The 57,671-nt window shown below is 50.8% G+C and carries 45 protein-coding genes and 1 other RNA gene (2 of these 46 cut by a window edge); 18 read left to right on the forward strand and 28 right to left on the reverse strand.

Annotated elements, in window-relative coordinates; genetic code table 11:
* A protein-coding gene (nfi, locus tag L1278_RS06595) for a deoxyribonuclease V (protein ID WP_253402147.1) crosses the window boundary here: on the reverse strand, positions 1 to 483 show its 5' portion. It extends 204 nt beyond the left edge of the window; the window shows 483 of its 687 coding nt (coding positions 1-483); it begins with the start codon at positions 481 to 483; the stop codon falls past the left edge of the window.
* A gap of 225 nt (positions 484 to 708) precedes the next feature.
* Positions 709 to 1,398 (reverse strand): hypothetical protein, encoded by a 690-nt coding sequence (locus L1278_RS06600; RefSeq protein WP_253402149.1) that lies wholly within the window; start codon positions 1,396 to 1,398, stop codon positions 709 to 711.
* Positions 1,399 to 1,545: 147 nt separating this feature from the next.
* On the opposite strand from L1278_RS06600, the gene L1278_RS06605 reads away from it, so the two are divergent.
* Positions 1,546 to 2,232: a dienelactone hydrolase family protein gene (locus L1278_RS06605; protein ID WP_253402151.1), complete on the forward strand. Its 687-nt coding sequence runs from the start codon at positions 1,546 to 1,548 to the stop codon at positions 2,230 to 2,232.
* A gap of 118 nt (positions 2,233 to 2,350) precedes the next feature.
* Positions 2,351 to 2,980, forward strand: coding sequence for a phosphoribosyltransferase (locus L1278_RS06610; RefSeq protein WP_253402153.1), 630 nt, complete (start codon positions 2,351 to 2,353; stop codon positions 2,978 to 2,980).
* A gap of 16 nt (positions 2,981 to 2,996) precedes the next feature.
* Here L1278_RS06610 and L1278_RS06615 read toward each other — a convergent pair whose 3' ends face one another.
* From L1278_RS06615 to L1278_RS06625, 3 genes are all read right to left on the reverse strand, one after another.
* Positions 2,997 to 3,467, reverse strand: a complete 471-nt coding sequence (locus tag L1278_RS06615; protein WP_253402155.1) for a T9SS type A sorting domain-containing protein — start codon at positions 3,465 to 3,467, stop codon at positions 2,997 to 2,999.
* Positions 3,468 to 4,358 carry an SGNH/GDSL hydrolase family protein gene (locus L1278_RS06620; RefSeq protein ID WP_253402157.1) on the reverse strand — a complete coding sequence of 297 codons (891 nt, stop codon included), beginning with the start codon at positions 4,356 to 4,358 and terminating at the stop codon, positions 3,468 to 3,470.
* Between the two features lie 86 nt (positions 4,359 to 4,444).
* Positions 4,445 to 5,323 (reverse strand): SGNH/GDSL hydrolase family protein, encoded by an 879-nt coding sequence (locus L1278_RS06625; RefSeq protein ID WP_253402159.1) that lies wholly within the window; start codon positions 5,321 to 5,323, stop codon positions 4,445 to 4,447.
* 281 nt (positions 5,324 to 5,604) lie between these two features.
* Between L1278_RS06625 and L1278_RS06630 the strand changes: the two genes are divergently transcribed.
* Positions 5,605 to 7,806: an NADP-dependent isocitrate dehydrogenase gene (locus L1278_RS06630; RefSeq protein ID WP_253402161.1), complete on the forward strand. Its 2,202-nt coding sequence runs from the start codon at positions 5,605 to 5,607 to the stop codon at positions 7,804 to 7,806.
* A 65-nt stretch (positions 7,807 to 7,871) separates the two neighbouring features.
* On the opposite strand, the gene L1278_RS06635 is transcribed toward L1278_RS06630, so the two are convergent.
* Positions 7,872 to 8,732, reverse strand: coding sequence for a DUF3667 domain-containing protein (locus tag L1278_RS06635; protein WP_253402163.1), 861 nt, complete (start codon positions 8,730 to 8,732; stop codon positions 7,872 to 7,874).
* 297 nt (positions 8,733 to 9,029) lie between these two features.
* Between L1278_RS06635 and L1278_RS06640 the strand changes: the two genes are divergently transcribed.
* Together L1278_RS06640 and L1278_RS06645 are read left to right on the forward strand one after the other, a co-directional pair.
* Entirely contained in the window at positions 9,030 to 11,954 is a 2,925-nt protein-coding gene (locus tag L1278_RS06640; protein WP_253402165.1) for a DEAD/DEAH box helicase, read from the forward strand.
* Positions 11,955 to 12,063: 109 nt separating this feature from the next.
* On the forward strand, positions 12,064 to 12,990 hold the full coding sequence (locus L1278_RS06645) for an NmrA family NAD(P)-binding protein (protein ID WP_253402167.1): 927 nt from the start codon (positions 12,064 to 12,066) through the stop codon (positions 12,988 to 12,990).
* Positions 12,991 to 13,050: 60 nt separating this feature from the next.
* Here the strand turns inward: L1278_RS06645 and L1278_RS06650 are convergent, their stop codons facing one another.
* The 4 genes from L1278_RS06650 to L1278_RS06665 form a co-directional block, all read right to left on the reverse strand.
* Positions 13,051 to 13,260: a hypothetical protein gene (locus L1278_RS06650; RefSeq protein WP_253402169.1), complete on the reverse strand. Its 210-nt coding sequence runs from the start codon at positions 13,258 to 13,260 to the stop codon at positions 13,051 to 13,053.
* A 257-nt stretch (positions 13,261 to 13,517) separates the two neighbouring features.
* The gene (locus L1278_RS06655; protein WP_253402171.1) at positions 13,518 to 14,948 is read right to left on the reverse strand and encodes a DASS family sodium-coupled anion symporter; all 1,431 of its coding nucleotides are present in this window, start codon (positions 14,946 to 14,948) and stop codon (positions 13,518 to 13,520) included.
* Between the two features lie 592 nt (positions 14,949 to 15,540).
* Positions 15,541 to 18,498, reverse strand: coding sequence for a pitrilysin family protein (locus L1278_RS06660; protein ID WP_253402174.1), 2,958 nt, complete (start codon positions 18,496 to 18,498; stop codon positions 15,541 to 15,543).
* 132 nt (positions 18,499 to 18,630) lie between these two features.
* Complete coding sequence (locus L1278_RS06665) at positions 18,631 to 20,502, reverse strand: DNA polymerase III subunit gamma/tau (protein ID WP_253402176.1); 1,872 nt, start codon at positions 20,500 to 20,502, stop codon at positions 18,631 to 18,633.
* A 387-nt stretch (positions 20,503 to 20,889) separates the two neighbouring features.
* Here L1278_RS06665 and L1278_RS06670 point away from each other — a divergent pair, with 387 nt between their 5' ends.
* On the forward strand, positions 20,890 to 23,985 hold the full coding sequence (locus tag L1278_RS06670) for a T9SS-dependent M36 family metallopeptidase (protein WP_253402179.1): 3,096 nt from the start codon (positions 20,890 to 20,892) through the stop codon (positions 23,983 to 23,985).
* Between the two features lie 93 nt (positions 23,986 to 24,078).
* Here L1278_RS06670 and cfa read toward each other — a convergent pair whose 3' ends face one another.
* The gene (gene cfa, locus L1278_RS06675; RefSeq protein WP_253402181.1) at positions 24,079 to 25,200 is read right to left on the reverse strand and encodes a cyclopropane fatty acyl phospholipid synthase; all 1,122 of its coding nucleotides are present in this window, start codon (positions 25,198 to 25,200) and stop codon (positions 24,079 to 24,081) included.
* 304 nt (positions 25,201 to 25,504) lie between these two features.
* Between cfa and ssrA the strand changes: the two genes are divergently transcribed.
* Positions 25,505 to 25,874, forward strand: a transfer-messenger RNA (tmRNA) gene (ssrA, locus tag L1278_RS06680).
* A 182-nt stretch (positions 25,875 to 26,056) separates the two neighbouring features.
* Here the strand turns inward: ssrA and nhaA are convergent.
* On the reverse strand, positions 26,057 to 27,289 hold the full coding sequence (nhaA, locus tag L1278_RS06685; protein ID WP_253402182.1) for a Na+/H+ antiporter NhaA: 1,233 nt from the start codon (positions 27,287 to 27,289) through the stop codon (positions 26,057 to 26,059).
* Between the two features lie 411 nt (positions 27,290 to 27,700).
* On the opposite strand from nhaA, the gene L1278_RS06690 reads away from it, so the two are divergent.
* Positions 27,701 to 28,090 (forward strand): hypothetical protein, encoded by a 390-nt coding sequence (locus L1278_RS06690; RefSeq protein WP_305884436.1) that lies wholly within the window; start codon positions 27,701 to 27,703, stop codon positions 28,088 to 28,090.
* A 54-nt stretch (positions 28,091 to 28,144) separates the two neighbouring features.
* On the opposite strand, the gene L1278_RS06695 is transcribed toward L1278_RS06690, so the two are convergent.
* On the reverse strand, positions 28,145 to 28,327 hold the full coding sequence (locus L1278_RS06695; RefSeq protein WP_253402186.1) for a hypothetical protein: 183 nt from the start codon (positions 28,325 to 28,327) through the stop codon (positions 28,145 to 28,147).
* 25 nt (positions 28,328 to 28,352) lie between these two features.
* Positions 28,353 to 28,718, reverse strand: a complete 366-nt coding sequence (locus L1278_RS06700) for a hypothetical protein (protein WP_253402189.1) — start codon at positions 28,716 to 28,718, stop codon at positions 28,353 to 28,355.
* Positions 28,719 to 29,043: 325 nt separating this feature from the next.
* Between L1278_RS06700 and L1278_RS06705 the strand changes: the two genes are divergently transcribed.
* A complete protein-coding gene (locus L1278_RS06705; RefSeq protein WP_253402191.1) occupies positions 29,044 to 29,472 on the forward strand; it encodes a hypothetical protein in 429 nt (142 codons plus the stop codon).
* Between the two features lie 9 nt (positions 29,473 to 29,481).
* A complete protein-coding gene (locus tag L1278_RS06710) occupies positions 29,482 to 29,850 on the forward strand; it encodes a hypothetical protein (protein ID WP_253402193.1) in 369 nt (122 codons plus the stop codon).
* Positions 29,851 to 29,866: 16 nt separating this feature from the next.
* Here L1278_RS06710 and L1278_RS06715 read toward each other — a convergent pair whose 3' ends face one another.
* Entirely contained in the window at positions 29,867 to 30,565 is a 699-nt protein-coding gene (locus L1278_RS06715; RefSeq protein ID WP_253402194.1) for a trimeric intracellular cation channel family protein, read from the reverse strand.
* Positions 30,566 to 31,270: 705 nt separating this feature from the next.
* Here L1278_RS06715 and rnk point away from each other — a divergent pair.
* From rnk to L1278_RS06730, 3 genes are all read left to right on the forward strand, one after another.
* Positions 31,271 to 31,675 carry a nucleoside diphosphate kinase regulator gene (gene rnk / locus L1278_RS06720; RefSeq protein ID WP_253402196.1) on the forward strand — a complete coding sequence of 135 codons (405 nt, stop codon included), beginning with the start codon at positions 31,271 to 31,273 and terminating at the stop codon, positions 31,673 to 31,675.
* 40 nt (positions 31,676 to 31,715) lie between these two features.
* The gene (locus tag L1278_RS06725) at positions 31,716 to 32,738 is read left to right on the forward strand and encodes a rod shape-determining protein (RefSeq protein ID WP_253402198.1); all 1,023 of its coding nucleotides are present in this window, start codon (positions 31,716 to 31,718) and stop codon (positions 32,736 to 32,738) included.
* 339 nt (positions 32,739 to 33,077) lie between these two features.
* Entirely contained in the window at positions 33,078 to 33,614 is a 537-nt protein-coding gene (locus L1278_RS06730; protein ID WP_253402200.1) for a TetR/AcrR family transcriptional regulator, read from the forward strand.
* Positions 33,615 to 33,782: 168 nt separating this feature from the next.
* Here the strand turns inward: L1278_RS06730 and xylE are convergent, their stop codons facing one another.
* From xylE to kduI, 13 genes are all read right to left on the reverse strand, one after another.
* Positions 33,783 to 35,237 (reverse strand): D-xylose transporter XylE, encoded by a 1,455-nt coding sequence (gene xylE, locus L1278_RS06735; RefSeq protein WP_253402202.1) that lies wholly within the window; start codon positions 35,235 to 35,237, stop codon positions 33,783 to 33,785.
* Positions 35,238 to 35,277: 40 nt separating this feature from the next.
* A complete protein-coding gene (gene xylA, locus L1278_RS06740) occupies positions 35,278 to 36,609 on the reverse strand; it encodes a xylose isomerase (protein WP_253402204.1) in 1,332 nt (443 codons plus the stop codon).
* A gap of 33 nt (positions 36,610 to 36,642) precedes the next feature.
* Positions 36,643 to 38,127, reverse strand: coding sequence for a xylulokinase (locus tag L1278_RS06745; protein WP_253402206.1), 1,485 nt, complete (start codon positions 38,125 to 38,127; stop codon positions 36,643 to 36,645).
* Positions 38,128 to 38,216: 89 nt separating this feature from the next.
* On the reverse strand, positions 38,217 to 39,515 hold the full coding sequence (locus tag L1278_RS06750) for a TRAP transporter large permease (protein ID WP_253402208.1): 1,299 nt from the start codon (positions 39,513 to 39,515) through the stop codon (positions 38,217 to 38,219).
* A gap of 27 nt (positions 39,516 to 39,542) precedes the next feature.
* Positions 39,543 to 40,037: a TRAP transporter small permease gene (locus L1278_RS06755; RefSeq protein WP_253402210.1), complete on the reverse strand. Its 495-nt coding sequence runs from the start codon at positions 40,035 to 40,037 to the stop codon at positions 39,543 to 39,545.
* Between the two features lie 12 nt (positions 40,038 to 40,049).
* The gene (locus L1278_RS06760) at positions 40,050 to 41,111 is read right to left on the reverse strand and encodes a TRAP transporter substrate-binding protein (protein ID WP_253402212.1); all 1,062 of its coding nucleotides are present in this window, start codon (positions 41,109 to 41,111) and stop codon (positions 40,050 to 40,052) included.
* Positions 41,111 to 41,776 carry a bifunctional 4-hydroxy-2-oxoglutarate aldolase/2-dehydro-3-deoxy-phosphogluconate aldolase gene (locus L1278_RS06765; protein ID WP_253402214.1) on the reverse strand — a complete coding sequence of 222 codons (666 nt, stop codon included), beginning with the start codon at positions 41,774 to 41,776 and terminating at the stop codon, positions 41,111 to 41,113. Before L1278_RS06765 ends, L1278_RS06760 begins: the two co-directional genes overlap by 1 nt.
* A complete protein-coding gene (locus L1278_RS06770) occupies positions 41,766 to 42,785 on the reverse strand; it encodes a sugar kinase (RefSeq protein WP_253402216.1) in 1,020 nt (339 codons plus the stop codon). Before L1278_RS06770 ends, L1278_RS06765 begins: the two co-directional genes overlap by 11 nt.
* A gap of 6 nt (positions 42,786 to 42,791) precedes the next feature.
* The gene (gene uxaC / locus L1278_RS06775; RefSeq protein ID WP_253402218.1) at positions 42,792 to 44,222 is read right to left on the reverse strand and encodes a glucuronate isomerase; all 1,431 of its coding nucleotides are present in this window, start codon (positions 44,220 to 44,222) and stop codon (positions 42,792 to 42,794) included.
* A 125-nt stretch (positions 44,223 to 44,347) separates the two neighbouring features.
* On the reverse strand, positions 44,348 to 45,775 hold the full coding sequence (locus L1278_RS06780) for a tagaturonate reductase (RefSeq protein WP_253402221.1): 1,428 nt from the start codon (positions 45,773 to 45,775) through the stop codon (positions 44,348 to 44,350).
* Between the two features lie 172 nt (positions 45,776 to 45,947).
* Entirely contained in the window at positions 45,948 to 46,973 is a 1,026-nt protein-coding gene (locus L1278_RS06785; protein ID WP_253402223.1) for a LacI family DNA-binding transcriptional regulator, read from the reverse strand.
* Between the two features lie 37 nt (positions 46,974 to 47,010).
* Positions 47,011 to 47,799, reverse strand: a complete 789-nt coding sequence (locus L1278_RS06790) for a gluconate 5-dehydrogenase (RefSeq protein WP_253403331.1) — start codon at positions 47,797 to 47,799, stop codon at positions 47,011 to 47,013.
* A gap of 7 nt (positions 47,800 to 47,806) precedes the next feature.
* Complete coding sequence (gene kduI / locus L1278_RS06795; RefSeq protein ID WP_253402225.1) at positions 47,807 to 48,646, reverse strand: 5-dehydro-4-deoxy-D-glucuronate isomerase; 840 nt, start codon at positions 48,644 to 48,646, stop codon at positions 47,807 to 47,809.
* 440 nt (positions 48,647 to 49,086) lie between these two features.
* On the opposite strand from kduI, the gene L1278_RS06800 reads away from it, so the two are divergent.
* The 5 genes in view from L1278_RS06800 to L1278_RS06820 are tightly spaced (at most 56 nt apart) and all read left to right on the forward strand, a layout consistent with a single transcriptional unit that may run on beyond the window.
* Positions 49,087 to 52,344, forward strand: a complete 3,258-nt coding sequence (locus tag L1278_RS06800) for a TonB-dependent receptor (RefSeq protein WP_253402227.1) — start codon at positions 49,087 to 49,089, stop codon at positions 52,342 to 52,344.
* Positions 52,345 to 52,365: 21 nt separating this feature from the next.
* The gene (locus L1278_RS06805; protein ID WP_253402229.1) at positions 52,366 to 54,177 is read left to right on the forward strand and encodes a RagB/SusD family nutrient uptake outer membrane protein; all 1,812 of its coding nucleotides are present in this window, start codon (positions 52,366 to 52,368) and stop codon (positions 54,175 to 54,177) included.
* 35 nt (positions 54,178 to 54,212) lie between these two features.
* Positions 54,213 to 55,814, forward strand: coding sequence for a DUF5123 domain-containing protein (locus L1278_RS06810; protein WP_253402231.1), 1,602 nt, complete (start codon positions 54,213 to 54,215; stop codon positions 55,812 to 55,814).
* A 56-nt stretch (positions 55,815 to 55,870) separates the two neighbouring features.
* Positions 55,871 to 57,361, forward strand: a complete 1,491-nt coding sequence (locus tag L1278_RS06815) for a pectate lyase (RefSeq protein WP_253402233.1) — start codon at positions 55,871 to 55,873, stop codon at positions 57,359 to 57,361.
* A gap of 2 nt (positions 57,362 to 57,363) precedes the next feature.
* Positions 57,364 to 57,671: the beginning of a DUF4861 domain-containing protein gene (locus tag L1278_RS06820; protein ID WP_253402235.1), read on the forward strand. The gene runs 985 nt beyond the window's last position; 308 of the gene's 1,293 nt are visible here — the first part of the coding sequence; the start codon lies at positions 57,364 to 57,366; the stop codon falls past the right edge of the window.

Below are 57,671 nucleotides of genomic sequence, written 5' to 3' on the forward strand. Positions count from 1 at the left end.
CGAGACAGCGCCTTTGTGCATGTCCGGCTCCTTATACCTGCCGACGAGCACTTTCTTGGCCACACCCATGGTAGGCTTATTTAATTGCAGGCCCAGGTGGGTGGCTATACCTAAGCGACGGGGGTGGGAAATGCCGTGACCGTCCACCATGATCAGGTCGGGTTTCTGCTGTAGCTTTTCGTAGGCTTTGAGCAGGTTAGGCGCTTCTCTGAAAGAAAGGAAGCCCGGAACATAAGGCAGCTCCACTTCTCCATAGTGCCATACTTTCTCCAGCACCTCCAACTCCGGGTATGAGAGCAGCACAAACACCGACAGAATATGGTCCTCCCCCACAAAGGAGGAATCACAGCCGGCAATCAGTTTCAGGTCGAAGTCAGGCTTTTGGAGAATGACCCGCTGCTGCATTTCGCGCTGCTGCTCGGTCAGGCGAGCAAGCAAGGCAGGGTCGGGAGCAGGCTGATCGAAGCGTCGGTAGTAAGGCATTTTTGAATGAGTGAGTTAGTGAATGAGTGATGGAGTGAATGAGTGATTGAGTGAGTTTTATCTCGTTTGCTTGAGAATACGTTAGGTATAGCAGTGCGTTCAAATCTTGATGGATCTTTTACTGATTCTTCCAAGCCATCACCATCATTAGGCTCATAGATTTTTTTGCTCAATTGTCCATTCACTCCATCACTCAATCACCAACTCACTCAATCGCTCAATAACTTAAGCACTGCAGGGGTAGATAAGTTTAGCAAAGAGCAGGAGCCATTGGCCGTCTACGTGGCCGAAGTGAAACTCAAAAGAGGTGGCGGTGTGCAGCACGGATCTTTGCAGAAGCGGTAAAGTGGCCTTGATCTGTTTGATTTCCGCCTCTGACAGGCTGGCGTAGTCCCAATAACCGCTTTTCTGGAACTTGGCAGGATCAGACACAAAGCACCCGTCCTTGCTATAGCCCGACTGGCCTTTGTCGTAATCCAGATCAGCGCAGTCGAAGGTTGGCCAGGCTTCTTCACGCAGGTCACAGGTTTTTACTTCGTCGCGGATGGTGAAGAAAGACCTGTCTTGATACTCCCGCTTGAAATCCCGGATGTCCGTAATACGCGTCATCCTGGGCATGGCTCCGGGCTGTTCTATGATCCAAAGCCCGTGGTCCGGGTGGATGAATAAATTGAGTGTGGTCGTATCAGAAGCCTGCAGAGCCGTCATGAAAAGGGCGAATGCCTGCCCGAAAGAAACGGAGTCCTGGTTTGGAGCGCTATCCCGGCGTATGTGCTCTTCCTGCACCTCTTCCAGGCGCTCGAGCTCTTCGGCACGCTGCTCCGTCATGCTCTGCTCGGTGTCTCCTGATCCGCAGGAGGCTATACCTGTCAGAAGTGGCAGGCAGGCCAGTAAAGTGAAAATAGTACTACGCATTGGTCTCAATCTCAGGTATAGCCTCTATACGGCGTTTTGGCTGATGGGGCTTCCACCTGATGAGCTATGACAGGTATTGCTTTTAACTATTGCCATACCAGGACGTAAATTAAAGTAATAGAAGCTTCACTAACGAAAACAAACTTGATGGTAAATTTCATATACAAAGACAGCCTACAGCTAAAGGCTGGAAATGAGCAGCTGACCGCAGATCTGGCTGTGCCGGAGAATGCAAAGGGACTCGTGATTTTTTCACATGGCAGCGGGAGCAGTCGCCTCAGCTCGCGCAACCGATTTGTGGCGGAGCACCTGCAGCGCTCCCGCTTTGCTACGATGCTTTTCGACCTGCTCACTGAAGAGGAGGACCAGCGCCAGGAAAACCGGTTTGATATAGCGCTGCTCACCACACGCCTGATCGATGCCGTGACATGGGTACAGCAGAGCGAATACACGAAAGACCTGCACATCGGGCTGTTTGGAGCGAGTACCGGAGCTGCCTCGGCGCTCAGTGCCGCTGCTGCACTTGGCGGTGATATTATCGGTGCGGTGGTAAGCAGGGGTGGTCGCCCAGACCTGGCCGGTGAAGTGCTGCCTGATGTGCAAAGCCCGACGCTGCTAATCGTAGGCGGCCTGGATGAAGAGGTGCTTGATCTGAACAGGTGGGCACAGGACAGGTTGCAATGCTTAAAAGATCTGGAGATCGTACCCGATGCTACGCATTTGTTTGAAGAGCCCGGAGCGCTTGAAATGGCCGCCCAACTGGCAACTGACTGGTTCCGGAAATACCTGGAGCCCGGCAAACAGCACCCGTTGAGAGAGTTAGAGAGGGAGTGAGTTCTGATTGAGTGAATGAGTGATTTATTTTGTGTGTCAACACTCAACAATTTAACCATTCAACAATTTTACATTCACTCATTCACCAACTCACTCATTCACTCAATAAAAAAACGCCATGGAAATGATACCCAACAGACAAGTTGCCGCAGAGTTGCTGGCTGATCGGCTAGAGTACTACAGAGGGCAGAAGGGGGTGGTGCTGGCTATACCTCGCGGAGGAGTGCCGGTGGCAGCGCCCATTGCCCGCCGATTGGGCATGCCATTGGATGTGATCGTTTCCAAGAAAATCGGGCACCCCGCTAACCCGGAGTTTGCGATTGGAGCGGTGAGTTTGGAAGATGTGGAGGTCGATAAGCGGACCGACGTACCAGCGGAGTATATTCAAGCGGAGGTAGAGCGAATAAAAACAAGTCTGCGCCAAAAGTACAGGCTCTTTATGGGCAACCGTCAGCCTGTTGACCTGCACGATCGCATTGTGATCATTGTGGACGATGGTATCGCCACTGGCAAGACACTGCTATCTACTGTAAACATGGCCCGGCACAAGCAACCCCGCAAGATTATAATAGCAGTGCCTGTCGCCCCACGAGCCGCTATCAAGCAGTTTGAGGCGATTGTAGATGAAGTGGTATGCCTGCTGGTGCCTCCCATGTTTCAGGCGGTTGGGCAGTTTTACCAGGAGTTTGAACAGGTGAGTGATGAAGAAGTGATTCGCCTGCTCAGGCAACAGCATGATGAGCAGTAGCAGGTATAGGCCGCCCTTAGCGGTCGATCATGAGGTGGCGGATGAACGCCCTGCCTGGCAGTGAGGCTCGTACCATATACATGCTGCCGTCACTTAGCTCGGATGTGTTGAGTAACTGTATGAAATTGCCGCGGTTATCAGCTTCCGCTTCATATTCCTTTACCAGTTTTCCCTCCAGGGTATAGATCGAGATGTTGAACTTCTCCATAGGCTGCAAGGCCAGCATTTGCACCGTAACCGGGTGGCTGCTTTTGGTGTGGGTCGGGTATACCCGCATTTCTTCGGTCGCTGCCTGTATCAGGCTCACGGCCAATACTGATGAGTAGCTCTCTGTACCATCAAAGTCCACCTGGCGGAGGCGGTAGTAGTTGACGCCGTTGCCAGCTTCTTTATCCTGATAGGTATAGCTTTGGGGAAGTGATGTAGTACCGGCCCCTTCTACATGACCAATGGAATCAAATTCAGTGGCGGACTGCCCTCGCTGCACCTAAAAAAATGCGTTGTCCAGTTCCGAGGCCGTTTCCCAGTCCAGTTGCACACCGCTCTGTGTGGCTATACCTTTAAAGCTGTGCAGCTCGACTGGCAGTGGAATGATGATCTCGTTCATGATAGCATCAAACCAGACTTGCGCCATTTTAGCTTCTCCAAGCTTATTGGGATGCAGTCCATCGAAAGAGTCGCCTCGGCCTGGTACCGAATTAGGATTTTGGGCGGGATTGAATCCAGTGTTCTGGTCTACTAATACTACCTGGGAATCCGGATAGCGGCTATCGCTGTTTAAGGATGTCACAAGGGCTGGTAATTGTTCATTGAAGAGCGGAATCTCCTTACTAACCTCATTAAGGTCTGGATTATCTGGATTGGCGGGAATAAGCCGGGCCATAAGGATCAGGACTGCCGGGTTCTTTTCCCGCAGGACTTCAACTATTTGTCTCAGATCGGTCAGCGTGCTTTCAATGGATTGTTTCTGGAACAGGTCGTTTGTGCCCAAATGCAGCAGTACAAGGTCCGGCTTATGCGCTTCAGCCCATTTAGCAATGTTGTTTCCCTCTCTGCCATTCAGTATTTCATCAGCCCGCCATCCCCAATGGCCTTCGTTTCTGTTGCTGAAGGTTTGCCCCTCATAATCCTGAAAAGGAGGGTTGCCGCCGTCATTCTCTGTCTGAGAACCTACAAACTCAAAGTTTACGCCCGCATCAATCAGCTTCATCCACAGAGGATACCTGTAGCTGGCAAGCTCCCTATTCCCCTGCGTAATCGAATTGCCCAGTGGCATAATTCTGACTGACTGAGATTGCGGATAGGACTTGAAACTCAAAAGTAAGAACGGGATAAGGAAGTAAGCCTGTTTTCGGAAAAGTGTGAGAACGGAACGCATAGAGCTGTAAGCTAAGTGGTTGGTGCTGAGTAGCTCATAAAACGTGCGCAACGCTGTTGAGTTGCGCTTAGTTTGGGCATCAGATGCTATTGTCCTGTCTCTCTGCGGTGGCGTTGTGCTGCTAAATTGTGCAATGCCTCTTCATTTGCCTTTATGGCATCATACCAGCGCTTAGCAATGAATTTTTCGCCTTCCGTATTCGGGTGCAGCGCGTCGTAGGTAAGGGTAGACGGATTGTAGCCGGAGTTTATGTCAACTACGATAATTGGAGATTTCTGAGTTGAAAGGCGTGTTGCCAGCGCAGGAAGCAGGGATACAAAGTGCTGGGTAGAATCCACGTTGGCGTACTGCGCAGGTATAGGGGTGATCTTGGCCAGCAGGATTGCGACATTCTCATTGTCGGCACGCAACTGCCCGATGATTTGTTCTATTCTGTTGATAGTGCCATCTGTCGGTTTGCTATGGATCATGTCGTTGGTGCCCAAGTGCATCAACACTACATCCGGGGTATAGCCCTTCAGCCAATCACTCAATTTGCCCTTGTCGCGCTTGTATTGGGTTGGTTTTTCGTAACCGTTCAGGAGGTCAGTGGTGGCCCAGCCCCAGTGCCCTTCGTGTTTATTCGTGAAAGTCTGCCCCTTGTAAGTTTCTCCCATCTTAGGTGAGGCCACATCGGCGCCTTGCTCCGTATTGGGAGCATCCCGGTACCAGTTCGTGTTCATGGAGCCCACAAACTCAAACTTCACCCCGGCATCTACCAGCATCTTCCAGAGTTCATACCGGTAACTGGGGTTAACCTCTCCTCCCTGTGTGATGGAGTTACCCAAAGGCATGATTCTGAGCGATATACTTTCCTGCTGTGGCTCTATTTCTTCCTTGGTCTCGTCGTCTGTACAGGCTGTAGAAAATAGGATAAATGAAAGGAGTAACAGATATCTAAAGTCGATCTTAAGTTTCGAAAACATAATGTGTATTACAGATAATTAGTAAGAGAAGCACAGTGGCTAAAAACGAGAAGTATGAAATTCGGTTGCATTTCGGCTCTGCACGCAACCTGATTATTGTCCAATTTCACAAAAATGCACCTGTATTGAACAGTACAAATGAAACACCCGGGGAAGGTTTAGCCTTATCAAAAAGACTCTTATATTTGCTTCTTAAACTAGCGTGGGGAAAATGGTATTACCGGCTGAGAAAAAGCGGTAAGCTCAGTTCCTCGAATCTAACTATTTAAATACTGACCTACATGACGACAAAATCATCAAAAATCATTTATACCATTACAGATGAAGCGCCTGCCCTGGCAACGCGTTCTTTCCTGCCGATTGTGCAGGCCTTCACAAAGGCTGCCGACATCGAAGTAGAGACCAGAGACATTTCGCTGGCTGGCCGTATCATCGCGGCTTTCCCGGAGAATCTTTCTGAAGAGCAGAAGCAGTCTGACGACCTCGCATACCTGGGCGACCTGGCCAAAACGCCGGAAGCCAACATCATCAAGTTGCCAAACATCAGCGCGTCTATACCGCAGCTGACAGAAGCGATCAAAGAATTACAGTCGCAGGGCTACAACATACCTGACTATTCAGCTGAACCTACGCGCTATGCCAAAATATTAGGTAGCGCCGTAAACCCGGTGTTGCGCGAAGGTAACTCCGATCGCCGTGTGGCCGACGCCGTGAAGCAATATGCCAAAAAGCACCCACACTCCATGGGCAAATGGTCATCTGACTCTAAAACGCACGTGGCCCACATGAACGGCGGCGACTTCTACGGCAGCGAGCAGTCGGTAGTAGTTGACAAAGCAACGGATGTACGCATCGAGTTTGTAAGCGCCAACGGCGAAACCAAAGTGCTGAAAGACAAAGTTGCCCTGAAGGCCGGTGAAGTAATGGACTCGTCTGTGATGAGCCGCAATGCACTGCGTTCGTTCCTGGAGAAAGAAGTAGCAGAAGCCAAAGAGCAAGGTATACTACTTTCGCTGCACCTGAAGGCGACCATGATGAAGGTGTCTGACCCTATTATGTTCGGCCATGCAGTAACAGTGTTCTTTAAAGATACTTTCGCAAAGCACGCAGCTACGTTCAAAGAACTAGGCGTTGACCCGAACAACGGACTGGGCGACGTATACGCTAAAATTCAAAACCTGCCAGAAGCGCAGCGCGCTGAAATTGAAGCTGATTTGAAAGCTGAGATGGCAAACCGTCCGGAACTGGCGATGGTGAACTCTGATAAAGGCATCACCAACCTGCACGTGCCAAGCGACGTGATCATCGACGCATCTATGCCGGCAGCGATCCGTTCGTCTGGCCAGATGTGGGGAGCTGATGGTAAATTGCACGACACAAAAGCCATTATACCTGATCGCTCGTACGCGCAGATTTATCAGGAAGTAATCCAGTTCTGCAAAGAGAACGGCGCTTTCGACCCGACGACGATGGGCACAGTGCCGAACATCGGTCTGATGGCGCAGAAAGCAGAGGAGTACGGCTCGCACGATAAGACCTTTGAAATATCAGCTGCTGGTACCGTGCGCATTGTTGATGCAGAGGGTAACGCCCTGATGGAGCAGAAAGTAGAGGAAGGCGATATCTTCAGAGCCTGCCAGACAAAAGACCTGCCTATCCAGGATTGGGTGAAACTGGCGGTTACAAGAGCCCGCATCACAAACACACCTGCTATTTTCTGGCTGGACCCGCAGCGCGCGCACGACGCCAACCTGATCCAAAAAGTAGAGAAATACCTGCAGGACCACGACACAAATGGTCTTGAGATCAAGATCATGTCGCCGGTAGAAGCAATGCGCTATACCTGTGAGCGTGCTAAAGCGGGCAAAGACACCATTTCGGTAACGGGCAACGTACTGCGTGACTACCTGACCGACCTGTTTCCGATCATCGAACTGGGCACAAGCGCGAAAATGCTTTCTATTGTTCCGTTGCTGGACGGCGGTGGCCTGTTCGAGACTGGTGCCGGTGGATCTGCACCGAAGCACGTGGAGCAGTTTGTAGAAGAGAACTACCTGCGTTGGGATTCACTGGGTGAGTTCCTGGCCCTAGCAGTATCGCTGGAAGACCTCGCTTACAAAACCAAAAACGAGAAAGCAGAAGTACTGGCTGAAGCCCTGAACAAAGCAAACGCTGAGTTCCTGGAGAAAGACAAATCGCCGGCCCGTAAAGTTGGCGGCATCGACAACCGTGGCAGCCACTTCTACCTGGCCATGTACTGGGCTCAGGCACTTGCCGAGCAGACCAAGAACCAGGAGCTGAGAGACAAGTTCTCGAAGCTGGCGCAGGAGCTGACCGACAACGAGCAGAAGATCGTAGATGAGCAAATTGCCGCCCAAGGCAAGCCCGTTGACATCGGCGGTTACTACCACCCGAACGAAGAGAAAACCAGCAAAGCCATGCGACCTAGTGAGACGCTGAACAAGGCTTTGGGGAGTTTCTAAGGAAGTGTAAAGAGTAAAAAAGAAAGGCTGCCTGAGCGATCGGGCAGCCTTTTTTGTTTTATACTTTACCCTCCAATCGAATGCATAATCTTATAGAACATCAGAATTCGGTAGCTCTGCAGGCCAATCATCAATAAAACCAACACCAAAGCAGCTCCTGCCAATGCTCTGCCAGCACTTATTCTATAAAAACGCCTGGATGCTAGCGCAAAATAGATGGCAATAACAAGGCCGTGAAAAGAGGTATAGTATACATCAAAGGACGAAGAGTAACCCTCAAGATGAAGCAAGTAAGTGAGAGGCTCGCCAATCACCCACTTGCCTAGCGTGAAAAAAAGCAATACAAAAGAAAAAACGTAACTCGCAAAAATCAGGTGCTCAAACAAGTGGCGCTTTTTATTTGCAAAGCAAATGATGGAGGTGAGGGTAATAACAGGTATAAAATAAACGATAAAGGCCTTGGATTGGCTCGCCATTTTTTCATTGAACAGGCTTGCCAAGCTATCAATATTTACCCCTTGGGCAACCATTCGGTTGATAGTCTCTTTTGTGCCAAATGTGATATAAGGGTCGAAGTTGTAGAAGGTGAAGAAGCTGGAGGCAAATATGTTGTTCTTTCCTGTCAGCAAAAAGAAAATCAGGTTGCAGACCACAAAAAGCTGCAGCGGCTTCATGTACGCCACGCGTCGGCCTTCTAGAAAATGGAGCGGCAACTGACCAGGCTTGAGAAACAGCAACTTAACCGTTCTGAAAAACTTGCCATCGAAATGGGTGATGCCCTCCAGTAGTTCCTCTAGAAAATGCTTGATGGAGAACTCGTGCGGGTCTACTTTTTTCTCGCCGCAGGCACCGCAAAACTTATCGTCCATTGGCTTACCACAGGAAACACAATGCTGTGCACTGGAGGGAATTATGTTTTTTGCCAAATCGCTAGTGGTACTTAGTGATTGTGTTTCCATTGTTCAAACTTATGTAAAGTGAAAGCAATTTTTCGCTGTTGACCAAATAATAGACATAGACTAAATTATAAAATTCTGATTTTAAATACAATAGTTGTGTCTGGTCTCTCTATAACGCAACTGTTATGGTGTTGACTTCCCGTGTCATCTTAGTTCTGTACTTCCTTCCAAACCAAACAACTAAATTCTCTCTTCTCATTTGCTTAACTTTGAAGTTAAGGTATAGCCAACTTTTTATGTATAGCGGCGGCCTGAGACGCAAAAATGGAAGAGCAACACCCCCCGTTCGAACCTTTTGACAGCACCGACGACCCGGAGTCGCTTTTTGCCGCATACCTTTCTTCTCAACCACAGCTGTCTGGAAGTTCTGCCGATTCACGAACGATCATTGTGATTGGCAGGCACCGCTACTACAACCTGTTCAGTGCGCAGCTTGTCTCCTGTAACTTAAGCAGCACAGGCGAACTTAAGGCGCCTTTTGCGGTGCTGAATCCGCTTGAACTGGTGTGGCGGACCGAAAAGCCGGAGGAGTTGAAGTTCTACAGTGCCATTGCCCGCTTTCAGAGCTTCTACGAAAAGTCAGCGACCGATACAGCCAGTCTGAAGGCACTGGTGCGCAACCCGCTGCGCTATACCTTCTATCTCCACGATAGCAAAGTTTCCGAAAAAATAACCGCGAAGTCGCTTACGCCTGTGCAGGTCACGCAACCCAGTGTAGACTTTAAAGTGCGCATCAGCCTGAGTAGCGATATGTTCAGTATCACCAGCGATCTGTTTGTAAACGGCGCCTACTACCCTCTAAGCCGCATCAAGGTCCGTTTCGGCCACTTCCTGGTAGCTGACGATGCCTGGCACCTGTGCTCCAACCCACAGCTGCCTGCTGTGGTGGCTTATTTTAAAAAGCACGACCAGGAACTGCATTTGCCGCATGATGCCTTCCTGCAATTTCAGCAGCAGGTGCTATCCAGGATAGATACGCATGTGCCCGTGGAGTATACCTACCTGAAGCCCGCCACCAAAGCGCAATTGAGGAGCAGGGGCTTTAACCAGGAACTGGAAAAGGTGCTATACCTGATCGAGTCGGAGAATTATGTGCTGCTGCACCCTTTCATGCGCTACGGCGAAATCGAGATCCCGCTGCTGTCGAATAAGCTGATCTATGACCAGGACAACATGGGCAGGCCGTTTTTTGTGGCGCGCAATACTGAGGCGGAAGCAGCTTTTACCAAATTGCTGATACAACAGCACCCGCACTTCTGGGAGCAGCTCGACAACATGCTCGACTATTTTTACCTGCACAAGGATAGGTTCCTGGATGAGGCGTGGTTTCTCAATGCCTTCGACAACCTGGCTGCGCACGGGGTGACCATTCTTGGCTTCAACGACCTGCAAGGCAACAAGCTCAACCAGCACAAAGCCACGGTGGACATTCAGGTAGACAGCGGTCTGAATTGGTTTAATGTAACCATGCAGGTGAAATTTGGCCGCAAGAAGGCTTCGCTGAAGCAGCTGAAGAAAGCAGTTGTGAACAAGAGCAAATACGTGCTGCTCGACGATGGCACCATGGGCATTATACCTGAGGAGTGGCTCCAGAAGCTAAAAGTCTATTTCGACACAGGTATAGTAGAGGAGGAATTGCTACAGATTCCCAAAACGAAATTTGCCGTGCTCACGGAGCTGTTCGAAGACTATATGCTGAACGAGCAGGTACACAAAGAGCTGTGGTGGTACCAGACACAGCTGAGCAACGTGGAAAACATCGCTCCTATACCTGCACCGGCCGGACTACAAACCACTTTGCGGCCTTACCAATTGCAGGGCCTGAGCTGGCTCAACTTCTTAGACGACCTGCAGTTTGGCGGCTGCCTCGCTGATGACATGGGTCTGGGTAAAACGGTGCAAATTATAGCCTTTATGCTGATGCTGCGCGAGAAACGGGAGCGGCAAACGCACCTGCTGGTCGTGCCTACGTCGCTTATACCTAACTGGCAATCCGAGCTGCAAAGGTTCGCGCCATCGCTCCAAGTGAACATACACCACGGCCCGAACAGGGCAAAGGACACAGACGCTTTTCAAAATTATGATGTGGTGATCACCACCTATAACACCCTGCTTGCTGACATTGTCTTTCTGAAGAAATATAGGTTTGGCTATACCTTCCTGGATGAGTCGCAGAACATCAAAAACCCAAATTCGCAACGCTATAAGGCAGCCTGTCTGTCACAGTCCTTTAATAGAATAGTGCTCACAGGTACACCATTTGAAAACAATACCTTCGATATTTACGCGCAGCTTTCCTTTGTCAATCCCGGTTTGCTGGGCACCCGGACCTACTTCCGGAATACCTATGCTATGCCCATTGACAAGTTTAAGGACAGGAGAAGTGCGCAGGCCTTGCAAGAGAAGATTGGTCCGTTTGTGCTGAGAAGGACAAAAGCCGAAGTAGCGAAGGAACTCCCCGACAAAACAGAGATGATTCTCTACTGCGAGATGGGTGAGGAGCAACGCAAGGTATACGACACCGCCGAGCAGGAATTCAGGGACTACATTAACGCCAGCGGAGAAGAGGAGCTAACCAAGCACCCGATGCACGTGTTGCGCGGCATCACCAAACTGCGCCAGATCTGCAACTCTCCTTTACTTACCGGCGATACCAAACTTTTCTCCGATACTTCTGCCAAGATTCAGGTGCTTATGCAGCAGATCCAGAATATAACGCATCACCACAAGGTGCTGGTGTTCTCTCAGTTTGTCGGTATGCTCGACTTGATTAAAGCGGAACTGGTAAAGGGAAATATCAAGTACTCATACCTCACCGGCAGTACCCGCAACAGAGGTGAGGTCGTAAACCAGTTTCAGTCAGACGAGGAGATCCGTGTGTTCCTGGTTAGCCTGAAAGCGGGCGGCACAGGGCTTAATCTAACCGCAGCCGACTATGTGTTCATCGTGGACCCGTGGTGGAACCCGGCCGTGGAGAACCAGGCCATTGACCGGAGCTACAGAATAGGGCAGGAGAAGAAAGTGATTGCCGTGCGGCTAATTTGTCCCAATACGGTGGAGGAGAAGATTCAAATCCTGCAGCAGAGCAAATCCAAACTAGCCACCGATCTGGTAACGGCTGACAACAGTTTCTTTAAGTCACTCACCAAAGACGATTGGCTTAATTTGAGTAGCAATAGCGGTAGCTAGAGAGCTTTTCTAAGGTATACTATACCCAAGGCAGCTTTATACTTACTGTATAAGACCGCAACTTTTCCTACAAAAGCCTGTTACAAATTACAAAGGCAAGCAGGCAGCTATGGAAAGTACTAATTCTCCGGATTCAAAATCATCGACAATTGTAGTAGCGGGAGCCACAGGAGACTTAGGCGGGCGTATTGCCAGGTCGCTCCTGGAGAAAGGAGCCAATGTAAGAGTACTCGTCCGGCGTGATAGTGATGCCGCTAAAGTGAATGCTCTGCGAAGCTCAGGCGCAATTATCTTTGAAGTGGATTACCACAATAACGCTGACCTGACAAAGGCCTGTGAGGGTGCAACGTGTGTGGTTTCAGCTTTGTCGGGATTACATTACGTGATGGTAGGTATACAAAGCCTGTTGTTAAATGCAGCCGTAGCAGCCGGAGTGCCTCGTTTTATACCTTCAGACTTTGCCATTGATTTTACAAAACTGCCCTATGGCAATAACCGAAACCTCGACCTTCGGAAAGAATTTAGAGGGCGATTAGACAAGACGCCAATTGCTGCCACTTCCATACATAACGGTATGTTTGCAGATCTGCTTACCGGGCAGGCGCCTATTGTCCTCTTCCCGCTCAAGCGCGTGATGTACTATGGAAATGCCGACCAGTTGCTGGACTTCACCACCATTCAAAACACAGCTGATTTTACCGCAGCCGCTGCGCTTGACCCCACCACACCACGCGATTTGCGGATTGCCGGCGATGTGCTCAGCGCCCGTGGCTTGAAAGATGCTGCTACTGAAGCTACCGGAGAAAAATTTAGCCTGTTCCGTGTTGGCGGACTTGGCTTATTCAATACCATCATTAAAGTCACTAAAGCACTCACACCGGGTAGTCAGGAAGTTTTCCCGGCCTGGCAGGGTATGCAGTACATGCGCGACATGTTCAGCGGATTGCCCAAACTAGAACCCCTGGATAAAGACCGCTATCCAGAGGTCAAATGGACCAGCGTAGCCGAAGTGCTGGCAATGCTAAAGGGTGACTGAAGATGATGGTAGTAGATAGCTTACCAGCTATCATAGGTATAGCTGTGGTATGATCGTAGCTTATTTTACTGCTCCCCCCTTTTTTACTTTTTGCTTCTTTACAGAGGTGTACACTATCCCCAACATACCACCAGCCAGCGCCGCGTAGCCATACCCAACTAAAAAACCGTAAGCGTCACTCGCTGCGCCCAGCCAGAATGAGGCGGCGATAGCCATGATGCCTGATACAAGTAGTACGATCGCTTTGGTGTAGTTCATCTTGTTTTCCATATACCGAGTCATTAAGTAAGCACCCGTTTTCACGTGCATCAAACACAGGTATACCTGGGGTTAAGTGCCTGATGCCTATGCTAATATAGCGATTGCAGCGGCTCGGGTTACACCTATTATACCAACCAGGCAATAGACCGGACTAACCATTGTTTTTTCTGGAAAATTAATGACAGTGCGCTATAGCTGATATATAAAAAAAACGGGACGCGCAACAAAAAGCCAGGAAGAAGGAAACATCCGGGAGCAACCGATACCTACCAAAAACCAAAGTACGTGAGCAGCCAGAAGTAGAGGTATGTGATAAAGAGGCTGCATATACCTATCACGACACCGTTGATGATAAAATCCTTTGAAGTGAGTTCGCCAGTGGAGTAGGCAATGGCGTTGGGAGGGGTGCTGATGGGCAGCGCCATGCTGCTGCCAGCCATTACAGCCAGTCCGAGCGCCATAAACTTCATGTTGACGCCATCCAGTTGCTGGGCCATCGACATTGCCATTGGTATAAACAGGATAGCCGTGGTGGTGTTGGACATGAATGTGCCGACAACCAGCGTAACGGTGAAGATGATCAGTACAATCCATTCGCTTTCCAATGGCAGCGAATTAGCAATTACTTTATCAAGGCCTGTGAGGTTCATGCCCTGGCCCAGTGCCAGTCCGCCCGCAATTACAAATAGGATATTCCACTCCAGCCGATTAAATTCCTTTACGGAGAGCAGTCCCGTAGCCGTGAACATAATGGCCGGGAACAAGGCTACTACTGCCGACGGGATGCCATGAAGACTGTCGGTAAGCCACAGGAGCACCGTAATAGTGAACACGACGATGACGAAGATGCCTTCTCCGCCAAATGGCTTGGTTTCAACAGGCGTCAGCATCAGTGGCTCTTCGGGCTTATACCTGTACCAGAGCAGCTGAAAAAGGATGAAAAGCAGGATCAGCACGAGCGGGAACATGATCACCATCCAGGTCAGGAAGTCGATTTGCACCCCCTCTTTTGCCAGCAGCCCGACTGCAATGGCGTTGGGAGGAGAGCCGATGGGCGTCATCAGGCCACCAATGCTGGCCGAGAAAGGTATAGCCAGCGTGAGGCCCTTGCGGAATGAGTTGCCCGCCGGCACAAAAGCCAGCAAAGAAGCGGTAAGCGTAATCATCATGGCCGTGGTGGCAGTGTTGCTGATCCACATGCCGAAGATGGTGGTGCACACAATGACACCGAGCAAAGCGCTTTTGGCAGACAGCCCGAAGATCCGCAACATGGCACTCGACAGGTATACATCCACGTTCACCTTCACCCCGACTTTAGCAAGTATAAAACCACCCAGGAACAGATAAATAATAGGGTCAGCCAGGGGAGCCAGAAAGCTTTGATAAGGTATAGCCGCTATACCTGGCGTTTGCAGTATGCTCCAGTCGCCCGGGTTGCCCAGCAGAATGATCTGGGTGCCTATGATAAGCAGAGAGGTCGCAAAAAGCGGAATGATTTCGGTGGCCCAAAGAAAAGCAGCCGTAAACAGGATACCCGTCATGTAGGCAACCGGCAGTGGGTAGTCCGTTGTTTCTGAAGTGACCCACCCCGCCAGCACACCAATCAACACAATCCCGAAAAACATCAGCAAACGTTTGGTTCTGGGGAGTTGCAACTCATTGGTGATACGGGACAGTTGCTTTATTCTTCTGTTCATGGTTGTAGCAGGGCAGTTGGATAAAGATATCCATTATCTCCGAAAGATGTAGCCAAATGCGGGAGGGTTTGTATTGGAATACTTTTTTGGGTAATGCTTTGATCGTAAGCGGTTTTTCGGGCTCTTGATTTAGATTTCTTTCTGGTAGGTATAGCTGCTATACCTGCAAAGCAACTGGTACAGTCATTTGCATACCCATGCTCTTTCGGACATCCATGTCCGAAAGCAATCTGTTGGGGATGTCCATATCCCCGTGTGCCGAGGGGACAAGGAGGTCCCAAACAAAAATACATTCGGACACAGATTCCCGAAAGAGCAGTTGAGTTCTTATACCTGAGCAGCCAATCTGCAAAGTTTGAAATGCAGTACGATTAACACGCACCCATAAGTGCAACCTTCATGTATCATTTCGACCCTTGGGAGAAATCTGGGATTTTGTGCGCAATGGACTAATCCAGATCTCTCATTGCTTTCGAGATGACAGTTAGAGTCTTAGATTTAATTTGACAGTACAGATCATCGGGGACATAAAAACAAAAGCGGCAGCCCAATCAGGCTGCCGCTTTTGTTTTTCAAGGTATAAATTTAAGGCTTAGTACCCGAACACCTGCTCCAGTGTCAGTTGCTTTACCTTTCCGTATTTCTCCAGTTCTTTAAAGTTCAGACGGTCCTTCGAGCCGATAACCAGAATTGCCTGTGGTTGGCCGCTCACAAACTGTTTCTGGAAAGCTTGCAGTTGGTCGAAGGTCAGGCTGTTGGCGCTTTCATACACGTCTTTGCGGATGTCGTAATCCAGGCCAAGGCGCTTGGCACGCTCGTAGTCGAACAGGATAGATGACTTGGTGATGCGCTCCGAGGAAATACTGTTGCGCAGCGATGCCTTCGCCAGATCAAAGTTCTGCTCAGCCAATGGCATGTTGGTCAACAGTTCCTGCATACCTGCCATCGCCTCTGGCAACTTGTCTGACTGCGTGCCGATGTAAGACTGGATGTAATTCGAGCGGTCCTTTTTAGAAGCTGTGCTGTAGCTCGAGTAAGCCGAGTAGGCAAGGGCCTTCGACTCGCGCAGTTCCTGGAATACAATCGAGCTCATACCTGCGCCGAAGTACTGGTTATAAAGACGGATAGTCGGCACCATTTCTTTCTTAAAGGCATCGGCTTTGGTCAGGAAGATCAGCTCGGCCTGCACCATGTTGTAATCCACCCAGTATACGGTTGGCTGCTTGATGTCCAGCTCAGGGTATACCTTCTCGGCTGGTACCGGCTTCAGTTTGGCTGGCACAATATGACCTGCATTGAGTGTCGCTACCAGTTTGTCTGTTTCACGTGGGCCATAGTACAGCACACGGTGCTCGTAAGTCGGGATGCTCTTGATCAGGTTCACCAGTTCCTGCGGCTTCACAGCTTTCAGTTCCTTCTCAGACAATACAGTTGTGAACGGGTTCTTCGGTCCATACTTCGCATAGTTTACCAGCGCCTGGTTCAGAATAACACCTTTGTTCAGCTTGGCATCGTTACGGGCCTTCAGTATACCTTGTACCATGTCGTCGAGGGCTTTCTGGTTAGGCTGCGGGTTCTGCAACACGCTCTCAAACAGGGCCAGCGCCGGCTCAAAGTTTTCTTCGAGGCCGGAAAGCGTTACGTATACCTGATCGCCGGAAGAAGACACGTTAAAGGAAGTGCCCAACTTATAGAACTCTTTCTTCAGTTCTTCGGCCGTATACTTGTCCGTACCCAAAAAGCGCAGGTAGTTCACGGCCATACCTAGTTTCTGGTCGTTGTTAGTGCCCATGTCCAGGATGTAATAAAGCTGGAACAGGCCGTTTTCAGTATTTTTTGTATAGAGAAGGGGAATGTTATTTTTCAGCGTTGCTTCTTTGATATCGGCTTTGTAGTCCACGAATACAGGCGACAGTTCGGAAGCTTCCTTGGCCATAAACGCACTGTAGTAAGCAGACTGGGCGTCACGGTTAACCGGCACAGGCGTAATGCTTGGCTTCTCTACTTTCTGGGCAGTAGCGTTTTTGTCGTTGCGCTTGTACACCAGCACGTAGTTGTTGCCCAGGTACTTGTTGGCAACCTCCATCACATCCTGCTTCGTTATTTTTGCAAACTGTTCCGGGCGCTCCACATAATCCGCCCACGGAATGTCGTAGATAAAGGCCGTCACAAAAGCGTCGGCACGTTCTGAGTTGCGCTCGTAGGCACGCATCAAGCTGATCTTGTTGTCGTTGACAATAGCCGGGATCAGTTCGTCGTCAAACTTGCCCTGCTTCACCAATTCTACCTGTGCCAGCAGCATATCTTTCACCTGGTCCAGACTCTGGCCCTGACGTGGCGAACCGCCCAAGCGGAACACCGAGTAGTCTTTCATCTGGTTGTCATAGCCGTAGGCCTGCAATACTTTCTGCTGCTGGTTCAGGTTCAGGTCAATCAGACCGGCCTGTCCGTTGTACAGGATAGCACTGATCATGCTCAGCACCTGCGCGTCGCGCGAGCTCATACCCGGGAAGCGGTAGGCGATGGACACGTTCTCGGCACTCGGGCCGCTCACTTCTTTCACAATCGGCTGCGCGATAGGTTTCTCCTGGGCTACCGTGAAAGAAGGTGCTGTGCTAGGCTTCAGTTTACCAAAATGTTCGTCGATCATGCGGATGGTTTCATCAAAGTCGATGTCGCCGCTCAGCGCTACGGCCATGTTATTTGGCACATAGTACTTATCAAAATACTTCTTAATCTCTATGATAGACGGATTTTTGAGGTGCTCCACTGTACCGATAGTGGTCTGCGTACCGTACTGGTGCGTCGGGAACATGGCGGCGTTCAGTGTTTCCATCACCTTCCAACCATCGTTGTCGAGGGTACGGTTTTTCTCTTCGTACACAGCCTCGAGCTCGGTATGGAATAGGCGCGGCACCAATTCACCGAAGCGATGTGCTTCCAAAGCCGCCCAACGATCCAGTTGGTTGCTCGGCACGTCGTTGGTATACACTGTCTGCTCTACCGAGGTATAGGCGTTGGTTCCTTTGGCTCCGATGGCACCCAGAATCTTATCGTACTCGTTGGCTACAGCATAGCTAGCGGCCACGCCTGAGATAGAGTCAATTTGGTGGTATATTTTCTTGCGTTGAGCTGCATCGGTGGTGTTGCGGTGCTTTTCGTAGAGGGCCTCAATCTTGTCGAGTTCGGCTTTTTCTTTTGCCCAGTCCTGCGTGCCTAGTTGGCTCGTACCCTTAAACACCATGTGCTCGAGGTAGTGCGCCAGACCTGTAGCATCGGCCGGGTCGTTTTTAGAGCCAGCACGCACAGCTATGAAGGTCTGCACACGCGGCGCATCTTCATAATCCGTCAGGTATACCTTCAGGCCATTTTCCAGGGTATAGACGCGGGCGTTGAGCGGGTCGTTTGGAACGGTCTCGTACTTATACTCCTTCTGTGCCGTAGAGGCTACCGCATTTTCAGTGGCTGAAGAGGTTTGGTACGTTTCGTTCTTGCATTGCGTGAGCGTGAACGCCGCCGCAACCAGTAACAACGATAATCCTTTTTTCATGGGTGTGATGTTAGGTATAGGATAAGGTATAGCAACACAAAAAAGGCCGGGCCACGAAGCTTCCGGAAAGAAAGCTTCATGACACACCTTGTGTTTTAATTAGAACTTTACAAATATAAAATTATTTCTGAATTAGAAATCAGTGTCGAGACCGAAACGCTGCTTTAAATCGACGAGCACCGGGTATTTCTCGGCCAGGTAGTTGAATTTGTCCTGCGAAGTGTACAGTTTATTTCCTTCCTGCACCTCCATTACCTCCGCTCTTAGCTTGATGCTGCGGTTGCCGGTCTCCTGCTTGAGTTCGCGGAGTATTTCTCGACTCAGACTGGTGAACTGGTCCATCATCACGTGGTTCTCCAGGTGCAGCACGATCTCGTTGCCTTCCCCGATGTGGAATTGGCGGTTGAGCAAGGTATACTCCATCATGTTCTCCGACTTTTTACGGCGCAGGATGGCGTGCCATACCGTGTTCAGGCGGGCCTGGTCGAGTGGGGCGGTGGCTCCATAGGCTGTTTCGTCTTCTTCCTCGGCCACGGCAGTCTCCACCACAGCTGCCTGCGGATTTTGCAGGTCTTTCAGGCTGGGTAGCTTACCGAGCTTTTTCTGAGGCGGCACAGGTATAGACGGGCGTTTTGGCACTGGCGCGGGAGCAGGGGTTGTCTGTGCCTGCGGAGGCGATAAACGGCCATCGGGTGTCACGTGCTGTGGCTTAGGGGGCTGCTGCAATTCCTCAGAGGGCACATGGCCCTGTTGGTGGGGCTGTTGCAAACTCTCCGAAGGTATAGCCGCGCCCTGCTGCTGCATGGCTGCCGAAGGTATAAGCGGGGCACCAACTGACTTGGTAGCGGCTGGTGCCGGGGCTGCTACCTTAGCTTTTTTTAACTCAGCTTCTTCCTGCGCAAAACTAAAGGCCGCATTGAGGTGCGCCATTTTCATCAGGCACAGTTCTACATGCAGACGCTGGTTTTTGCTGCTCTTGTAATTGGTATCGCAGGTGCTCACGATGTTAAGGCCCGAAAGCAGGAACGACACAGAGGACTTCTGCGACTGCTCCGCATACCTGGCTTTGATGTTATCCGACACCTCGAGCAACTGCACTGTCTGAACGTCTTTGCACACCAGCAGGCTTCGGAAGTGCTCGCCTATACCGATCAGGAAGTTGTGCGCATCAAAACCGTTCTTCAGAATCTCATCAAACAGCAAAAGTGAGCCCGACAAGTTCTGCTCCAGCAAGTGGTCTGTCAGTCGGAAATAGTAGTCATAGTCTAGGATGTGCAGGTTCTCGACTGTGGCTTTGTAAGTCACATTGTGGCCTGAGAAGGTCACCATCTGGTCGAAGATTGACAGAGCATCGCGCAGGGCGCCGTCGGCTTTCTGCGAAATCAGGTGCAAGGCATCGGGCTCGGCTTGTATACTTTCCTTTTGGGCGATGTTGCCCAGGTGGCGCACCATGTCCTCGATCCGGATTCGGTTAAAGTCGAAGATCTGGCAGCGCGACAGGATAGTAGGTATGATCTTGTGCCGCTCAGTGGTCGCCAGTATGAAAATGGCATAGGCAGGCGGCTCCTCCAGCGTCTTCAGAAAAGCGTTGAAGGCCTGGTTCGAGAGCATGTGCACCTCATCTATGATGTAGATTTTGTACTTGCCGGTTTGCGGGGCGTAGCGCACCTGCTCCACCAAGTTGCGGATATCCTCTACGGAGTTATTGGAAGCAGCATCGAGCTCATGGATGTTAAACGAACTGTTGCTATTGAAGCTGCGGCACGATTCGCACTCATTACAAGCCTCTACCTCCGGAGTGATGTTCTGGCAGTTAATGGTTTTTGCCAGAATACGGGCACAGGTTGTCTTGCCCACACCGCGCGGCCCGCAAAAAAGAAAAGCCTGCGCCAGATGGTGGCTGCTGATGGCGTTTTTGAGGGTGTTAGTGATATGGTGCTGCCCTACCACGCTGTCGAACGTGGCCGGACGGTATTTACGCGCTGATACTACAAAATTTTCCATTACCTACAAAGATAATCAATCTGATGCTCAGATGGGAGAGCTTTTTATACAGTAGTTTTCCAATGGTTTATCCACAAGGCTGAGTGGATGGGAGTGAGGATAAGGTAGTGAAAATTGATCTAATTGCATCTTGCAGAGTCTATATATAAAATAAACTATGCGAGATGGAGGTTCTTTTAATATTCCGGGTATAGGCAAGGCGGTAAAGGTTATATTGATATTATCTAGGTTTTATCTAACGACGAACCGGTATTGTCATAGTTACTTTTACCAGTTATTATTCCTGTACTTCATGCTATAAGGTGCTTACTTTTAAGAAGTTAATTGCTCCGATCCAACAATCCGTGCCTTCCAACCGCGATTGTCTAACTCTTAAAAATATAGCGCATGAAAAAACGTGTACAACTGCACTGGCAGCTCTTACTGCTGGTCGTATTCCTGTCCGGTACTTTTACCGCCTACGGGCAGGGGAGGTCCGACCAAAGGCCTGTTCCGCAGGCTGCTCTCAACCACATTCAGAAAAATAAGAAGCAGCTCGAATTAGAAGACGATGACGTTGCCGAACTCGAGTTGGCCAGCGAAAACGAGAGCCTCAAAAGCGGCATGAAGCACATGTACATCAAGCAACTCTACAGAGGGATTGAAGTGCATGGCGCCGTGACCAACATAAGTATGAGCAAGGAGGGCCATGTAATTACAATGGGCAACCGCATGCAGAAGCAGGTGGGCAAGCGGGTGAAATCAAACCAGCCGGGCCTTGATGCCGCCGGAGCCGTAGCAGCGGCGGCGCAGCATCTGGGTATAGCCATGAAAGAACAACTGACGGTGCAGGAGCGCGGCAATGGCCGCAACAGAGCCGTTATTTTCTCCAAAGCCGGCATCTCACTTGAGCCTATACCTGCCAAGCTGGTTTACCAGCCCATGGAAGACGGCAGCCTGCGCCTGGCCTGGGAAGTATCGATCTATGAACTGGACGCTCAGAACTGGTGGAACATCCGGCTGGATGCCACGACAGGCGCTGTGCTGGACAAAGACAACATGGTGGTGCAATGCCAGTTCGAGAATGACGGTCCCGGAGGCAAATTTATGCACGACGAGCACAGCCACAGGACCGCATCGCCTTATGTAGCGGCTCCTCAGGCAAGCATCGTGCGGGTATCCAATGCCTACAACGTATTTGCCATGCCTGTAGAGAGCCCTACTCATGGCCCCCGTTCCATTGTGAGCACTTCTGCTGCCGACCAACTGGCGTCGCCACAAGGCTGGCACACCGAAACCAGAACACGCGGCAACAACGTGTACGCCTACGAAGACCCGAACAATAATAACAGCTGGAGCACCAATTACAGCCCCGATGGTGGGCAGGAGCTGAGCTTCGACTTCCCGATCGACTTTAATCAGCAACCAGTAACAAATCGCGACGCGGCTATTACTAACCTGTTTTACTGGAACAACGTGATCCACGATGTGTGGTACCAGTACGGCTTCGACGAGGCCAGCGGTAACTTCCAGCTCAACAACTATGGCAAAGGCGGGTCACAGGGTGACCCGGTGCTAGCTGAAGCCCAAGACAACCGCAACGGTACTTCGCGCAACAACGCCAACTTCTCCACACCAGCCGACGGCTTTGCGCCCCGCATGCAGATGTACCTGTGGAGCAGTCCACCAGACCCCGACATGGTATCGGTATCCTCGCCATCTTCAGTGGCTGGCAGCTACCCGGCAACAGAAGCGGCATGGGCACGCAAACTCACTTCAGATCCTGTAGTAGGTAAACTGGTGGTAGGACAAGGTACGAGCAATGTACCGCAGGAAGGCTGTGGCGTATTGACAAATACTGCCGCTGTGGCTGGTAACATTGCGGTAGCGTATAGAGGAAACTGTCCGTTTACGGAGAAAGTTGAAGCGGCCCAACTAGCTGGTGCTATTGCCGTGATCGTAATCAATAACGCTCCCGGAGATCCGATTGCGATGGGTGGAACGCCGACTATGCCGATCACTATACCGGCTGTGATGATCAGCCAGGAGGCAGGCGCGCTTCTCAGAGCCCGCTTAGATGCTGGTGAAGAAGTGATCGTTCGCCTGAAGGACGACGGAAGACCAGAACTGGACGGTGATTTCGACAATGGCATCATCGTGCACGAGTATGGCCATGGCATCTCCAACCGCTTAACCGGTGGCCGCACCGTAACGGGTTGCCTTAGCAATGCTGAGCAGATGGGCGAGGGTTGGAGCGACTGGTTCGGCCTGATGATGACCATGAAGCCAGGTGATACAGGCAGCAAAAAGCGCGGCATCGGTACATATGCACAAGGACAGGCAACTGATGGAAACGGTATACGCCCTGCACCTTACTCCACTGATTTTGGCATCAACCCACATACCTACGCTTCCACCAACAATGCGGCCATCAGCCAGCCGCACGGTATTGGCTTTGTGTGGTCTACCATGCTGTGGGATTTGACCTGGGCCATGATCGACAAATATGGTTTCGATGAAGACCTGTACAATGGCAAAGGAGGCAACAACATGGCCATGCAGCTGGTGATCGACGGTCTGAAACTGCAGGTCTGCCGCCCAGGTTTTGTAGATGGTCGTGATGCAATCCTGCTGGCTGACCGCCAGAATTACGAAGGTGCCAACCAGGAGCTGATCTGGAAAGTGTTTGCCAGAAGAGGCTTGGGCTACAGTGCCAGCCAGGGTTCTAATCTTAATCGCTTTGACCAGGTGGAGGCTAATGATCTGCCGGAAACTTACGCCTGTACTACGCCGCTTACCCTAGAGGCAGTAGCAACTTCTAATGTGTATACCGGTGGTGTTGCCTCTAACCTATACCTGGGTTACGGTCCGCAGAATGTGCGCTTGCAGGCAGGCGGCGATGCTGACAACGACTATACCTGGAGCGGAGCAGAAGGCCTGAGCGCAACGACAGGCGCCAGTGTGATCTTCACGCCAAAAGAGGCCGGAACTTATACCTTCACGGTGCGTGCTGTAAACGGCGATGGCTGTATCAAACATCAGTCGATCACGATTACGGTGGTAGATGTGCGTTGCGGCGATGGCAAGAAGAAAAGCAAAGTGCTGGTATGTGTAGATGGGGTGGCAGAGTGCGTGGCTCCGAATGCAGTGCCATACCTGCTGACCGCTGCCAAGGGAGCCTTGGGTAACTGCGGACTGGCTGCTACGGCTACTGCAACTGCCAAAGCTGAGATCAGCGCTGAGAAAATGGCTCTGCGTGCTGTTCCTAACCCATTCGGTGCCAGAACGGACATTGGTTTCACGCTGACACAGGATGGAAGCTACAAACTGGAAGTGCTGGATATGCGCGGTACCGTGGTAACTGTGCTGGCACAGGGCAATGGCAGAGCAGGAGAGCATAAAGTTTATCAGTTCGAGAAGGGCAGGCTGTCAAACGGCATGTATATCGCCAGACTGGTGACAGATGAAGGTGTTTCCTTCATCCGAATTGTGATGCAGAAATAATGCGTGTTTAACTATCCTAACGAGGCGGGGCCGGTGATTGATTTCACCGGCCTTTGCTTTTTTTTAGGTATAGCGTATACCTGTTAGCTATACCTAACGCACTGCTTCGTAGCCGCCCGGTATACCTTTTTTGGAAAGCACGAACTGCCACAGCTGGTTGTTGCGTGACCGGAAGGAACCTGCACTGGAAAGCAAATAGTAATTCCACATGCGGTTGAAACGCTCTCCGTATTCCCCCTGCAGTTCGGGCCAGTGCCGGTTGAAATTCTGGTGCCAGGCCATTAGGGTATGGTCATAGTCAGGGCCGAAGTTGTGCAGGTCTTCCACCACAAAAACATGCTCCATGGCAGTAGTGAGCTGCCGCAGCGAAGGGATCAGGCAGTTGGGAAAGATATACTTGTCGATGAAAGGATCAGGGGAGGTTTTGGAAAAGTTGACGCCAATGGTGTGCAGCAGGAACAGGCCGTCGTCTTTAAGGCAGCGGGCAGCCGTTTGCATATAGGTGCGGTGGTTGCGGTAGCCCACATGCTCTGCCATCCCGATCGACACCACATGGTCAAACTGCTCGCGAACGTCTCGGTAGTCCTGCAGCCTGATCTCGATGGGCAGGCCTTTGCAAAGCTCACGGGCCAGTGCCGCCTGTTCTTTTGAAACTGTTATACCTACGACCTCAACGCCATACCTTTCAGCTGCATACCTGGCAAAGCTCCCCCAGCCGCAGCCAATGTCGAGCACCCGTTGTCCAGGTTGCAGACGTAGTTTCCTGCACACCAGGTCTAATTTGTGCTCCTGTGCCTGGTCCAGGTTGCCGGCATCTTTCCAGTAGGCGCAGCTATAGACCAGGCGCTTGTCGAGCATGCGCTGGTACAGGCCATTGCCGATGTCGTAGTGGCGCTGGGCGTTGCGGGCCGCTTTGCCTTTGGGTTGCAGATTAATTACTTTAGCCAGGAGCACCTCCAGCACAGTGCGCCACCCGAACCGGGCATTTCTGTACAAGTCTGCCCGTATGGCTTTGTTCGCAAACTCATCTATCCGGTGGCAATCCCACCAGCCATCCATGTACGACTCACCCAGCCCGAGCGAGCCCTGGCTGAGCACACGCTTATAAAAGCGGTTATCATGGACCTGAATATCCCAGGGGTTAGGGCCGTTCACGGTGATGCCGGCTGTTGACAACATGTCAGTTACCTGCTGCTCCAGAATACTCCTTGTCATAGGGAATGCTATTTCGTGATAAGATAGAGAAAGCACGATATTGACCTTGTAACGGTTGCTGTTCCCATTGGTTGTTAGAGTAGGTATAGCAACAGTATGCGCATAGCGTATTGATAATCAGTAGCTATTGGAGAGAATGTAAAAAGAGGGCGGCTGGTCTGTTATTCTATTCCTTAAAACGAAACTAAACCGTGTGGGTAACGTGTTTTATAAGCAGTTAACTGATGAAGATATGTCGAAAAAAGTGTAGCTTTGTGGCATACTTCTTGAATTATAGAATAAAAGAATTCGTTCTTTAACTTACGGGGATGACTGGAATTGACAGCTTGTGCAGATTGCGTGTAAGCATGTCGGGTGATGAACGTACCACCTGTTAAAAATCCGTTCGAACAATAACTGGCGAATATAACTACGCCATGGCTGCTTAATCTAGGTATTAAGCACTAGCCATAGTCTCGTGCAGGTTTCGTGAATCTGCTTGCACATCAGAGGCTTCGACTCGATTGACTAGTCTGTGTAAAGGTGCGGTGCACAGGCGAAATAAAGCATCTAAGGAGTGCGCATAAGTTTGACTTATACTTGCAAGCTCCCGACAATCCGAATAAGTCTAAGCATGTAGAAAGCCCGTCGGTTTCCTTGTCTGGACCAGGGTTCGAATCCCTGCATCTCCACAATTAGTATCTAAAAGCCCCTGTACGCCCTGTGCAGGGGCTTTTAGTTTTATAAGGTAACGCTGGTAAAACAGTTGATCCAAAGCCACATCTAAAACAAATAAGGCCTTGCAGGTATACAACTTGCAAGGCCTTATTTGTTTTCAGGCAGCTTGGTAACAATAGCAAATATCCCGAGCGGGTACTTATGCTATCGGATTACCTTCTTGCGGGACTGGCGCTTCTCGGGTGATAGGCACCTCAGAAAGCTCGTTCTTGGCACCCATCCTGCTCAGGAACAGGTAGCCTGACACACCCGCTATAATGGATGTGACAAGTATGGCGAACTTGGCCTGCGTTTGAAAGGCCGGATCATCAAAAGAGAGCAGGGCAATGAAGATGGACATGGTAAACCCGATACCTGCCAGTAAGCCTAAGCCCACGAACTGTAACCATTTGGTGCCTGCGGGCAACGAGCTTATACCTAGCTTCACCGACAGCCACGAGAACAAGACAATGCCGATCGGTTTGCCAATCAACAGGCCGAAAATAATGCCCAGACCCAGGGTACTGGTTAGGCCATCGAGCATGCTCGCCTCAAACGTGATATTCGTGTTAGCCAAAGCAAAAATAGGCATGATCAGGAAGTTGACAGGCTTGACCAGGGCATGCTCCAGTTTCTCAAGCGGAGATTCCTTTTCGTCAGGCGTAGTAGGTAGAGTCAGGGCGGTCAGTACACCGGCAATGGTGGCGTGTATACCTGAGTGATGGATAAAGTACCATATCACGACGCCGGGAAGCAGGTATAGCCATATGTTCTTTACGCCCATTCGGTTAAAGACGATCAGCAAAGCGAATACCCCTGCCGCATACAGCAGGTAGTTCAGGTGCATTTCGTTTGAGTAGAATACGGCGATCACCACAATAGCTCCCAGATCATCAACAATGGCCAGTGCCATTAAGAATACTTTTAAAGAAAGCGGCACCCTTTTGCCCAGGAGGGTAATCACGGCAATGGCAAAGGCAATGTCGGTTGCCATAGGGATACCCCAGCCATTTGCAGTAGCGGTGCCTAGATTGAACAAGGTATAAACAGCGGCTGGCACCAACATTCCGCCGATGGCGGCAAATATGGGTAGAGCGGCCTGCTTAAAAGAAGACAGTTCCCCTTCAACCAGTTCCCGTTTTATTTCCAGGCCTACCAGCAGGAAAAAGATGGCCATCAGGCCGTCATTGACCCACAGCAGCACAGGGTACCTTAACTGCAGCGCTTCCGACTCATACCCGATTTGGTGTGCGAGAAGGCGTTCGAAGCCTGGCCCAAGAGGGGAGTTTGCGATAAGTAGAGATAGTAGAACGCAGGCCATTAAGATAAAGCCGCCCGCTGATCCGGATTTTAAAAAGTCTCTGAGAGGAGTGAGGTTGATTCTTTGTAGCATGTTTAAAACTACAGAATTCATTCCTTTTATGCCAGCTTGAAGTATTACTTTTGTGAAATTATGGGTTACTATCTTTACTCAGATCAAAAACTGCTTTAATAAGTCTAATTAGAAGCGGGTGTATAACGCTGCTAAAATCAGGTCCTTTTAACGCTGAGCCTTGCCGTCACGATTGGTAATAGGTATAGCAAACCGGAATCTTACAAGAAGTCCGGAAGCAAAAGGAAATGTTTTAATATAACGATGTTTAAAGCCGGCGGCAGCTTCATTCACATGGAAGGGATATACATTGTGATTTGTTAACATCTCCAGCTGCAAAGGCCGTAAACTGTATGGTATTATTATAAAGGCCCTATGCAGCAGGAAACTCTCACCGCGGTGGCTGCATCGCACCCGCCTATACTATGAGAACTGGACGCTACAGCTATCTGCAGAAACGATATCATCACTTCCTGCCTATATGCATCCGCGCTGGCCATCATTTATTCCGGTCAATACGCCTGGATTGCCTTGCTGATGGTGGGCAGTGTTCTTTTTCTTTTCTGGTCTATCTACGGGGAGGTGGTGGGCGCCCTGCTCCTGAACGGTGGAGCCTACAATGCCCTGCTCAACACCACCAGCAAATTCACGGCCTCTTTGGCGGCTTGCCTCACACTCCTGTCTTACATGGCGACCGCTGTTATTTCGGCCAGCGAAGCCATGCATTATGTGCATCATCTTTGTTTTGCATGGCTCAAGCTGCTACAGATTGAGGTCGACTATACCTGTCAGGCGCTGCAAAGTGCTCCATACCTATACTAATAATCGAAGCCTTTGGGGGATAGGGAGCGCTGCAAGTAACCACTCGTGGGCAGGCTAATTGCCCACCGCCGTATGGCCGTCCATCAATTCCCGCTCATAGTACACAAGCTCTTTTGCCAGGGGGTGCTCCAGGTTGGTGCAGTAATAGATGCGCCTGGCGTAGCGTCTCACCGCCAGTTTCAGGCCAGGGTTTACTTTGGCATACACGATAGACCCCTCAGGATATTTATTTTCCATGACGGTATAGCTAAGCTTTATTGTGCTAATTAAGATCTGACTTCTGGTTGGCTTTGGCAGCTTTATTAGACTGTTTGTCAGCCTCTTTGCGGTTCCGCTGTGCCTTTGCTTCCATCCGGTCGGCACGTTTTGCATGCTTGGCCGCATAGGCAGCCTCCTTGTCGATGCGCTTGGCTTCTTTGGCGTTTGCCTTGGCTTCGCGTGCGTCAGCCTTCGTTTCTTTTCTCAGGTCAGAGGTGTCATCAAGGCGCTGCTTGTCAGCTTCCGCTTTTGCTTTCTGCTGTTCAGTTTTGCGCTCCTGCTCTGTTTGCGTTGTCTGAGCGAAGGTATGGGAAGAGGCTAGCAGCAGCGTTCCGATGAGCAGCGTCATAAAAAGGGTTTTGTTTTTCATGTTGGCAGGAAAAGGTAGGTTCTATTATCCTACTATAGTATACGGTTAAACAAATGCGTTAAGCGTAAATTATTGATAATAAGACATTTATATTTTAAAAGCCCTTCGTTGCCGTCTCAGGGCACATAGTTGGTTTTTACCGCTTTCTGCCGACACGGAGTAGGTATAGCTTTCTTGTTTTGCACAGAAGAATACCGTTGATTTCTAAACTATTAAGGGCTTAACACTTGTTACGTAGTCTCAACGTCCACCCGGCCCGATGGCCAAAATCGACAAGCCGTCTGGCTGCCCCGCTTTTACTCGTCCCGCTGTTAAAACTTTAACCATGAAATATGACAACGTTAACTACAGCGACTATGCCGCTTACCTTACTGAACTACTGGGAAGAAAGCCGGGCATTATCGAATTGATTAGTTTTGAAGACAATCAGAACCTGATGCTCATAAACAAGCGGTTATTGAAGAATAACGCATACCATATCAGCTTCATAAACGGCATAGCTGTGCCGTTCGTGACGGATGGAATAATTGAAGGAGGTCTGATACAGCTGCACAGTCGTGAAGCAGGGCACCGGTTTTACTCTGTTATGTTTGAGGAAAAGGATGCGGTAGAAGAGCACTATCTCATACTAGACGCCTCAGTCGAATCGGTTATGATAGGCGGGTTAAGAGCCACGCTGGTACAAAGCGTACAACTGATCACCATCGAAGACCTGGTTCAGCGCTACAACCCCATCATGTACAACCTTGCTTAACTCACAGAAATGACACAGGACCAATTTTACTTTTGCAGCTACAGAATTCTGGAACTCAGAGAAAAGCTACAGGCTACTTATGATGTGCGCAAAAAGGCGCAGGTAACGGAGTCTGCCCTGGCCGACGAGCAGCAGGTGGATTTTGATTCGTTAAAGCAATTTGTTGAGAACAAAACAAACGCTGATAAAAACACGGCCGAGGCCCAGGCCCTTATCAAAGAGTTGGCGGCGCAGGAGGCTAAGATCAGAGCGTTTGTGCCCGTATCGCTCTACAGCACCAAAATAGAGGCTACTCAGCCAGGGCGCCCACCACTGCAGGTCGTGGTAGATCCGCAAAGCATAACCATTGGGGAAGTCACAAACAACCGATTACTGTAGCCACTCCCGGTAACAGCTATTCCTTTTTGTGTCTGCTCCCGCGCTCCGAATCAACGGGATTTAGAAAAGGCAGTTGGATATGGTAGCGCACCGCCACTATCCGGATCAGGATGACGGTGAGAGCAGCCAGGAGTTCAGTAATGGAGATGGACAGGTCGTACTGATAGCTGATCATATAAACGATGCCACCCAATATACAGGCCAGGGCGTAAATGTCTTTCCGAAACAGGAGCGGCATTTCGTTGAGCAAAACATCCCGGATGACCCCACCCACTGTGCCGGTAATGGTCCCCATCATAATGCATACCCAAAAGGGCAGCCCCGCCTCCAGGCTTTTTCCTATCCCGACCACTGTAAACAAGCCCAACCCGATAGAGTCGAACAGAAACAAGGCCCTGCCCCAGCGGAAAAGCTGAGTCCGGAATACGATCGTGGACAGCAGCGCTATACCTGTTACGATCAGGTAACTGGCATTCTGCATCCAGAAAGGCGGTGCGTTTAGCAGCAGATCCCGGGTTGTGCCGCCACCAATAGCAGTTACAAGACCAATGACATAAGCCCCAAACCAATCGAACTGCTTGTTAGCAGCCCAGCGGATACCACTCACGGCAAACGCGAAAGTCCCCAGAAGGTCCAAAATTCTTGTGAAGTCCTGTGCCGAAAGCTCTATCATAATCTTGCCTGCGCGATTAAGGGTGGTCAGCATGAATGCCATTGCCGGGGAGGCGCATACGCATTCAAACCAACGAAGATAAGGCAGTTTAAGCTACAAGCCAATCACCATTTAACCTGCTCCCACGACCTCAACACCAACCTGTGGTTTTCCTATACCTTAATGGGATATGGCGGAGAGGCTTTGGGGAGGTTACGCAAGAAGTTAGGTATAACCAGTTCTGGCTCGACTGCAGCTGTTTCTGTTTTAGCAGGCGGACGACACGCTATACCTGCTGTATAGGGGGTAAAGTGGTTGTTTCCTTGCTTTTATGGGGTTTCTTCCGTTACTTTGAAAGATTACTATCAGAACCGTGCTGCCACCCAATAGAACAATTCATCTCTTTTCAGAGCCGCTTACAGGCTTTGTAGCGGCATCGCATCACGTATCTCAAAGTGATGTGCTGAATGGTTATTGTCTTTTCTTTTATACAACTCCCAAGGCCTTCATTAACTAAGCCGGAAACCTCCGGCCCCGGGCGAAAGCCACCATACCTTCTCACAGGTTATTCCTGTTTAAAATTCTAAAATTCGCTATTTCACAGAACACCTTTACTAAGCGCAAAGGCCGCAGGTAAGGGAGTTTTTGTGTGTTTGCCTTTTTTATTCGTCTCCACGCGACTAGCCCTGGAGACTTAGCGTTCGCCGCTGGGGCCGGGCAGGACGCTATACCTGCATGATTTTATAAAGCTTTAAAATTTAAAAATATATGAACCCGATTTATCTAACTGAAAAAGATTTCCAACGACTTCACAGCCTGGTACAGGCACAGCGTGCGATAAGCGGTGCGCATACCGTAGAAGCGCTCAGTCAGGAGCTGAAACAAGCCAAAGTGGTGGCGTCTGAAGAGATTCCGGAAAATGTAGTGACCATGAACTCGCTGGTGAAGCTGACAGAACTGAAGAGCGGAGCCCAGATGGAGCTTACTGTTGTATACCCAAAAGACGCGGACCTTTCTAAGTTCAAAATCTCGGTATTGGCGCCTGTGGGCTCGGCCATCCTGGGTTGCAAAGTCGGCGACAAAGTAGAGCGACCGGGGCCAAAAGGTACAATCGTGTACGAGATCATGGAGGTGTTGTATCAACCCGAAGCTGCAGGCAATCTTAACCTTTAGTCCGCGGGTTTGTCGGAGAAGAATTTTTACGCCATAGAGAATGGGTTTTTTAGATTTTTTTAGAGAGGATATTGCCATCGATTTGGGCACGGCCAATTTTCTGGTCATGCAGGGCGACAAGGTAGTGGTGGACGAGCCGTCCATTGTAGCCTACAGCAGATCATCGGGCAAAGTGTTGGCGATTGGCCGGAAGGCGATGCAGATGGAGGGGAAAGCGCATGAGGACATCCGCATTGTGCGGCCCATGAAGGACGGCGTGATCGCTGACTTTCATGCGGCAGAACATATGATGAAGGGCATGCTGGAGATGATCAATGGAGGTAAAAGAAAATTCGGATCCTCGTTCCGGATGGTGATTTGTGTGCCCTCTGGTATAACTGAAGTAGAGAAACGCGCCATACGCGACTCCGCCGTTATTGCCGGGGCAAGGGAGCTATACCTGGTGCACGAACCGATTGCCGCCGCCATTGGTATCGGGCTGGACGTAGAGGAGCCGAACGGGCACATGATCGTCGACATTGGCGGTGGCACCACCGAAATTGCCGTGATTGCCCTGAGCGGAATTGTCTGTGACCAGTCCCTGAAGGTGGCGGGAGAAAGCTTTACCGCCGACATTGTGCATTACATGCGCAAGCACCATAACCTGCTGATCGGGCAGTCCACCGCCGACCGGATTAAGCTGGAAGTTGGGGCGGCGCTACCTGAATTGCAGAATCCGCCGGAAGACGTCGGTATCAAGGGCCGCGACCTGCTGACCGGCTTGCCGAAACAGGTATACGTATCGTATTCGGATGTCGCTTTTTTCCTGGACCGCTCGTTGGCCAAAATAGAAGAGGCCGTGATGAAGACCCTGGAAATGACCCCGCCCGAACTCTCGGCAGACATCCACCAGACAGGCATTTACCTGACCGGTGGCGGCGCTTTACTGCGCGGCCTGGATAAAAGGATTTCCGCCAGAACGAAACTGCCAACCCACGTTGTGGAAGACCCGCTCCGCGCAGTGGTGCGGGGCACCGGCATCGCCACCCGTAACATTGAACGCTTCCGGTTTTTGATGCGATAGGTCAGTCGCAACTTGCTGAGATAGGGTATAACTTGGCAGTTGCTAGTTTTGCATACCATAAGAGCCCCGCTGGAGACAAACCAGTGGGGTTATTTTTTGGGAGTAGCAAATAAAGTAAAAGCCGCAGTCAGGAGCAGCAGGTATAAGGCGCGATTAAGGGCAGCCTGAGGGTAGTTTATTATTAAATAATCTTTAAATTTATTCTGCTTACAGGCAGCGGGCTTTTAGTTTGACGGTCAAGCCCTTATTTTTGCATAAAATCAATTCAGGTGCTTTCAGATTTCGCTGCCAGTGCACTTCTGTTTGCATTCTCTTAGAAACCATTAGTCTTTCACCAGAATGTCTAAATCAAAGAAAGAGCATATTTTAGAAACAGCTTTAGACTTGTTTGCCGATCGGGGGTACGAGGCTACTCCCACGAGTCTTATCGCCAAAGAAGCCGATGTGTCCGAAGGGCTCATTTTTAAGCACTACATTAACAAGGCAAACTTACTGGAAGAGGTGATCAAGGCTGGTTACAGGCGTATTACAGACAAAAGCAAAGGCCTGGCCATGGAAAATGAGCCGCTGAAACTGATCAATAGTGTGCTGGATATGCCGCAGCGCTTAGTAGAGGACGAACGAAATTTCTGGCGTATGCAATTTCGTCTTGTTGATGAGGAGATCGCACAAAAGCACCACAACCGCTATACCCATTCGGTGATGCAGAAGCTGGTGCAAGCATTCAGAGAGCTGGGCTACAAAGATCCTGAATTGGAATCAGAAGTTCTGATGCTGCTCGTGGAAGGGCTCTGGCGACTATTCGTAAACAACGGTGACAAAGAGCACTGCAGGAAAATGGTGGAGCTGATAAAATCCAAGTACGCCACGCAGTAAAATTTGGTAAGTATACCAACGCACCATAGATATAAGGAGCTGATAAAGCTCCTTTTTTTGTGTCCGGTTAAAGGTGATTTAAAAAAGAAGTCTGCCAGGCAGTCGGAAGAAGCACTCCTCCTATACCTGACAGACTATTTCAAAAAATCAACCAAGAGCTATGGGGCGCTATGCCTTCGTTTTGGCAGCTATCGGTACTGCCTTATGCTGCGCGAGCGCGGCCTCGCCCGTCCACAGCGCCTCCATTTCCTCGAGCGACTTGTTCTTGGTTTCCGGCACCATCTTCCAGACAAAGAGCAGCGAGAGCACGCTCATCACCCCATAAAAGCCATAGGTGAAGGCCCCGCTGAACTCCATCATGGAAGGGTAAGTAGAGGAGATAAAGTAGTTGGCTGCCCACTGCGCGGCCACCGCCACCGCCACGGCTTTGCCCCTGATCTTGTTGGGGAAAATCTCGGAGATCAGCACCCAGCAGATCGGCCCCCACGACATCATAAATGAGGCGGTATAGAGGATGATGAACACGAGCGTGCTGATGCCGATTACTTCGAAATAGGAAAGGCCTGCAATGGCGAACATGCCAATGGCCATCCCGACCGAACCCACCATCAGTAGCGGTTTTCGGCCCCACCGGTCTACTGTCAGAATGGCCACCACGGTGAAGATCACGTTAATGATGCCCATTACCACGGTCTGCAGCATCGAGGCATCCTTGCCGGCGCCCATACTTTCGAAGATGCGCGGCGCGTAGTACAGGGCCACGTTGATGCCTACAAACTGCTGGAAAACCGAGAGCAGAATGCCAATCACGATCACCGTTTTGCCATATGACAAGAGTTTGCCAGAGTGGTGCTCCACCGTGTTTTTGATGTCTGCCAGAATAAGGCTGGCGCGTGAGGGGCCGTTTACTTTTGTCAGGATCTGCAGGGCTTCGCTGTCGCGGCCTGCCATGCTCAGGTAGCGCGGCGACTCGGGCACGAAAAAGAGCAACACCCCAAACAAGCCGGCAGGTATAGCCTCTGATAAAAACATCCTGCGCCAGCCCACTTCGTTGAGCCACTCAGGCGACTGTCCGCTGGCAATGCCCCAGTTGACAAAGTAGACCACCAGCATCCCGAAGATGATGGCAAACTGGTTGAGTGACACCAGGCGGCCGCGCAGGTTGGCCGGCGCAATCTCCCCGATGTATACGGGGCAAACCGCAGAAGCCAGTCCAACGCCTATGCCGCCGATGATGCGGTAGAAGTTGAACATGTACAACAGGCCCATGGTCGGCTCGCCCTGGTTAAAGAACAAAAACTCAGGATAGGCAGAGCCCAGCGCCGAGAGAAAAAACAGGACTGCCGCCAGGATCAGTGTCTTTTTTCTGCCGATGCCAGAAGAGAAGAACCCTGAAATGGCACCTCCGATGATACACCCAATCAAGGCGCTGGAAATAGTCGCCCCGTGTACCCAGGTGCTCAGTCCCTGGCTCGTGATTAGGTACTGCTGTACTGATTTCTCGGCGCCTGATATTACGGCTGTGTCGTACCCAAAAAGGAGTCCGCCCAGCGTGGCGATTAACGTGATGCCGGCGATGTAGGGGAGGTTCTGCTCCGCCGCCGCTGTTTCGTTCTTTATCATAAGGAAGTGAGTAAGGGGTTGATGTTTAGCTCCCAGCTTTTTAGATAAAGCGGTTGATCAGGTTCTCCAGGTACTCCTGGCGGCCGCTTCTCACTTCGGGCTCCCCATGCACGATAGCGTAGTTGCGCAGTTCTTCCAGCGTCAGTTTGCCTTCTTCGTATTCTTTGCCTTTGCCGCTGTCAAACGAGGCGTAGCGCTCTTTGCGGATCTTCCTGTAGTCGGAGTTTTGCAGGATGTTGTCGGCCGTGATCAGGGCGCGGGCAAAAGTGTCGGCCCCCCCGATGTGGGCGTAGAACAGGTCGGCCGGGTCGGAAGAGTTTCTGCGGATCTTGGCGTCGAAGTTGATGCCGCCTCCCTGCACGCCCCCGGCCTCCAGGAACACGAGCATGGCCTCGGTCAGCTCGTTGATGTTGTTGGGGAACTGGTCGGTGTCCCAGCCGTTCTGGTAATCGCCGCGGTTCGCATCGATAGAACCCAGCATACCAGCATCGGCAGCCACCTGCAGCTCGTGCTGGAAGGTATGGCCAGCCAGCGTGGCGTGGTTCACTTCAATGTTCAGTTTAAAGTCGCCCAGCAGATCGTACCGGCGCAGGAAACCGATTACGGTAGCAGCGTCGTAGTCGTATTGGTGCTTGGTCGGCTCCATCGGCTTCGGCTCGATGAAGAAAGTGCCTTTGAAGCCCTGGCTGCGGGCATAGTCTTTGGCCGTGTGCAGGAAGCGGGCAAAGTGCTCCTGTTCGCGCTTCATGTCCGTGTTGAGCAGGGTCATGTAGCCTTCGCGGCCACCCCAGAACACGTAGTTCTCTCCGTTCAGGGCAATGGTGGCATCCAGTGCAGCTTTTACCTGAGCGGCGGCATGGGTGAGCACGTGGAAGTCAGGATTAGTGGAGGCACCGTTCATGTAGCGGCTGTGCGAAAACACATTGGCCGTGCCCCACAGCAGTTTTATACCTGTTTCCTGCTGCTTTTGCCGGGCGTACTCCACCATGGTCTGCAGCCGGCGCTCGTTCTCCCGAATGTCGTTGCCATAGTCCACTACGTCCACGTCATGGAAGCAGTAGTAAGGTAGCCCCAGCTTGGTGCTGAACTCGAAAGCGGCGTCCATTTTGTCCTGGGCTCTGCCGATCACGTCTTCTTTTTTGTTCCAGCCAAACCTGAGCGTCGGGCCACCAAAAGGATCAGAACCATCGGCGTTGAAGGAGTGCCAGTAGGCCACCGCAAAGCGTAGGTGCTCTTTCAGCGTTTTACCGGCCACCACGCGGTGCTCGTCGTACCAGCGGTAGGCCAGCGGGTTGTCCGACTCGAGTCCTTCGAACTTGATCTTGCCGATGCCTTTGAAATATTCTGTCTGGGATAAGGTATGGTTTGCCATAAGGTATAAGTGTTAGCTTGTTTGCAATGAAGGTTATGCGTCGTTGAGTTGTTTCTCCAGTAGCGCCTTCCACTCCTGGTACACCGGCTCGTAGGCTTCGATGGCTTTAGGCTCCACCACCTGCAGGCGCTTGCTGTTGGTGAAGGCTTCTTCTTCTGATTGAAAGGCTTTCACGCCGATGCCTGCGCCCAGGGCAGCGCCCACACTGCCGTCGTTCTGGTAGAGTTCCACCGGTACGTGCGTGGCGTTCACGAAAGCTTCGGTAAAGGAGTCGCTCAGGAAGAGGTTGGCTTTGCCGGCCCGGATGATATTGGGGTTCATACCGCTCTCGCGCATGATGTCCAACCCGTAGCGGAAGGCGAAGGCGATGCCCTCCTGCACGCCCCGGAACAAATGCGCTTTGGTGTGCAGGTTCAGGTCGATATGGTGGAAGTGGGTGCCCACGATTTTGTTATTGAGCATACGCTCGGCTCCGTTGCCGAACGGAATCACCCGCAGCCCGTTACTGCCGACAGGTATAGCAGCAGCCAGTTGGTTCATCTCGGCGTAGCTTGTACCTGTGCCAGCAATGTTTTTGATCCAGCGGTTGAGGCTGCCCGTGCCGTTGATGCACAGCAGCACGCCCAGCCGTTTTTCGTCACCGGCGTAGTTGACATGGGCAAAGGTGTTCACGCGCGACTGCGGGTCATAAATCAGTTTGTCGCTTACGCCATAAATGACGCCGGAGGTACCGGCGGTGGCGGCCACTTCGCCAGGCTTGAGCACGTTCAGCGACAGCGCATTATTGGGCTGATCCCCCGATTTATAGGTCACCGGTATACCTGCTTTCAGCCCCAGTTCATCGGCCACCGCTTTGCTCACGGTGCCGTGCTCGGAGAAAACAGGGTGGATGACAGGTATCAGGTTTTTGTCGAAGCGGTAGTAGTTGAGCACATCCTCCGAGAGCTGGTCCTCCTGAAAATCCCAAAACACGCCCTCTGACAGCGCCGATACGCTGGTGGTGATGCTGCCCGTCAGCTTCATGGCCACGTAGTCGCCGGGTAGCATGATCTTGTCGATATTGTAGTACAGCTCCGGCTCGTTGGCCTTTACCCAGGCCAGTTTGGAGGCCGTGAAGTTGCCCGGGGAGTTGAGCAGGCGGGCCAGGCTCCGTTCCTCGCCGATGGCTTTGAAAGCCTTGTTGCCGATCTCCACAGCGCGGCTGTCGCACCAGATGATGGCGTTGCGCAGCACCTGCTGCTTGTGGTCCACCACCACCAGGCCGTGCATCTGGTAGGCAATGCCGATGGCGCCGATTTCCTGCGAGTTATACATGCCCGTGGCATTGGCTTTCTGCAGGGCGGCCTTGGCGTGCTCCCACCACATCTCCGGTGACTGCTCAGCCCAGCCTGCGCGCGGGGAGATGATGTCGGATTCCTCTTCCGGGTATTGCGCCGAAGCCAAACACGCCTGCGTCTGGGCATCCACAACAGATACTTTGATGGATGAGGTGCCAATGTCTATACCTAGTAAAAGCATAAAATGAAATTTAACTGCTTAAAGGTGGTCAATAGGACGACGGGCTACACTGACTTCTTCAGCATAGCCCGTTATCTTGTAGCCATATACTATAGGCCGAATACTTCCGGCAGCCAAAGGCTAAGGGCAGGTATATAGGTAACCAGCAAAAGAGCCACCAACATAGCCAGGAAGAGCGGAATGAGCGGCTTGATCACTTTACTTATACTGATATTTGCCACTCCACAGCCAACAAACAGCACCGAACCAACAGGAGGGGTGCAAAGGCCAATGCAAAGGTTAAACACCATCAAAATACCGAAATGCACCGGATGTACGCCCAAAGCCGTTACAACTGGCAGGAAGATAGGAGTAAATATGAGCACAGCAGGTGTCATGTCCATGAAGATGCCCACAAACAGCAGGATCAGGTTGATGATGATCAGGATGACGATCTTGTTGTCGCTGATAGAGAGTAGTGCCTCGCTTACTGCCTGAGGTATATTTTCAAACGACATCACCCAGGACATACCCATGGAGGTGCCGATGAGCAGCATCACAATGGCTGTGGTGATTACGGTCGTGATCAGGATTTCTGGCAAATCGGCTACTTTCACCTCGCGGTATACCACCATCGACAGCACTACGGTATAGAGCACTGCTATAGCCGAGGCCTCTGTCGCTGTGAAAACACCTGCTATAATGCCACCGATCACGATAAAGAGCAGGAAAAGACTTGGCAGAGCGTCGATCAACTTTTTGAGGACCACGCTTAGCGGAATGCGATCGCCTACCGGGTATTTGTTCTTGTAGGCCATAAAGCCAGCCATGCCAATCAGTGAGAAACCCAACAGCAAACCCGGTACATAGCCAGCCACAAACAGGGCGGCAATCGATACGCCACCGCTTGCCAGGGAGTACACGATCAGGATATTGCTTGGAGGAATGATCATACCCGTTGTGGCCGAAGTGATGTTCACAGCGGCGCTAAAGGATCTGGAATAGCCCTCCTTGACCATACGCGGGTTCATGATGCCGCCAATAGCAGAGGCAGCTGCTACCGCTGATCCTGAAATGGCACCAAACAGCATATTGGCTACAATATTCACGTAGGCTAGTCCACCAGGAAGTGTACCGACCATACTTTTGGCAAAATCAATCAGACGTGTGGCTATACCGCCCCGGTTCATCAGTTGACCGGCCAATATAAAGAAAGGTATAGCCAACAGGGCGAAGCTGTCAAGGCCGGTAGCCAGGCGCTGGGCCAATGTGGTGAAAGCAGGTACAGGCGCAATGCTAACCAGCATGGTGAGCAGGGCAGATATACCAATGGAAAAGGCAATGGGGACACCGATGATCAGCAGGAAGAGAAAGCTGACAATCAGTACGATGATCTCAATAAATTCCATAAGCTCCTTTTATTAATTTGTTTGTTGCTAGGCCAATTCTTTTCCAATTTCTTCTGGCTCTGCGCCTTGCTGACGCATATTTACCAGACTGTAGTAGATGATCAGCAGTCCACTGAGCGGGAGCACAGTGTACACATAACCCAGCGGAATGTTGAGGGCTGCGGATGTTTGCTCCAGTTTCAGGGTAATGTAAACAAGCTTGATGCCGCCCCACACCAGCACTAAAAAGGCGAATGCTGCTACGACTAAATTTGTGAAAATGCTCAGGTTGCGTGCTTTTTTACCATGCATTTTAGAGGGAAGTATGTCGATAGCCAGGTGCATCTTTTTGCCAGCTACGTAACTGGCACCCAGCAAACCAACCCATATCAGGATGAAACGGGCCAGTTCGTCGGTAAAGGAGCTCGGTGACTTAAATAGGTACCTGGAAGCTACCTGCCAGAGCACATTCAGTACCATCAAACTCATCAGACTGACAAGTAACCAGAATAACGCCTTATCTATTTTCTCTCTGATTTTCATAGGTGCTGGTTTTTAGGGTTTTGATACAGTTACAATGGCTTCTTTTGGGTTGCCCGTCTGACGGATGCGCTGGATCAGGCTGTATACCTCCGGCTCGTTTTTGAAGCTCTCGTACATTGGCTCAACCAGTTTGGCGAAAGGCGCCTTATCTGGTGTGCTTACCGTTACGCCTGCATCCTTTATCGCCTGAAGGGCTTCTATCTCAGCTTCTTCCCACAGTTCTCGCTGCACCTGCGCAGATTCTTCAGCTGCCTCCTGCAGCCACTCTTGCTCCTGCGGCGTCAGGCTTTCCCAAACCACGGTGCTGATCAGCAGTATGTCCGGGATCATGGTATGCTCGTTCAGTGAATAGAATTTACTCACTTCGTAGTGGCGCGACAGGTAGAAGCTCGGCGGATTGTTCTCCGCTCCATCTACTACCCCCTGTTGCAGGGCCGTGTAGAGCTCTCCCCACGATACCGGCGATGCAGCTCCGCCAAAGCTCTTGATCATACCAAAAGCAGTATTGCTGGCCTGTACCCGTATCGTCATGCCGCGCAGGTCGGCCGGTGTGTCAATTGGTTTCTTTGTGCTGTAAAAACTGCGGCTGCCGGCATCGTAAAAGCAGAGGCCACGCAGCCAGTATTTTTCTCCTTCTTCGAGCAGGTCGTCGCCGATGCTGCCGTCCAGCACGTCGTAGTAATGCGCTTTGTCCCGGAACACATAAGGCAGGCTGAGTACTTTGAAGTTAGGGGAGAAGCTTTCCATCACAGCGGCTGATACTTTGGTCATGCCGATGCTGCCGATCTGGAGGAGTTCAATGCTTTCGCGTTCGCTGCCGAGCTGGGAGCTGGGGTAAATGTCGATCGTCATCTTGCCGCCTGACTTCTCTTTTACCCGCTCCGCCATATAAACCATGGCTTTGTGCACGGGGTGTGTTACTTCGAGGGTATGGGCTAGTTTGACTTCGGTGGTTTTGCTTATTTTCTGGCAGGAATTGGCAACAAGCAAGATTGCCAGTAGGGGAGCAAAAAATGCATAGCGCTTATACCTGTAAGCGTAGCGGGAGAGGAGGTATAGGTGCAACTTTTTCATCACTTCTTCCTGACAGTTTTAACGATCTCAATAGCTTGTTTTGTCAGCTCCTCCAGTTTGGTGTAGTCACGGTTTTCAAGTATGACTTTGCTGATCATCTTGGAGCCCATACCTACTGCGCACACGCCAGACTTAAACCAGGTGCGGATGTTTTCCTCTTCCACCTCCACACCTCCTGTTGGCATGAAAAGCTGCCCGGGGAAAAGCTCTTTGATAGACGATACATAGCCCGGTCCCAGCACATTGGCCGGGAAGATCTTGATCAGCGCCGCCCGGTGCTGCTGGGCGGTGTGTATTTCAGTCGGGGTAAAGCAGCCTGGTACCCAGAGCAGGCCGGCTTCATGTGTCAGGTTGCCCACGGCTGGGTTCACGATAGGGCACACGATGTAATCTGCGCCGGCCTCTATAAAAGCTTCAGCCTGATTAGTGGTTTTAATGGTGCCGATGCCGAGGTGCAGGTCAGGGTATAGCTCGTTGAGTTCTTTTTTGAGAAATTTGAAGTTTTCGAGTGCCGCCGGTCCTCTGTTGGTGTATTCCAGTGTGCGGATGCCAGCCTTGTAAAGCGTCTTCACGACCTCCAGACTTACTTCCGGATCCTCGTAGAAGAACAGTGGCAACAGACCCTGCTCCAGGATGCCCCTTAGGGCGTTTTCTTTAGTTTGCATGGGCTAAGACGGTATCGTTGATCTCCGCCACTGTGCTGGTCGTGGCATCGCTCGGAATAAACAGTTTTTTGAAGGCAGCTGCTGTGGCAAAGTCAACCGTTTCGGTAGGGGGGAGCTGGTGGTAGAAACCGTAGATCAGACCTGCCATAAAGCAGTCGCCACTTCCCACTTTGTCCAGAATCTGCTCTACCTGGTACTCGTGCGAGGTATACAGTGTACCCGCTTCGAACAAGGTAGTAAAATACCGAATGCCCTGCTGATAATCAAATCGGAAGGTGTTGGCTACGGTGCGGCACTTCGGGAATTTTTCCAGAATAGCCTTGGAAGTCAGGGTGGCGTGCTCCTGCAGATCCTCTTTATCCAGATTCGTGATAAGGGCTTCATCCAAAGGTACACCCAGCATTTTGTTGGCCGCCCAGATATTGCCCATGATCAGGTTGCAGTGCTGTGCCAGGACAGGCATTACTTCCGCTGGCTCTTTGCCGTACTGCCAGAGCTTAGCACGGTAGTTCAGGTCCAGTGAGATGGTGATGTTCTTCTGCACCGCTACTTTCAGGGCCTCCTCGCACACGTCGGCTACGGATTGGTTAATAGCGGGGCAGATGGCGCTGAAATGAAACCAGCTCACACCCTCAAATACGCTCTCCCAGTCGATGATGCCCGGCTTCAGGTCGGCATAAGCCGACCCAGCCCGGTCGTAGATCACGCCGGTATTTTTCAGGTCTTTTCCTTTGGGCAGATAGTACAGGCCAACCCGATTGCCCTGGTAGACAATATTATCCGTCTGCACCTGGCGGTTGTTGAGGTAGCCGACTAGTTGCTCTGCCACAAAGTTGTCAGGCAGGGCGGTCAGGTATGCAGAAGGAACACCCCACAGGGCCAGCGCCGTCGCCACGTTGGCCTCTGCACCGCCAACGAAGAAGGGGAGGCTGTTATCACGGAGCCACTGTCCGTCCTCGTCAGGGCATATCCGGAGGAGCAACTCGCCAAAAGAAAGTACCTTGCCCATACCTGTTTAGAAGTTAAAATATGACTTGGCGTTGTTGTAGCAAATATCTTCCACCATCTGGCCTAGCCAGGCCATTTCGCTGGCCGGCAGCTCACCGTTTTCCACGTCGTTGCCGATCATGTTGCACAGGATTCTTCTGAAGTACTCGTGGCGCGGGTAAGAGAGAAAACTGCGCGAGTCGGTGAGCATACCTACAAAGCGGCTCAAAAGGCCCATGTTGCTCAGTGCGTTCAATTGGCGCTCCATACCGTCTTTCTGGTCGAGGAACCACCAGGCCGAACCGTACTGGATCTTGCCCGGTGTGCTGCCGTCGTTGAAGTTGCCGATCATGGTGGCGTATAGCTCGTTCTGGCTTGGGTTCAGATTGTAGAGGATCGTTTTGGCCAGTTGGTTCGAGTTGTCCAGCTTGTCCATGAACCTGGCCAGCGGACGGGCTATATCAAAGTCTCCGATTGAATCGAAGCCAGTATCCGGACCCAGTTCACGCATCATGCGGGTGTTGTTGTTTCGCAGCGCCCCGAGGTGGAACTGCTGCGTCCAGTTTTTGGCGTGGTCCATCAGGGCCAGTTGCATCAGCATCGCCGACTTAAACTTGAGCACCTCTTCTTTCGTGAGCGACTGCTTTTGCAGCGCTTTCTCAAAAATGGCCTTTACTTCCTGCTCAGTATAGGCTTCTGCATAGATCTTCTCCAGACCATGATCCGAAAGGCGACAGCCATTCTCATGAAAGAAGTCATGGCGCTGCTGCAGGGCATCCAGCAAACCCTGGTAATTGTCGATGGCTATACCTGAGACTTCGGCTAGTTTCTGCAGGTATGGCAGGAACACGGCTTCATCGTCAATGGCCAGTACTTTGTCGGCGCGGAAGGCCGGAAGTACCTGTATACCAAAATTGTCGGCTTTGGTTTTCTGATGATATTCCAACGTATCGATCGGGTCGTCGGTGGTGCAGATGATCTCTACGTTCATCTTTTTGAGGATGCCGCGTACGCTGTACTCGTCTGTCTGCAGCATCTCGGTGCAGGCATCGTAGATCTCACGTGACGTCTCCGGCTTCAGGATGGTGTCGATGCCGAAAGGGCGCTTGAGTTCCATGTGCGTCCAGTGGTAAAGCGGATTGCGCATGGTGTAGGGCACTGTTTCGGCCCACTTCTCAAACTTGGCATAATCGTCGGTATCGCCGGTGCAGAAACGTTCCGGCACACCGTTGGTGCGCATGGCTCGCCACTTGTAGTGGTCGCCCTCCAGCCAGATCTCAGTCAGGCTTCGGAACTTGCGGTTGTTGGCAATGTCCTGCGGCGAGAGGTGACAGTGGTAATCAATGATGGGCATGTCTTTGGCATGCTCATGGTATAGCCTGCGCGCCGTCTCTGTCTGTAACAGAAAGTTTTCGTCCAGAAATGGGGTAACGGTGTAAGTGTCTGTAATCGTTTTCATGGTATGGTATAGGCAATGCGCCTATTAAATTCTGATGTATAGATGAAGACTCAGGTTATGAGTCTTCCAATTTAATGTAGGTATAGCTTACCAATACAAGTATAACTAGGCCATACTTGGTGCTTCTACACTATATTTGCCTGCTTCTCGGCCAGCTGCAAGGCCTTCAACTCAGTTGTTACTAAGTCTGCGAGTCCCGGGATTTCCGTGAGGTCCATCTCCCAGAAGTCTTTGTTAGCCAACACGGCAGTTACCACCTCTTCAGTTGATTCCTGCTGCCATGCCTTCCCAAAGAAAGCTAGCACTTCTGGCGTATCGTTCAGCGGAATACTCTCGCCATTCCATTCCCCTTTATAGAAGAGGATCATGGCGGCTAATGACTGTAGCAACCGTTTCGGTAATTGACCTTTGCGTTTGTGGTACTCCAGCACTGACGGTAATACGCGCACCTTATACTTCGACAAGGAATTGAGAGAAATGCTGATCAGTTCGTGGCGGATGAACGGGTTCTGGAAACGCTCGATCACATCATTGGCGAATTGCTCCAGCTCTCCCTGAGCCAGGTCCAGCGTCGGGATGATCTCTTCAAAAATAGCTTTCCTAATGAAACTGCCGGCCTTTTCGTCTTCTATAGCGTCACGCACGGTGCGCAGACCCTGCAGATAAGCCACTGGTACCAACGCCGTATGCGCCCCGTTCAGGATGCGTACTTTGCGGGTACGGTAAGGTGTTAGGTCCTCTACAAATTTTACCTGCAAATCTGCTTCGTTGGTTGGGAAGGCGGCTCTAACAGCTTCCGGTGCTTCGATCACCCAAAGGTGGAAAGGCTCTGCTTTTACCACCAGATTATCGTGATAGCCAATTTCCTGCTGAATCTCTTGTATGTTGTCTTTCGGGAAGCCCGGCACAATGCGGTCAACCAGTGTGTTGCAGAAGTAGTTGTGGTGCTCAATCCAGGTTGTGAATTCGGTAGGCAAACTCCAGTGTTTGGCATAAGCTAAAATGGCATCGCGCAGAGCCTCCCCGTTTTTTTCGATGAGTTCGCAGGGAATCAGGTATAGCCCTTTATCTGAAGCGCCATTGAAATGCTTAAATCGATGATAAAGCAGTGCAGTCAGTTTACCCGGGAAGCTGTTCGGCAAGCTTTCCATACCTGTATCGGCTTCATCGAAAGCGATACCTGCCTCTGTGGTGTTGGAAATGACGAACTGCAGCTCTGGATTTTCGCCCAAAGCCAGGTAAGCCTTGTAGTTTTCATAAGGGTTGGTAGCATCCGCGATGCAGCTGATCAGACGTAGTTCGCGGGTGGTTTTGCCGCCTTGTATACCTTCCAGCAAAACGTGGTACAGTCCCTCCTGCAGTTGGAGCAGATGCACAATTCCTTTATCCAGCGGCTGCACGATATGTACCTGCCCATCGAAATTGGTGCGTTCGTTTAGCAGGTCGATGATCCAGTCTACGAAACCACGGAGGAAATTTCCCTCTCCGAATTGTAAAACCTTAACCGGATGCCGCTTTGGCAAACTGGCTGTACGACGGTTGAGCTGCTTCATAATGATCTGATTTTGAATAGGTATAAGCGCTTGTTATTTTATATTACTTTTGAATCTTTCCAGCTAACCAGAGAGTAACCGTTTATTGCCAAAACTGTGCAATCGATTGTATAACAGGTATAAAAACAGCCGCCTTTTACAGCGGCTAAGGTATAGCTTGCGGCAGTCCCGACTACTTGCGCAGCGAGGACTTACGGGTAATCAATTCTGGCTTCAGGACTGTCTTCTGCGACACGATGCCTTTCTCACCAGACTTGAAGTGCTCGAAAAAGAGTTCCGCCGTGATATTGCCCATCTTGATACTGCGCTGATCCACGGTAGTGAGCGGCGGATCTGTGAACGAGGTAAACGGTTCGTTCGAGAATCCGGCCAGTGCCACCTGCTGTGGAATCTGGATGTCGCGCTCCTTCAGCACCTGCATGGCACCCATGGCAGCGTAATCACTGGCAGAGAACACCGCATCCGGCATTTGCTTGAGCTTCAGTAGTTTTTTCATACCCTCTCTGCCGTCTTCCAACTGCAAATCACCTTTAATCACCAGCTGCTCGTCATACGGTATATCGTAATCACGTAAGGCATCGGTATAGCCACGCAGACGCTCTTTAAAAACGCTCACTTTCTTCGGGCTCGTAAAATGCGCAATGCGCTTGCAACCCTGCTGGATCAGGTGCTCTACCGTTTTATAGGCGCCCAGGTAGTCATCGATCATCACCTGGCTTACTTCCAGTTCGTCGGTGGTGCGGTCAAACAGCACCAGCGGTATACCTTTCGACTGCACCTTTTTGAAGTGGTCGAAGTTCTCAGTGTTCTTACCGATAGAGGCGATGATGCCGTCTACCCGTGCATTCAGCAGCGCCTCAATGGTCTGCACTTCCTTCTCGTAGTTGTCATACGACTGGCAGATGATCACCTTGTAATTCAGGTTGTTAGCGATCTCTTCTATACCTCGAACCACAGAGGCGAAAAAGTAGCGGTCAGCCGTCGGCACGATCACTCCGATGATGTAGCTCTTGCCATGGCGCAGTGCCGCTGCAATGTTGTTGGGCTGATAATTCAGCTGTTTGGCAGTCTTTAGTACCGCCTTTTTGGTGGCGTCGCTGATGCGCGGATTGTCGTTAAGCGCACGCGATACCGTAGAAGCCGTAATATTTAGCTTCTCTGCAATATCATGTATAGTTACTTTCGTCTTTGTTGACATATCTGTCTCTTAAGGCTTTTACCGGAATCCCGGAGCCCTACTGTTCGTTGGCCGGTTTACCGATGGTTGCTAATATACCACCATCTACATAAATAATCTGGCCATTTATAAAATCGCTGGCTCTGCTGGAGAGAAAAACTGCTGTCCCGCCCAGATCCTCTGGATCACCCCAGCGACCAGCCGGGGTACGGCGCACAATAAAATCGTTAAACGGATGTCCGTCTACTCGGATAGGGGCCGTTTGCTCCGTTGCAAAGTAGCCCGGCCCGATGCCGTTCACCTGTATGTTATACCTGGCCCATTCCGTAGCGAGGTTGCGTGTCAGCATTTTAAGGCCGCCCTTGGCAGCCGCATAAGCCGAAACTGTATCGCGGCCCAGTTCGCTCATCATGGAGCAGATGTTGATGATCTTGCCCTGGCGGCGCTCCACCATATACCTGGCCACGTGCTTGGAAACGATAAAGGGGGCGGTGAGGTCCACGTCCAGCACCTGCCGGAAATCTGCCTCGTCCATCTCCAGCGCAGGTATGCGTTTGATGATACCGGCATTGTTTACCAGGATGCTGATCGGGCCAACTTCTTGTTCTATTTGCGCAATGTTTTGCTTTACCTGCTGGGCGTCCGTCACGTCGAACAGGTAACCGTATGCGGTCAGACCGGCTGCTCTGTAACTTGCCAGTGCCTCTTCCATTTTGGATGGTGTGTGGCCGTTGATAACCAGCGTAGCGCCTGCCTCGCCTATTGCAGTGGCCATGGCCATGCCTAAACCGTGGGTGGCACCAGTTATCAGGGCAACTTGTCCGGTCAGGTCAAACAATGCGTTCATGCTCATCTTATTTCAGGTCAGTAGGTGCTACTTTATCCATGTCATTGTAATCCAGGTTTTCTCCGGCCATACCCCAGATGAAGGTATAGTTGCTGGTGCCGGCGCCGCTGTGAATGGACCACGGTGGCGAGATAATAGCCTGGTTATTTTTCACCCAAAGGTGGCGTGTCTCCTCCGGTTCTCCCATAAAGTGGCACACGGCCTGGTCTTCCGGTAACTCAAAGTAGAAGTACGCCTCCATACGGCGGTCATGGGTATGGGCCGGCATGGTGTTCCATACGCTGCCCGGCTGCAACTCGGTAATGCCCATCTGCAGCTGGCAAGTCTCCACAACACTATTGATAAGCACTTTGCGGATGATGCGGTGATTCGAGTTCTCCAAAGCGCCCAGCTCTACTGTCTCGGCTTCGCTCAGCGATACCTTGCGGGTAGGGTAGGTGTGGTGCGCAGGGGCAGAGTTAAAGTAATAGAGTGCCTTTCCTGTTTGGCTTGTATTGAAATAGATCTCTTTGGCACCTTTTCCTATATATAAAGCCTCTTTTGGGGCCAACTCATAGGTCTCGCCGTCTACGGTCACACTGCCTGCCGCTCCAACATTGATAATGCCAAGCTCCCGGCGATCCAGAAAGTGCTCGGAACGCAGCGTCGGGAAGGTTTCCAGTTTTAAAGGCTTCTCTACTGGGTGGGCACCGCCTACCACCAGTCTGTCGTGCAAGGTATAGGTTGCGTGCACGGTGTCCGCTTTAAACAACTGCTCGATCAGGAAGTGCTCACGAAGTTTTGCTGTATCATAGTTCCGGCTGTCTGCCGGGTGGGTAGCGTGTCTTACTGTATAGGTTATGCTCATGTCTTTTTTATACTGTCAATGTGCGTAATCGTTTGCGCAAAGTAATAAATATTTTTACACAACAATAATAATTTTAGTAAAATTATCTCAGGTATAGGGCAGGGTATAAGAAAATGAATTTTTAAACTAAGATTTTAAAATGTCAATAAAAGGGCTTATTTCTTAGTTAATTTTCAAAAATGTTTAAACAAGGTTATTGAAAAATGATTTATTGAAAAATAAAAGAACTTTTTATTGTTTTTTTTGAGGAGAGTTATTAAAATGCAATCGGTTGCGCAAATTATTTGTGCAAGCAGGGCAGAAGTTTAGGTTCAAGTGGTGCAACTAAGTCGCCATTCAGAGAATTTAGGTTCAGCCAACCACGCGCCGAAAATACTTATACAAGGTTTTAAACCTGAAGAATAAATACAGTCCTTATAATAACAAACTAATCTATACCTATGCAACATGTTTTACTAAAGAAGATGAAATACCAGCTCACGGTATTGTTTGTCTTCGCCGCCTTTGCCGGCGCGTTTGCCCAGGGCTTTACTGTAACGGGCAAAGTAGTGGATGAGAAAGGGGAGGGTCTGCCCGGGGTAACCGTCCTGGTGAAGGGTACTACGGTGGCTACCCCAACGGATGTGGAGGGTGGTTACAAGCTGGTTGCTCCAAGTGGTGATGCTGTGTTGGTGTTCCGCTTTATTGGTTACCAGCCGCAGGAGCTGCAAATAAGCAACCGCAGCACGGTAGATGTAAGAATGGAGCCCGACGCAAAGGCGCTGGATGAAGTAGTGGTGATCGGTTACCAGGAGGTGTCGCGTAAAGAGTTGACGGGTTCTGTTTCGTCGGTCGGTGCCAAGCAGCTGCGCGATATACCTGTGAGCACGGCAGCGGAGGCGCTCGCCGGTCGACTGGCAGGTGTGCAGGTGACCACCTCTGAAGGACAGCCGGGTGCCGAAATCCAGATCCGGGTACGTGGTGGCGGTTCGATTACGCAGGATAACTCTCCTTTATATATAGTAGACGGTATCCAGATGGAGAATGCGCTTTCTGTGCTTTCTCCTCAGGAAATCGAGACGATTGACGTGCTGAAAGATGCTGCCTCTACCGCAATTTATGGTGCCAGAGGTGCCAACGGTGTAGTATTGATCACAACGAAAGGTGGTGTGGAAATGCCGACGCAGGTGACTTACAATGGTTTTGCCGGTGTGCGCAGCATTGTAAATAAGCTGGACGTGATGAATCCTTACGATTTCGTGAAATACCAGTACCAGATCTACAACTTCAACACAAACCAGGAAACACGCGATAACTTTGTGACGCGCTACGGTCGTTACGAAGACATTGATATTTATCAGAACATGCCATTCACCGATTGGCAGGACGAAGTATTCGGTCGTGATGCTTATAGCCAGACGCATATTGTAGGAGTATCAGGTGGCTCTAAAATAACAACCTTTAATGTAACGCTGAACCATACCGATGAAGATGGTATCATGCTGAACTCTGGTTTTGTAAGAACACTGGCTTCTATTAAGTTTGATCATAAAATAAGTGACCGCCTGAAAGTAGGGGTGAACAGCCGCTACAGCCGCCAGCGAATTGACGGTGTGGGTACTTCCAGCACAGGTTCACAGAGCACCAACAGACTCAGAAACTCAGTTCGTTTCAGACCATTTGTTGCCCCGGGCCAGGAAAACGTGATCGATGAATTTGATCCGGAATTTGCAAACCTAACCAACCTGACCAGCCCTGTTTTACTAGCCAATCAAGAGCTAAGAAATGATTACCGCAACGACCTTTTACTAAATGGCTGGGCGAGCTTTGATATCATCAAAAACCTGACGGCAAGAACTGTGTTCGGTATCACGTCAAATAACCGGGATGTGAACATCTTCAATGGCCCGGTGACAGGTATTGCGCGTCAGAATGCAGGTATGCCTGTCGTGCAGTTGCAGGCAGGGGAGGCGCTTTCAATTACAAACTCCAACACGCTGAACTACCGTTTCACGGTAGCTGATGCGCATAAGTTTGACGCTCTGATCGGACAGGAGATCTGGCAACGCAAAACGACTAACCGTAACATCACCACCAAGTGGCTACCAGAAGATATCACACCAGAGCAGGCCTTTGCAGGTATACAGAAAGCAACTCCTCCGGCTGGTCTTATCCAGGATGCACCAACCACAGCGGAATCAGAACAAAGACTTCTTTCGTATTTTGGTCGCTTGAGCTACAGCTTCAACGACAAGTACCGCGCCGTATTCAACCTTCGTCGTGATGCTTCTTCGCTGTTCTCACCTGAGAACAGAGTGGGCTACTTCCCATCAGCCTCGGTTGCATGGCACATTGGAGAAGAAAACTTTATGGCCTTTTCGCAGAAATGGCTATCTGACCTGAAAGTACGAGCTAGTATAGGTGAAGTAGGTAACAACCGGGTTGGGGTTGACCTTTGGAAGACAATGTTTGTGGCAGCCGGCAACGACGGGTATGCTTTCAACGAAGCGATCACACCGGGCTTTGCCGCTAACGACCTGGCCAACTCGAACCTGAAATGGGAGACTACTTTATCCAGAAACCTTGGCTTCGATTTTTCCATTTTCAATAACCGCATCAACGCCTCTATCGACTTGTATAAAAACAGTACCAGAGACCTGTTGCTTCGCGCCAACATTCCACAGACCAGCGGTTACGAGTGGCAGTTCCAGAACATCGGTGAGACAGAGAACAGAGGTCTGGAAGTACAGTTGAACGGTATCGTGGTAGATACCAAAGACTTTACCTGGTCTTCTAACTTCAACATTGCTTTCAACAGAAATAAGATCGTAAGTCTGGGCCTTGACCCAAGTGGCGTACCGCGTAACTCATACCTGGTTGAGTCTGGTTGGGTGAATAGCCTACAGGACTTTATTGTAGAGGTAGGGCAGCCGGTTGGCCAGTTCTACGGCTACGTGACCGACGGTTACTATACCTTAGATGACTTCAACCATACCTTTAACGAAGCGACCGGAGCCTGGACTTATACCTTGAAAGAGAATGTGCCGGATAGTCGTGCCGTTGCATTGGGTAACAGAGCCCCGCAGCCTGGCGATCTTAAACTAAAAAAACTGGCTGATACGGGAAGCAACCTGATCACCACAGAAGATAGAACCGTGCTAGGCAACGCACAGCCAAAGTTCATCGGTGGCTTTAACCAGCAGTTTGCTTACAAAGGCTTTGACATGAGCATTTTCATGAACTTCTCTTATGGTAACAAGGTGTACAATGCCAACAAAGTAGAGTTCACGACCCAGTACCTGTACCGCGATAACAACATGCTGAGCCTGATGAACGACAGATGGCAGTGGTACGACGATGCCGGTCAACTGGTGACAAACCCAGATCAGCTTGCCGCTATGAACCAAGATGCCAAGTACTGGACACCGGCTGCCGGGCAGTATTTCCTGCACTCGTTTGCGATCGAAGATGGTTCTTTCCTACGCATCAGCAACCTGACACTGGGTTATTCACTGCCTGAGAGTCTGTTGAAGCGCACAGGTTTCATCTCTAAGTTCCGTGTGTATGGCACCGTGAACAACCTGCTCACCATTACGGGCTACTCTGGCTACGACCCGGAGGCAAACACCCGTCGCAGCAACCCGCTGACACCAAGTGTAGACTACGCTGCTTATCCACGTAGCCGCTTCATACTGGGTGGTGTAAATGTTACTTTCTAGAATATTAAAGCATTAGCAAAGATGAAAAAGTCCTATATAAAGTCACTTGTTCTGTTCCTTGCCATGGGGGGAAGCCTGACATTTACATCCTGTGAGCATTACCTGGATGTGGAGAACCCTTCTACTATTTCGCAGGATGCGGTTTTTACCAGCGTATCCTATACTAACTCGGCTGTTATCAGCATCTACAATAGGTTGATGGGCGATAACACTTACGGAAGCCGCATCTCGACCCTATACCCAAATGCAGCCGATGACTTCAGAGTGGGCGGTGCCTACAATCCGCTTGACCGACGAGGTATTAGTGGCTATGGTGTGCACCCGGATAACACAGAACTATTCAGGCCCTTTCTGGAGCTGTACTCAGGTATAGAAAGAGCTAATATTGCCATTAAGTATATACCTGCCTCCAATCTGTATACCAATGGCACAGCTGCTGAGCAGGCGGCTATGCGGAAGCTACATGGTGAGGCGCTGACACTGCGTGCCGTGTTTTATCACGAGTTGATCCGCAACTGGGGTGATGTGCCGGCGCAGTTTGAGCCTTCTGCTGATATACCTGACCTTAACCTTCCTAAGACTGACCGCGACGAGATCTATGACCGACTCCTGGATGACCTGAAACTGGCTGCAGAACTGGTGCCTTGGCGCTCAGAATCTGGCGACCCGAGTACCCGCGTGACGAAGGGTGCCGTGAAAGGCCTGCGTGCACGCCTGGCCCTGGCCCGTGGCGGTTACTCACTCAGAAGAGATAGTCGTGCCATGGAGCGTCGCGATGATTACAAAGACTATTATCAGATCGCTCGTGACGAAACCTGGGATATCATGCAGAGCGGTCAGCATGGCCTGAACCCAAGCTACGAGAATATATTTCGCGGACTGCATACCACCTCCATGGATCCAACAGGAGAGCGTATTTTTGAAGCAGGTGCTTACGGCGGTAACGCCCGTACGGACAGTAAACTGGGCTACTCGAACGGTCTTAGAATAGATGCCAGCTCCAGCTACGGTCAGGCAAACGGACAGCTGGAAGCCATTCCGACTTATTTCTATGAATTCGACCAGATAGGTGATTCCAGAAGAGATGTGACGCTCGCTTACTTCTCCATCAACAAGGATGATCAAATTGACCTGTCAACCTCTATACTGATGCGCGACGGTAAGTTCAGAAAATACTGGACAGGTATAACCGGCACAAATCAGACCCTGGGTATCAACTGGCCGATCCTGCGCTACGCCGATGTGCTGCTGATGTTTGCCGAGGCTGATAACGAACTGAAAGGTGGGCCGAGTGGAGAGGCAGTAGCCGCTTATGAAGCAGTAAGAAGAAGAGCTTTTGCCGGAAACGAAGACAGAATGGGTGTGACGCCAACCGATCAGCAAGGATTTTTCCAGGCGATAGCAAATGAACGCCTACTGGAGTTCGGAGGTGAGGGCATCCGCAAGTATGACCTGATCCGCTGGAACCAGTTGGAGAGCGTAATCAACCAGACACGCGCTAATCTGGTGGAATTCCGAAATGGAACAGGCAGGTATGCCAACGTTCCAAACTATGTGTACGTGAAGCTGACACCATTCCGCAACAGCCCTACTGTAGCACAGGAAATGGCAGGACTGGACCTGATCGGAGGGTCTGTATCAGAAGCGATGTATACCCCAGCGCCAACCTCTACACCAGAGGGCTATACCCGCAAGAACTGGCGTGCCGCATTGAACGATACCTATGCCGAGCAGTTCGCCGTTGCCTTCCAGCCAGGCCAGTCAGAGTTGTTCCCGATCTACTCCGGTGTGCTTAATCAGAACTTCAGGCTAACACAGGACTACGGATATTAATTTTTAATCAGATCATGAAATTAAGCTATCAAGAGATGACAAAATATTTAAAGAAAATATCCGGTACGCTGCTTCCTGTGCTGATGCTTGGGTTGGTGACTGTGGCCTGTAAAAAGGAAGTAGATTCTTTGGACCCGATGCGCATGTTCACACCGGCCGGTGCAATACAATCCATAAGCGGAGAAACGCAGGTAAAGCTGACCTGGAATCCATCGCTATACACAACAGCCAGCAGCGGCGTAACTTATACCGTGGAGGTGGCAGCTGATACACTTTTTGCAACACCGGTATTGCTCACTGTTCAGACAGATACTTCTGGTGTGGTTTTTACAGATGATCAACTAGACGCAAGAGTCGATTACTATGCCCGCATCCGGGCCAATGCGCTGGGCGAAAGACCTGAGTCCAAGCCAATGGTAAGTAACCGATTCAGAATAAGAGGGGAGCAGATTTTCGAAACGATGTTCGACTCCGATGTGATCGAGAATGCTGTGATCCTGAAATGGCGTGAGTCGCCGGGGGTAACCCGAATTGTGCTAACGCCAACTGCACCTGCCGGCAACCCGATTGAAGTGCCGCTTACGGAAGCTGATGTGCAGGCAAAACAAATACTGATAGAGGGGCTTCGTCCGAGTACAGCCTACACGGCTGAGATTTTCAGAAACAACTCCTCTAAAGGTACCCGAAACTTTACCACAAAAGCTGCTTCGTTTGCCGGGGATGTGATTGACCTGACAAGCATTACAAACAGGCCATCTGTACTGCAGGATACACTTCCTCAGATTCCATCGGGGAGCACGGTGCTGCTGAAGCGAGGTACACGCTATACAATAAGTTCTACCGTTAACCTGGATCGATCAGTTACGATCATGAGTGCCAACAGCTTTAATCCAGAATTGGCTGAGATTTACTTTACCAGCAACTTCAACTTCACGGAAGGCAGCCAGATCGACTCTGTGGTTTTCAAAAGTGTGGCTATGCGCAGCGATAATTACTCAGGCCGCTACGTGTTGAATGCGAACAAAGCTTTCGCAATTGGTAAGATCAAGTTTGAAGCTTGCCATGCTGAAATCTTCAGAGGACTGGTTCGCCTCCAGAGTGCTGGCACAGTAGTGGACAAGTTCCATATTCTGAACAGCGTAGTGGACAGCTTGTCGAACTATGGTGTGCTGACAATTGATAATGCGGGTGTAGATGTGAAAGATATGGTGTTTAAGAACAGCACTTTCTACAAGATCGAGCGCTTCATGACCAGTAAGGCTCCTTCAAGATCGATTCTGATTGAGAACAGTACGTTCAGCGAAGTACCGGAAGGTGGTCGCTACCTGATTGATTATACTACTTCCAATGATGTAACCGGAGGTATTAAAGTGAACAACTCCATCTTCGGAATTGGAAAGAGTGCAGGAGGCAACAGGGCCGTGTCAGGTATAAGGGCTGGCAGTAGTACCCTAATAGAATCCGGCAGTACCCACGTGACGTCTGACCTGGAGGTGACCTCGAGTGAAATACCGGGTGTTTCAACCTATAGCGGTACCACCTTCGACCTGTTCAAAGATCCTAGGAATGGTGATTTCACACTGATCGACAACAACTTCCAGGGCCGCAACAATGCTGGTGACCCGCGCTGGAGATAAATAATTTAACGGGTGTGGTCTACAACAGGCCACACCTACCTTAACATTAGCCTGCCATGTATCATCGTGCTTCCAAAACAGGGTTGTGGGTTTGCCTTACTGTCTTAGGACTATCCTTGTCGTTTGCGGCCTGCAAAAGCAAACCTGAGCCTGCGCCAAAGGTAGAGGAACCGACTGCCGAAGGACCTGTTCCGGTCAATGAGACAGCCCTGGCTTTTCCGGGAGCCGAGGGCTTTGGTAAAGATGCAACAGGCGGGCGTGGTGGCAAGGTTATTAAAGTGACCAATCTGAAGGACTCTGGTACAGGCAGTTTGCGGGCTGCTATTGCGGCGGCTGGTGCGAGGATCATCGTGTTTGAAATATCTGGTACGATCACTCTGAACTCCAGGCTGACCATCAGCAACGGTGACCTGACCATAGCCGGACAAACGGCTCCGGGCGACGGTATTACGATTCGCAACTACCCAGTGGTCGTGAATGCAGACAATGTGATCATTCGCTTTATGCGTTTCCGGATGGGAGACGCGGCTGGTCAGGAGGCAGATGCGTTGGAAGGACGCTTTCGCAAGAACATCATCGTCGACCACTGCTCCATGAGCTGGTCAACCGACGAGTGCGTTTCCTTCTACGCCAACGAGAATTTTACCCTGCAGTGGTGCATTATTTCAGAGAGTCTCCGCAACTCTGCCCATGCAAAAGGAGCGCACGGCTACGGCGGGATCTGGGGCGGCAAAAATGCTTCGTTCCACCACAACCTGCTGGCACACCACGACAGCCGAAATCCGCGTTTTGGCGAGGAAGCCGGTAAAGCCTTTGCCCTTACCGACCTGGTGGATGTGCGTAACAACGTGACCTTTAACTGGGGAAACAACAGCGCCTATGGCGGGGAAGCCATGAACATCAACATCGTGAACAACTACTACAAGCCGGGGCCTGTCACTTCCAAAAAGGAGCGCATTTTCTCGATTGACAAGAATAAGAATGAAGGCACGGAAGTATACGACATCTGGGGCAAATTCTACATTGATGGAAACGAGGTGGAAGGCAGTGCCCGTGCCACCAATGACAACTGGACCTACGGGGTATACAACCAGTTTCATGGCAGCTACGGTACCATTTCTGCCGCAGACAAAGCCGCCATGCGTCTTGAATCGCCGCACTCAATCAACAACAATGTGACCACACATTCAGCAGAGGTCGCTTACGACAGGGTGCTGGATTATGCCGGCGCCTCCCTGGTGCGTGATGCCGTGGATGTGCGGGTAGTGGACAATGTGCGCAATAACGCATTTACAGCACAAGGCTCCAGCGGAAGCACAAACGGCATCATCGATTCGCAGGAGGATGTGGGTGGGTGGCCTGAATTGAAATCGAAACCTGCGCCGAAAGACACTGACGGTGATGGTATACCTGACGAATGGGAAATAGCCTATAAGCTGGATCCGAGCAAGCCGCAGGATAAAAGAAGTCTAAGTACCGCTTACGATGATATCGAAGTGTACATCAATAGTCTCGTGCATGATATCATAAAAGAGCAGGTAAAATAAAGATGATAACAGAAAAGATGAATTACAAAATGAAGGTGTGGAAAAAAGGAGCATGTGTGCTGGCAGCTGTATTGCTGAGTATCAACCTTTCGGCGCAGGATCTTCGCAAGGAGTATCCGAAGTCCTTCACCGTGAAAGTAACGAATCCCCTTGGCCAGGAGCGTGAAAGTGCTCCGGTATACCTGAATGCACAGGAGTTGCAGAAGAAATACCCAAACTTCAATACAAAAGCATTTGTGGTACTGGATGGCAAAACAGAAATAGCCAGTCAGTACAACCAGAAAGACGGTGACAAGCCGGGCGTATACCT

Origin of the sequence: Pontibacter sp. HSC-36F09, assembly GCF_024171605.1 — a bacterium.
GTDB lineage: Bacteria > Bacteroidota > Bacteroidia > Cytophagales > Hymenobacteraceae > Pontibacter.

Coding starts and splice junctions, on each gene's coding strand:
- L1278_RS06780 (WP_253402221.1), bottom strand. CDS start 45,775: ATGAAGCAGCTCAACCGTCGTACAGCCAGTTTGCCAAAGCGGCATCCG.
- L1278_RS06715 (WP_253402194.1), bottom strand. CDS start 30,565: ATGGCATTCATGCTGACCACCCTTAATCGCGCAGGCAAGATTATGATA.
- L1278_RS06705 (WP_253402191.1), top strand. CDS start 29,044: ATGAAATATGACAACGTTAACTACAGCGACTATGCCGCTTACCTTACT.
- cfa (WP_253402181.1), bottom strand. CDS start 25,200: ATGACAAGGAGTATTCTGGAGCAGCAGGTAACTGACATGTTGTCAACA.
- L1278_RS06630 (WP_253402161.1), top strand. CDS start 5,605: ATGACGACAAAATCATCAAAAATCATTTATACCATTACAGATGAAGCG.
- L1278_RS06725 (WP_253402198.1), top strand. CDS start 31,716: ATGGGTTTTTTAGATTTTTTTAGAGAGGATATTGCCATCGATTTGGGC.
- L1278_RS06600 (WP_253402149.1), bottom strand. CDS start 1,398: ATGCGTAGTACTATTTTCACTTTACTGGCCTGCCTGCCACTTCTGACA.
- L1278_RS06790 (WP_253403331.1), bottom strand. CDS start 47,799: ATGAACGCATTGTTTGACCTGACCGGACAAGTTGCCCTGATAACTGGT.
- L1278_RS06610 (WP_253402153.1), top strand. CDS start 2,351: ATGGAAATGATACCCAACAGACAAGTTGCCGCAGAGTTGCTGGCTGAT.
- L1278_RS06750 (WP_253402208.1), bottom strand. CDS start 39,515: ATGGAATTTATTGAGATCATCGTACTGATTGTCAGCTTTCTCTTCCTG.
- kduI (WP_253402225.1), bottom strand. CDS start 48,646: ATGAGCATAACCTATACAGTAAGACACGCTACCCACCCGGCAGACAGC.
- L1278_RS06810 (WP_253402231.1), top strand. CDS start 54,213: ATGACAAAATATTTAAAGAAAATATCCGGTACGCTGCTTCCTGTGCTG.
- L1278_RS06645 (WP_253402167.1), top strand. CDS start 12,064: ATGGAAAGTACTAATTCTCCGGATTCAAAATCATCGACAATTGTAGTA.
- L1278_RS06670 (WP_253402179.1), top strand. CDS start 20,890: ATGAAAAAACGTGTACAACTGCACTGGCAGCTCTTACTGCTGGTCGTA.
- L1278_RS06620 (WP_253402157.1), bottom strand. CDS start 4,358: ATGCGTTCCGTTCTCACACTTTTCCGAAAACAGGCTTACTTCCTTATC.
- L1278_RS06700 (WP_253402189.1), bottom strand. CDS start 28,718: ATGAAAAACAAAACCCTTTTTATGACGCTGCTCATCGGAACGCTGCTG.
- L1278_RS06745 (WP_253402206.1), bottom strand. CDS start 38,127: ATGCTTTTACTAGGTATAGACATTGGCACCTCATCCATCAAAGTATCT.
- xylE (WP_253402202.1), bottom strand. CDS start 35,237: ATGATAAAGAACGAAACAGCGGCGGCGGAGCAGAACCTCCCCTACATC.
- L1278_RS06755 (WP_253402210.1), bottom strand. CDS start 40,037: ATGAAAATCAGAGAGAAAATAGATAAGGCGTTATTCTGGTTACTTGTC.
- uxaC (WP_253402218.1), bottom strand. CDS start 44,222: ATGAAAACGATTACAGACACTTACACCGTTACCCCATTTCTGGACGAA.
- L1278_RS06695 (WP_253402186.1), bottom strand. CDS start 28,327: ATGGAAAATAAATATCCTGAGGGGTCTATCGTGTATGCCAAAGTAAAC.
- L1278_RS06765 (WP_253402214.1), bottom strand. CDS start 41,776: ATGCAAACTAAAGAAAACGCCCTAAGGGGCATCCTGGAGCAGGGTCTG.
- L1278_RS06805 (WP_253402229.1), top strand. CDS start 52,366: ATGAAAAAGTCCTATATAAAGTCACTTGTTCTGTTCCTTGCCATGGGG.
- L1278_RS06640 (WP_253402165.1), top strand. CDS start 9,030: ATGGAAGAGCAACACCCCCCGTTCGAACCTTTTGACAGCACCGACGAC.
- xylA (WP_253402204.1), bottom strand. CDS start 36,609: ATGGCAAACCATACCTTATCCCAGACAGAATATTTCAAAGGCATCGGC.
- rnk (WP_253402196.1), top strand. CDS start 31,271: ATGAACCCGATTTATCTAACTGAAAAAGATTTCCAACGACTTCACAGC.
- L1278_RS06710 (WP_253402193.1), top strand. CDS start 29,482: ATGACACAGGACCAATTTTACTTTTGCAGCTACAGAATTCTGGAACTC.
- L1278_RS06650 (WP_253402169.1), bottom strand. CDS start 13,260: ATGGAAAACAAGATGAACTACACCAAAGCGATCGTACTACTTGTATCA.
- nhaA (WP_253402182.1), bottom strand. CDS start 27,289: ATGCTACAAAGAATCAACCTCACTCCTCTCAGAGACTTTTTAAAATCC.
- L1278_RS06800 (WP_253402227.1), top strand. CDS start 49,087: ATGCAACATGTTTTACTAAAGAAGATGAAATACCAGCTCACGGTATTG.
- L1278_RS06730 (WP_253402200.1), top strand. CDS start 33,078: ATGTCTAAATCAAAGAAAGAGCATATTTTAGAAACAGCTTTAGACTTG.
- L1278_RS06785 (WP_253402223.1), bottom strand. CDS start 46,973: ATGTCAACAAAGACGAAAGTAACTATACATGATATTGCAGAGAAGCTA.
- L1278_RS06770 (WP_253402216.1), bottom strand. CDS start 42,785: ATGGGCAAGGTACTTTCTTTTGGCGAGTTGCTCCTCCGGATATGCCCT.
- L1278_RS06815 (WP_253402233.1), top strand. CDS start 55,871: ATGTATCATCGTGCTTCCAAAACAGGGTTGTGGGTTTGCCTTACTGTC.
- L1278_RS06760 (WP_253402212.1), bottom strand. CDS start 41,111: ATGAAAAAGTTGCACCTATACCTCCTCTCCCGCTACGCTTACAGGTAT.
- L1278_RS06605 (WP_253402151.1), top strand. CDS start 1,546: ATGGTAAATTTCATATACAAAGACAGCCTACAGCTAAAGGCTGGAAAT.
- L1278_RS06655 (WP_253402171.1), bottom strand. CDS start 14,948: ATGAACAGAAGAATAAAGCAACTGTCCCGTATCACCAATGAGTTGCAA.
- L1278_RS06665 (WP_253402176.1), bottom strand. CDS start 20,502: ATGGAAAATTTTGTAGTATCAGCGCGTAAATACCGTCCGGCCACGTTC.
- L1278_RS06660 (WP_253402174.1), bottom strand. CDS start 18,498: ATGAAAAAAGGATTATCGTTGTTACTGGTTGCGGCGGCGTTCACGCTC.
- L1278_RS06625 (WP_253402159.1), bottom strand. CDS start 5,323: ATGTTTTCGAAACTTAAGATCGACTTTAGATATCTGTTACTCCTTTCA.